This window comes from Mucilaginibacter sp. (assembly GCF_025359345.1).
In the GTDB taxonomy this organism is placed as follows: domain Bacteria; phylum Bacteroidota; class Bacteroidia; order Sphingobacteriales; family Sphingobacteriaceae; genus Mucilaginibacter.
The window spans coordinates 57,672-115,342 of sequence record NZ_JANYGQ010000001.1 but is presented as its reverse complement, the minus strand read 5'-3'; the positions used below and the strand labels follow the sequence as shown (position 1 = coordinate 115,342).

At 43.7% G+C, this 57,671-nt stretch carries 52 protein-coding genes and 1 pseudogene (1 of these 53 only partly in view); 14 read left to right on the top strand and 39 right to left on the bottom strand.

The genetic code is table 11. The features are described 5' to 3' along the window. The 10 genes and pseudogenes from Q0R52_RS00555 to Q0R52_RS00510 form a co-directional block, all read right to left on the bottom strand. Positions 1 to 568: the 5' portion of a sigma-70 family RNA polymerase sigma factor gene (locus tag Q0R52_RS00555; protein WP_295790852.1), read on the bottom strand. 5 nt of this gene lie to the left of the window's left edge; only the first 568 of its 573 coding nucleotides appear in the window; its start codon is at positions 566 to 568; the stop codon falls past the left edge of the window. Positions 569 to 1,318: 750 nt separating this feature from the next. Further along, positions 1,319 to 2,104 carry an SDR family oxidoreductase gene (locus Q0R52_RS00550; protein WP_295790850.1) on the bottom strand — a complete coding sequence of 262 codons (786 nt, stop codon included), beginning with the start codon at positions 2,102 to 2,104 and terminating at the stop codon, positions 1,319 to 1,321. 86 nt (positions 2,105 to 2,190) lie between these two features. Continuing rightward, positions 2,191 to 3,036 carry a fumarylacetoacetate hydrolase family protein gene (locus Q0R52_RS00545; RefSeq protein WP_295790848.1) on the bottom strand — a complete coding sequence of 282 codons (846 nt, stop codon included), beginning with the start codon at positions 3,034 to 3,036 and terminating at the stop codon, positions 2,191 to 2,193. Between the two features lie 8 nt (positions 3,037 to 3,044). Further along, the gene (locus tag Q0R52_RS00540; RefSeq protein ID WP_295790845.1) at positions 3,045 to 4,340 is read right to left on the bottom strand and encodes an alpha-L-fucosidase; all 1,296 of its coding nucleotides are present in this window, start codon (positions 4,338 to 4,340) and stop codon (positions 3,045 to 3,047) included. 5 nt (positions 4,341 to 4,345) lie between these two features. Continuing rightward, positions 4,346 to 5,110, bottom strand: a pseudogene (locus Q0R52_RS00535) (glucose 1-dehydrogenase). 10 nt (positions 5,111 to 5,120) lie between these two features. Next, positions 5,121 to 6,782, bottom strand: coding sequence for an altronate dehydratase family protein (locus Q0R52_RS00530; protein ID WP_295790842.1), 1,662 nt, complete (start codon positions 6,780 to 6,782; stop codon positions 5,121 to 5,123). Between the two features lie 60 nt (positions 6,783 to 6,842). Then, positions 6,843 to 8,114, bottom strand: a complete 1,272-nt coding sequence (gene fucP / locus Q0R52_RS00525; protein WP_295790839.1) for an L-fucose:H+ symporter permease — start codon at positions 8,112 to 8,114, stop codon at positions 6,843 to 6,845. A 375-nt stretch (positions 8,115 to 8,489) separates the two neighbouring features. Beyond that, the gene (locus tag Q0R52_RS00520; RefSeq protein WP_295790837.1) at positions 8,490 to 9,077 is read right to left on the bottom strand and encodes an LUD domain-containing protein; all 588 of its coding nucleotides are present in this window, start codon (positions 9,075 to 9,077) and stop codon (positions 8,490 to 8,492) included. Beyond that, positions 9,074 to 10,465: a lactate utilization protein B gene (locus Q0R52_RS00515; protein ID WP_295790834.1), complete on the bottom strand. Its 1,392-nt coding sequence runs from the start codon at positions 10,463 to 10,465 to the stop codon at positions 9,074 to 9,076. The genes Q0R52_RS00520 and Q0R52_RS00515 overlap by 4 nt, the downstream gene beginning before the upstream one ends. 20 nt (positions 10,466 to 10,485) lie before the next feature. Beyond that, the gene (locus Q0R52_RS00510; RefSeq protein WP_252789044.1) at positions 10,486 to 11,229 is read right to left on the bottom strand and encodes a (Fe-S)-binding protein; all 744 of its coding nucleotides are present in this window, start codon (positions 11,227 to 11,229) and stop codon (positions 10,486 to 10,488) included. A gap of 345 nt (positions 11,230 to 11,574) precedes the next feature. Here Q0R52_RS00510 and Q0R52_RS00505 point away from each other — a divergent pair, with 345 nt between their 5' ends. Next, positions 11,575 to 12,456, top strand: a complete 882-nt coding sequence (locus Q0R52_RS00505) for an AraC family transcriptional regulator (protein ID WP_295790825.1) — start codon at positions 11,575 to 11,577, stop codon at positions 12,454 to 12,456. Here Q0R52_RS00505 and Q0R52_RS00500 read toward each other — a convergent pair. The 8 genes from Q0R52_RS00500 to Q0R52_RS00465 all read right to left on the bottom strand — a co-directional run bounded on the left by Q0R52_RS00500 (position 12,430) and on the right by Q0R52_RS00465 (position 24,032). After that, on the bottom strand, positions 12,430 to 13,113 hold the full coding sequence (locus tag Q0R52_RS00500) for an LUD domain-containing protein (protein ID WP_295790822.1): 684 nt from the start codon (positions 13,111 to 13,113) through the stop codon (positions 12,430 to 12,432). The genes Q0R52_RS00505 and Q0R52_RS00500 overlap by 27 nt on opposite strands. Further along, complete coding sequence (locus Q0R52_RS00495; protein WP_295790819.1) at positions 13,110 to 14,486, bottom strand: lactate utilization protein B; 1,377 nt, start codon at positions 14,484 to 14,486, stop codon at positions 13,110 to 13,112. Before Q0R52_RS00495 ends, Q0R52_RS00500 begins: the two co-directional genes overlap by 4 nt. 1 nt (position 14,487) lies before the next feature. Continuing rightward, positions 14,488 to 15,216 (bottom strand): (Fe-S)-binding protein, encoded by a 729-nt coding sequence (locus Q0R52_RS00490; RefSeq protein ID WP_295790815.1) that lies wholly within the window; start codon positions 15,214 to 15,216, stop codon positions 14,488 to 14,490. Continuing rightward, positions 15,213 to 16,598, bottom strand: coding sequence for an FGGY family carbohydrate kinase (locus Q0R52_RS00485; RefSeq protein ID WP_295790813.1), 1,386 nt, complete (start codon positions 16,596 to 16,598; stop codon positions 15,213 to 15,215). Before Q0R52_RS00485 ends, Q0R52_RS00490 begins: the two co-directional genes overlap by 4 nt. 18 nt (positions 16,599 to 16,616) lie before the next feature. Then, positions 16,617 to 17,891, bottom strand: a complete 1,275-nt coding sequence (locus Q0R52_RS00480; protein ID WP_295790810.1) for a sugar isomerase — start codon at positions 17,889 to 17,891, stop codon at positions 16,617 to 16,619. A 36-nt stretch (positions 17,892 to 17,927) separates the two neighbouring features. Continuing rightward, entirely contained in the window at positions 17,928 to 20,048 is a 2,121-nt protein-coding gene (locus Q0R52_RS00475) for a bifunctional aldolase/short-chain dehydrogenase (RefSeq protein ID WP_295790807.1), read from the bottom strand. 376 nt (positions 20,049 to 20,424) lie between these two features. Next, entirely contained in the window at positions 20,425 to 23,721 is a 3,297-nt protein-coding gene (locus Q0R52_RS00470; protein ID WP_295790804.1) for a glycosyl hydrolase, read from the bottom strand. 14 nt (positions 23,722 to 23,735) lie between these two features. Next, positions 23,736 to 24,032, bottom strand: coding sequence for a hypothetical protein (locus tag Q0R52_RS00465; protein WP_295790802.1), 297 nt, complete (start codon positions 24,030 to 24,032; stop codon positions 23,736 to 23,738). A 265-nt stretch (positions 24,033 to 24,297) separates the two neighbouring features. On the opposite strand from Q0R52_RS00465, the gene Q0R52_RS00460 reads away from it, so the two are divergent. Next, on the top strand, positions 24,298 to 25,881 hold the full coding sequence (locus tag Q0R52_RS00460; protein WP_295790798.1) for a Na+/H+ antiporter: 1,584 nt from the start codon (positions 24,298 to 24,300) through the stop codon (positions 25,879 to 25,881). A gap of 121 nt (positions 25,882 to 26,002) precedes the next feature. Here the strand turns inward: Q0R52_RS00460 and Q0R52_RS00455 are convergent, their stop codons facing one another. Together Q0R52_RS00455 and Q0R52_RS00450 are read right to left on the bottom strand one after the other, a co-directional pair. Next, positions 26,003 to 26,440: a GyrI-like domain-containing protein gene (locus Q0R52_RS00455; RefSeq protein WP_295790794.1), complete on the bottom strand. Its 438-nt coding sequence runs from the start codon at positions 26,438 to 26,440 to the stop codon at positions 26,003 to 26,005. Positions 26,441 to 26,470: 30 nt separating this feature from the next. Then, entirely contained in the window at positions 26,471 to 27,013 is a 543-nt protein-coding gene (locus Q0R52_RS00450; protein ID WP_295790791.1) for a contractile injection system tape measure protein, read from the bottom strand. Between the two features lie 221 nt (positions 27,014 to 27,234). Between Q0R52_RS00450 and Q0R52_RS00445 the strand changes: the two genes are divergently transcribed. From Q0R52_RS00445 to Q0R52_RS00435, 3 genes are all read left to right on the top strand, one after another. After that, on the top strand, positions 27,235 to 28,098 hold the full coding sequence (locus tag Q0R52_RS00445) for a DMT family transporter (RefSeq protein WP_295790787.1): 864 nt from the start codon (positions 27,235 to 27,237) through the stop codon (positions 28,096 to 28,098). A 206-nt stretch (positions 28,099 to 28,304) separates the two neighbouring features. Continuing rightward, complete coding sequence (locus tag Q0R52_RS00440; RefSeq protein WP_295790783.1) at positions 28,305 to 28,469, top strand: hypothetical protein; 165 nt, start codon at positions 28,305 to 28,307, stop codon at positions 28,467 to 28,469. Between the two features lie 6 nt (positions 28,470 to 28,475). Next, entirely contained in the window at positions 28,476 to 28,976 is a 501-nt protein-coding gene (locus tag Q0R52_RS00435) for a hypothetical protein (protein ID WP_295790781.1), read from the top strand. Between the two features lie 149 nt (positions 28,977 to 29,125). Here the strand turns inward: Q0R52_RS00435 and Q0R52_RS00430 are convergent, their stop codons facing one another. Beyond that, positions 29,126 to 30,478 carry a DUF3863 domain-containing protein gene (locus tag Q0R52_RS00430; protein WP_295790778.1) on the bottom strand — a complete coding sequence of 451 codons (1,353 nt, stop codon included), beginning with the start codon at positions 30,476 to 30,478 and terminating at the stop codon, positions 29,126 to 29,128. Between the two features lie 277 nt (positions 30,479 to 30,755). Further along, positions 30,756 to 33,128 (bottom strand): ATP-binding protein, encoded by a 2,373-nt coding sequence (locus Q0R52_RS00425; RefSeq protein ID WP_295790774.1) that lies wholly within the window; start codon positions 33,126 to 33,128, stop codon positions 30,756 to 30,758. Between the two features lie 302 nt (positions 33,129 to 33,430). Here Q0R52_RS00425 and Q0R52_RS00420 point away from each other — a divergent pair, with 302 nt between their 5' ends. Beyond that, positions 33,431 to 34,630 carry a PQQ-dependent sugar dehydrogenase gene (locus tag Q0R52_RS00420; RefSeq protein ID WP_295790771.1) on the top strand — a complete coding sequence of 400 codons (1,200 nt, stop codon included), beginning with the start codon at positions 33,431 to 33,433 and terminating at the stop codon, positions 34,628 to 34,630. Positions 34,631 to 34,755: 125 nt separating this feature from the next. Here the strand turns inward: Q0R52_RS00420 and Q0R52_RS00415 are convergent, their stop codons facing one another. Further along, a complete protein-coding gene (locus tag Q0R52_RS00415) occupies positions 34,756 to 35,130 on the bottom strand; it encodes a response regulator (RefSeq protein WP_295790767.1) in 375 nt (124 codons plus the stop codon). A gap of 190 nt (positions 35,131 to 35,320) precedes the next feature. Between Q0R52_RS00415 and Q0R52_RS00410 the strand changes: the two genes are divergently transcribed. Further along, positions 35,321 to 35,614, top strand: coding sequence for a hypothetical protein (locus tag Q0R52_RS00410; RefSeq protein WP_295790764.1), 294 nt, complete (start codon positions 35,321 to 35,323; stop codon positions 35,612 to 35,614). A gap of 7 nt (positions 35,615 to 35,621) precedes the next feature. On the opposite strand, the gene Q0R52_RS00405 is transcribed toward Q0R52_RS00410, so the two are convergent. From Q0R52_RS00405 to Q0R52_RS00390, 4 genes are all read right to left on the bottom strand, one after another. Continuing rightward, positions 35,622 to 35,906, bottom strand: coding sequence for a circadian clock KaiB family protein (locus tag Q0R52_RS00405; protein WP_295790762.1), 285 nt, complete (start codon positions 35,904 to 35,906; stop codon positions 35,622 to 35,624). A 147-nt stretch (positions 35,907 to 36,053) separates the two neighbouring features. After that, positions 36,054 to 37,070, bottom strand: coding sequence for a 2-hydroxyacid dehydrogenase (locus tag Q0R52_RS00400; RefSeq protein ID WP_295790759.1), 1,017 nt, complete (start codon positions 37,068 to 37,070; stop codon positions 36,054 to 36,056). Positions 37,071 to 37,248: 178 nt separating this feature from the next. Next, positions 37,249 to 38,346, bottom strand: coding sequence for an MBL fold metallo-hydrolase (locus tag Q0R52_RS00395; RefSeq protein ID WP_295790756.1), 1,098 nt, complete (start codon positions 38,344 to 38,346; stop codon positions 37,249 to 37,251). Between the two features lie 201 nt (positions 38,347 to 38,547). After that, positions 38,548 to 39,057, bottom strand: coding sequence for a hypothetical protein (locus Q0R52_RS00390; RefSeq protein ID WP_295790754.1), 510 nt, complete (start codon positions 39,055 to 39,057; stop codon positions 38,548 to 38,550). A 157-nt stretch (positions 39,058 to 39,214) separates the two neighbouring features. On the opposite strand from Q0R52_RS00390, the gene Q0R52_RS00385 reads away from it, so the two are divergent. After that, positions 39,215 to 40,873 carry a glycoside hydrolase gene (locus tag Q0R52_RS00385; protein ID WP_295790752.1) on the top strand — a complete coding sequence of 553 codons (1,659 nt, stop codon included), beginning with the start codon at positions 39,215 to 39,217 and terminating at the stop codon, positions 40,871 to 40,873. A 51-nt stretch (positions 40,874 to 40,924) separates the two neighbouring features. Here the strand turns inward: Q0R52_RS00385 and Q0R52_RS00380 are convergent, their stop codons facing one another. From Q0R52_RS00380 to Q0R52_RS00365, 4 genes are all read right to left on the bottom strand, one after another. Then, on the bottom strand, positions 40,925 to 41,521 hold the full coding sequence (locus Q0R52_RS00380) for a short chain dehydrogenase (protein ID WP_295790748.1): 597 nt from the start codon (positions 41,519 to 41,521) through the stop codon (positions 40,925 to 40,927). 60 nt (positions 41,522 to 41,581) lie between these two features. Next, entirely contained in the window at positions 41,582 to 43,135 is a 1,554-nt protein-coding gene (locus Q0R52_RS00375) for a bifunctional NAD(P)/FAD-dependent oxidoreductase/class I SAM-dependent methyltransferase (RefSeq protein ID WP_295790746.1), read from the bottom strand. A gap of 42 nt (positions 43,136 to 43,177) precedes the next feature. Then, positions 43,178 to 43,402: a hypothetical protein gene (locus Q0R52_RS00370; RefSeq protein ID WP_252789066.1), complete on the bottom strand. Its 225-nt coding sequence runs from the start codon at positions 43,400 to 43,402 to the stop codon at positions 43,178 to 43,180. 98 nt (positions 43,403 to 43,500) lie between these two features. Beyond that, positions 43,501 to 44,355: a helix-turn-helix domain-containing protein gene (locus tag Q0R52_RS00365; protein ID WP_295790743.1), complete on the bottom strand. Its 855-nt coding sequence runs from the start codon at positions 44,353 to 44,355 to the stop codon at positions 43,501 to 43,503. A gap of 194 nt (positions 44,356 to 44,549) precedes the next feature. Here Q0R52_RS00365 and Q0R52_RS00360 point away from each other — a divergent pair, with 194 nt between their 5' ends. The 4 genes from Q0R52_RS00360 (at position 44,550) to Q0R52_RS00345 (ending at position 48,990) form a co-directional block, all read left to right on the top strand. Continuing rightward, positions 44,550 to 45,224: an START domain-containing protein gene (locus Q0R52_RS00360; RefSeq protein ID WP_295790740.1), complete on the top strand. Its 675-nt coding sequence runs from the start codon at positions 44,550 to 44,552 to the stop codon at positions 45,222 to 45,224. A gap of 215 nt (positions 45,225 to 45,439) precedes the next feature. After that, positions 45,440 to 45,790: a hypothetical protein gene (locus Q0R52_RS00355; RefSeq protein ID WP_295790738.1), complete on the top strand. Its 351-nt coding sequence runs from the start codon at positions 45,440 to 45,442 to the stop codon at positions 45,788 to 45,790. A gap of 23 nt (positions 45,791 to 45,813) precedes the next feature. Further along, on the top strand, positions 45,814 to 48,378 hold the full coding sequence (locus tag Q0R52_RS00350) for a DUF5686 and carboxypeptidase-like regulatory domain-containing protein (protein WP_295790736.1): 2,565 nt from the start codon (positions 45,814 to 45,816) through the stop codon (positions 48,376 to 48,378). A 153-nt stretch (positions 48,379 to 48,531) separates the two neighbouring features. Beyond that, positions 48,532 to 48,990 (top strand): MarR family transcriptional regulator, encoded by a 459-nt coding sequence (locus Q0R52_RS00345; protein ID WP_295790735.1) that lies wholly within the window; start codon positions 48,532 to 48,534, stop codon positions 48,988 to 48,990. 96 nt (positions 48,991 to 49,086) lie between these two features. On the opposite strand, the gene Q0R52_RS00340 is transcribed toward Q0R52_RS00345, so the two are convergent. Then, on the bottom strand, positions 49,087 to 49,479 hold the full coding sequence (locus Q0R52_RS00340; protein ID WP_295790731.1) for a VOC family protein: 393 nt from the start codon (positions 49,477 to 49,479) through the stop codon (positions 49,087 to 49,089). A 101-nt stretch (positions 49,480 to 49,580) separates the two neighbouring features. Further along, positions 49,581 to 50,171 carry a Crp/Fnr family transcriptional regulator gene (locus Q0R52_RS00335; RefSeq protein ID WP_295790729.1) on the bottom strand — a complete coding sequence of 197 codons (591 nt, stop codon included), beginning with the start codon at positions 50,169 to 50,171 and terminating at the stop codon, positions 49,581 to 49,583. Positions 50,172 to 50,392: 221 nt separating this feature from the next. Between Q0R52_RS00335 and Q0R52_RS00330 the strand changes: the two genes are divergently transcribed. Continuing rightward, positions 50,393 to 52,546, top strand: a complete 2,154-nt coding sequence (locus tag Q0R52_RS00330) for a S9 family peptidase (RefSeq protein WP_295790726.1) — start codon at positions 50,393 to 50,395, stop codon at positions 52,544 to 52,546. 204 nt (positions 52,547 to 52,750) lie between these two features. On the opposite strand, the gene Q0R52_RS00325 is transcribed toward Q0R52_RS00330, so the two are convergent. The 4 genes from Q0R52_RS00325 to Q0R52_RS00310 form a co-directional block, all read right to left on the bottom strand. Continuing rightward, a complete protein-coding gene (locus tag Q0R52_RS00325) occupies positions 52,751 to 53,140 on the bottom strand; it encodes a hypothetical protein (RefSeq protein ID WP_295790724.1) in 390 nt (129 codons plus the stop codon). Between the two features lie 131 nt (positions 53,141 to 53,271). Next, the gene (locus Q0R52_RS00320) at positions 53,272 to 54,591 is read right to left on the bottom strand and encodes a DUF3570 domain-containing protein (RefSeq protein ID WP_295790721.1); all 1,320 of its coding nucleotides are present in this window, start codon (positions 54,589 to 54,591) and stop codon (positions 53,272 to 53,274) included. A 29-nt stretch (positions 54,592 to 54,620) separates the two neighbouring features. Then, a complete protein-coding gene (locus Q0R52_RS00315; RefSeq protein WP_252789076.1) occupies positions 54,621 to 54,842 on the bottom strand; it encodes a DUF4266 domain-containing protein in 222 nt (73 codons plus the stop codon). Between the two features lie 11 nt (positions 54,843 to 54,853). Continuing rightward, on the bottom strand, positions 54,854 to 55,786 hold the full coding sequence (locus Q0R52_RS00310; protein WP_295790715.1) for an FAD:protein FMN transferase: 933 nt from the start codon (positions 55,784 to 55,786) through the stop codon (positions 54,854 to 54,856). 306 nt (positions 55,787 to 56,092) lie between these two features. Here Q0R52_RS00310 and Q0R52_RS00305 point away from each other — a divergent pair, with 306 nt between their 5' ends. Next, on the top strand, positions 56,093 to 56,473 hold the full coding sequence (locus Q0R52_RS00305) for a hypothetical protein (protein ID WP_295790712.1): 381 nt from the start codon (positions 56,093 to 56,095) through the stop codon (positions 56,471 to 56,473). A gap of 68 nt (positions 56,474 to 56,541) precedes the next feature. Here the strand turns inward: Q0R52_RS00305 and Q0R52_RS00300 are convergent, their stop codons facing one another. Beyond that, a complete protein-coding gene (locus Q0R52_RS00300; protein ID WP_295790710.1) occupies positions 56,542 to 57,168 on the bottom strand; it encodes a hypothetical protein in 627 nt (208 codons plus the stop codon). Continuing rightward, a complete protein-coding gene (locus Q0R52_RS00295; RefSeq protein WP_295790704.1) occupies positions 57,165 to 57,641 on the bottom strand; it encodes a pyridoxamine 5'-phosphate oxidase family protein in 477 nt (158 codons plus the stop codon). Before Q0R52_RS00295 ends, Q0R52_RS00300 begins: the two co-directional genes overlap by 4 nt. Between the last annotated feature and the right edge of the window lie 30 nt (positions 57,642 to 57,671).

Here is a 57,671-nt window from a genome sequence, read left to right as displayed (position 1 = left end):
TAATAAATAACCGCATCACCAGCATAAAAAGTAAAAGGTCGCTCATGGGGCCATCAAAATTTGCCCTGATTACACGCAGGGCCTTGGTCAGGTGTCCTTCGGCTGTTTTTTGGGAAATATTCAAGTTTTCAGCAACTTCAGCTAATGGCATGTCCTGTAATTTGTTATACTGAAAAACCAGGCGACATTTTCCAGGTAGTTTATTGGACATGTCCGTAATGATTTCCAATAAAATTTTTTGATTGATATCTATTTCTGAAATTGCTTCGACATTTAGAATGCCCAATAAATTTTCCTGTCGTTTAGAATTTCTTATTTGAGCAGCGTGGCGGTAAACTGCATAACGGGTCATAGCGGCAAGGTAAGGAGCTATCGATTTGATCGATAATGACTCCTTTTTTTTCCATAAAGTCAGAAACACTTCCTGCACAATTTCTTCTGCAGCGCAGGTCTCCTTAAGCAATTTATAAGCGATAAAGTATAATTTGTCCCAATAGCGATCGTAAATTTCAGTAAAAGACAATTCATCCCCTTTTTTTAAAAGGGATATCAATTCATCATCATTCATTAACTGAAACTTTTTCAATAGCTCTAAAAATTGTGCCTAAATTTATATAAACTTAACATATCTATCGATACTTCTTATATTTTTTTAAAAAGTTTCTACCAAATCAGCTATCCGCAAAGTGTATAAGGTGTAAGACAATTAAAATGATCGCAGTAGTTATTTGTCCCCAAGACACTTTTTAATTACCTGTTTGACCATTTTGCAATATCGCTTAAAAACAATATTAAATTGGGGATAAGTTTCAAAAGCTGAAATTATTGAAAAAAAACATATTCGTAATATTTTTTTTACACAAACGTTTGCGCTGTGATTGATAAACGACAGTCCCTCCGGCTAAAACCAGCGTTTAACAATGTCGATTTAGCGTTTAAAGTATTGGTCCTGAAATAACTACAATGGATTTTTATGGGAAGTTTGACACAAACGTTTGTTTGGCTGGTTAGTACCCATCCAATAATTGGCTAAGCTTTTCATAGGAATTGAATATAACCTGTGGTACTAAAAAGGAGATAGTTTTATCTATGCCGTAGAAAGTTCACGTTAATAGTCCCCGCGATAAACTTTGCCCGGTATGACGGTGTAGTCTATGATTTATCTTAATGATCTATACCCTAATTCCGCCCAGCCGCTAACGGGCAGAATTGAACCCGTAATAAACCGTGCTTTGTCTGAAATAAGGAAAACACAAACATCGGCAATCACATCACCTTCGGGGCAATAACCCAGGGGGTGTATATTGTCAAGGTATATTTATTTGCCCAAGGCCCTGTCAAGGTGCACGTAGCCACCATCAACATGGATCAATTGCCCGGTAGTGTGGCTTGACCGTTCCGAAAGCAGGAATACAGCCGTGTTGGCGATCTCCTCCGTGGTTGTCATCCGGTTCTCTAGTGGTATTTTAGCTTTTATCTCAAATAGTTTTTGTTCCGGGTCTGGCACCGTGTTTATCCAGCTTTCGTACAGCGGGGTCCAACATTCAGCAACTATTATTGAATTGACACGAATTTTATAAGGTAAAAGCTCCACGGCCCATTCCCTGGTCAGCGCATTGCGGGCACCATTTGAGGCCGCATAGGCTGATGTTCCACCCTGCCCTGTTTCGGCAGTTTTTGAACCTATGTTCAAGATCACTCCCTGCGATAATTTTAAATATGGTAAAGAAAAATGTGCCATTAAGTAATAGTGAACAACGTTTTTATGAAGGCTCAGCATAAAGCCTTCATAGTCACCGGTTTCGAGGCCCACACCATCATTTACGCCGGCATTGTTTACTAATCCGTCAATTCGCCCGTATTTATTAACCACCTTTTCAACAACAATTGCGCAGCTTTCAGGCTTTATTAACTCCGCCGTAACCTGAAAACAGTTGCCGCCAATATTTTGGATTTCGTTTACCAATTTCATATTGTCGCTCTCATCGCGCCCCACTATAACGGGAACAGCCCCCTCCTGGGCGAGCAATTTAACAATGGCAGCACCTATCCCTTTAGCGCCGCCGGTTACTATTATAATTTTATCTTTAAACTGGAGATCCATTTAATCGTTCTTGTTTTAATTTATAAGCTGAGCCGCGCTATCGTTTCAAAAAGCACCATTTTGTACAATTCACAGGTGTGCCTGTTTTAAACATAAGATTTTACAGCCTGTCTTGAAGTTCCTAATCCGTCAATCCCTAACTCAACTATATCACCCGGTTTAAGATAAAAAGGTGGTTTCATTCCGAGGCCTACGCCCGCGGGCGTTCCGGTTGATATAATATCGCCCGGTAACAACGTCATAAATTGGCTTGTGTAAGCAATTAGAAAAGGAATATTAAAGATGAAGTTATTCGTATTGCCATCCTGCATTATTTCACCATTAACCTTGAGCCATAACCGAAGGTTTTGCGGATCAGGTATCTCATCTTTGGTGGCGAAGAAAGGACCAATAGGTGCAAATGTGTCACATCCTTTTCCCTTGTCCCAGGTTCCACCGCGTTCTATCTGGAACTCACGTTCTGATACATCGTTATGCAATACATAGCCTGCTACATAATCCATTGCATCAGCTTCGGCTACGTAACTCGCTTGTTTGCCGATAACAACTGCCAGTTCAACTTCCCAATCGGTCTTTTTCGAATTTTTGGGAATGATGATGTCATCAAACGGGCCAACAATTGCGGTTGTGGCTTTCATGAAAATTACCGGTTCCGTTGGTGGGCTGGCATTGGTTTCCCTGGCATGATCAACATAATTTAACCCGATACAAACAATTTTGGATGGCCTTGCCAGGGGACAGCCCAAACGCTCATCATCAGCAACCTGGGTTAGCGCGTTATTATCAATAAAATCAGCCAGGCGCGCTATGCCGTTGGTTTCAAAAAAATATTCGTTATAGTCTTCACCAAATGTTGAGGTATCGTATTTTTTTCCGTCGATGATCACACCTGTTTTTTCTTTGCCAGGTTCTCCAAATCTAATCAGCTTCATTTGTTATATTAATCTGTTGTTATCTGTATAATAGTATCATTGGGGTCGGTCTTCAGGTTATTGGTGTACACAAAAACACCTTCAGGCACCTGTTTGTATTTTATGCTGCTACCGTCAGCTAATGCGCGTACTTTTTCAATCTTTCCTTTAAACAAAGGCAGAAAAATATAGGGTTGCTCCGGCATATCCAATATATGCACATACAGCGTTTTACTTTTGCCGGTAACAACTCCCCACTGCTGCGCAGGTATGATATTACCCCTTGTTCCATAAATGCTTTGGCCATTCTTTTGCATCCACGCGCCAACTGCAGTGAGCGTATCCGTAAATTCCGGTTGAATTTTCCCGTTTGGCATCGGGCCGATATTTAATAAAAAATTAGCGTTTCTGCTTGCGGCATTTACGAGGTAATGGATGATCTGTTTTACAGATTTATAATTCCGGTCGTTTATATTAAAGCCCCAGCTACCATTAATGGTTTCGCAGGTTTCTAATGGCAGCGCTCCAATTGATTGTTCATTATTAAAGCCGGTTGTATTATTACCGGGTAAATCTTTTTCAAACATCTGGAAATCTTCGCCGTCAATTGGTGCAAGGTGGTGATTGTTGCCAATCATTATTGCGGGATTGAGCTTATGAATCAAGCCGTAAATCTCGTCAAAGTGCCAGTTTACTGAATGCCGTTCCCATTCCCCGTCGAACCAAATTCCTTTTACCGCGGGATATTTAGTGATCAGTTCGGTAAGCTGGTCTTTCATAAACTTGATATAGCTATCCCAATCGCCGTTTACGGGCTTTCCGTTTACAATTGGGCTTCCGAAATTATAATCGGGCCGTCCCCAATCGAGCAGTGAATAGTAAAAGTGCAGTTCGATGCCTTCTTTCTGGCATTCCTGTGCAAGTTCCATCAATGGATCTTTATGGTAAGGCGTCGCGTCAACAATGTTATAAGGAGAAAACTTTGTTGCAAACATGCTAAAACCATCGTGGTGGCGCGAAGTAATAGTAATGTATTTCATACCTGCCCGTTTTGCAAATGCAACCCACTTTTTGGCATTAAAGGCTTGCGGGTTAAAAAAGTCGGCCAGGCGTTTGTAGTTGTTGTAAGGAATATTTTTGTCGTGCATTACCCATTCTCCGGCGCCTAACTGGCTGTATATACCCCAATGGATGAACATACCGAATTTCATATCCTGAAAATTTTCGCGGGCCGCCAGGTTGTCGGCGGTGGGGCTGTACTTTGTCTGGGCGTTTGCGCTAAAGCAGTATAGCAGCAATGCCAAAAGGGTGAGTCTTTTTATCATAATTTTTAGTTGTTTAAAGTTATAAAACCACCGTCGATGGGATAGTCCGTACCTGTTATAAATCCCGCCTCGTCCGAACTTAGATACAAGGCAAGGGTAGCGACTTCTCCAGGTTTACCCATACGCCCAATAGGCTGCGATTTAGATAGCTTATCGAACATCTCTTCTTCGCGGCCCTGGTAATTTTTTGCAATAAACCCGTCCACAAATGGGGTATGGACCCTTGCTGGTGATATACTGTTGCACCTGATGTTATCATGCAAATAGTCCCTCGCTACCGACAAGGTCATAGCATAAATAGCCCCCTTGCTGGTTGAATAGGCAAAACGATCAACAATACCTACGTGTGCAGCAATTGACGCGGTATTCAGGATGACACCGCCGCCGTTTGATTTCATTATCGGAATTGCGGCATATAAGCAATTGTAAACGCCTTTTACGTTTACGTTGTAAACTCTGTCAAAATCCTCTTCGTTAGTTGTATCCGCCCGGCCAATATGCGCAATACCCGCGTTATTAATGAGGATATCCACTGCGCCGATTTTTTTGAAAACAGCTATAACTTGTTCCTGTTTACTAACATCACAAGTATGATATTGTGCGTCCCCCTTGTTAGCTTTAATTTCTTTAACAGTTTCAATGGCGCCATTCACATCTAATTAAATAATATGTACCAGTGCGCCTTGTTGTGCAAAAAGCAATGACATGGCCTTCCCTATTCCACTACCCCCGCCGGTAATTACCGCTATTTTCCCTTTTAAACTGAACATCGTTTGTAAATTATAATGAAACCCCTCTTTTCCAGGGAATAAAATCGTCCTGCCCAAGCAAAACTGCCTTTGGTTGAATGTTTCCGCTGGCCACTTCTATCACAAAATCCAAAATACGTTCGCCGGCCTGTGGTATTGTTTCCATCCCTTCTACTACGGTACCACAATTAATGTCAATAATATCCGGCATTCGTTTGTAAACGTTCGTGTTAGTGGAAATTTTAATAACCGGAGCAACAGGGTTACCCGTAGGTGTACCCAAACCAGTAGTAAACAGCACCACGTTTGCCCCCGAACCAACTTCTGCGGTTGTGCTTTCCACATCGCTCCCGGGAGTACATAAAAGGTTAAGCCCGCTTTTTGTAACCTTTTGCGGATAATCGAGAACGTCAGTTACCGGCGAAGTACCGCCCTTCTTTGCAGCCCCTGCTGATTTTATTGCATCTGTTATTAAACCGTCTTTAATATTTCCAGGTGAGGGATTGGCATGAAATCCAGAACCATCTTCTACCGCACGGGCATTATACGTCCGCATCAGCCCAATAAATTTTAATGCAGTATCATCATCAACACACCTGTCGCTCAACTCCTGTTCAACACCGCATAATTCAGGAAATTCAGCCAGTATTACACTTCCACCCAACGAAACCAATATATCTGAAACATACCCCAAAGCAGGATTTGCAGAAATACCTGAAAAACCGTCTGAACCGCCGCATTCCATGCCGATACAAAGCTTTGATAAAGGCGCGGGTTGGCGCTCCAGTTTGTTGGCTTCCATCAGGCCAGCAAATGTTTCTTTTAATGCAGCCTGCAACAATTTACTTTCTGTACCTATTTTTTGTTGTTCCAGAACGATCAGCGGTTTATTAAAATCCGGATCTCTTTTCCTGATTTCGCTAACAAGAATATCGGCCTGGGCGTGCTGGCAACCTAAACTTAATATGGTGGCACCGGCTACGTTTGGATGGGTAACATAGCCTGCAATTAGCCCGCATAATGCATCCGAGTCCGTACGGGTACCGCCGCAACCCATATCATGACTTAAGAATTTAATTCCGTCAATGTTTTTAAATACCTTTTTTGACGCCGATTCTTCGATTCCTGATTGCAGATCCACCTGGAGTATTTCCTCAACCGATTTTCCGGCTTGGTATAAATTAATAAGGCTCTCAACTTCGGTCTCATAACTTTTGGCCTTTTTAAATCCGAGCTTTCCTGTTAAGGCCTCTTTCAATACCTCTATATTACGGTTCTCACAAAAAACCAGGGGCACTACAATCCAGTAATTGGCAGTGCCAACAGCACCATCGTTGCGGTGATACCCCATAAATATTTTATCAGAAAAGTTTGATATATCGGGTTTGCGCCATTCGGTTTTGCGTTCTCCCAATTTGAAGTCTTCCGTTGCATGGTGTACGTTAGTAACGGTTATTGCACTCCCCTGCTCTATGTGTTCTGTTGCTTTGCCTACTAAAACTCCGTACATAAATATCTCATGCCCGGCATTAACAGTCTCCAGAGTAAACTTGTGTTTTGAAGTCACATCTGTTTTTAAGCTGAACGATTGCCCGCGAAATTGAATAGGGGTTCCCCGGGGCATATCCTGTAACGCTACCAATACGTTGTCGCGGTGATGAATTTGTAGAAATTTATTTATAGGATCAGCCATTGGGAATATTTTAGTATTTATAGTCTTTGGTATTAATGTCGCTGGAATAAGCCCCCGGGCCTAACCTGTAGTATTATGATGTGTTACTTTGTGCCCCTTTAACCCAAAATACAACACCATAACAAAACAAACACAGGGTATTATATAAGCATTTTGAATACTGCCCGTCCAATCAGAAATTAGTCCCATCAACAGCGGAGCAACACCACCGCCAATAATTGACATAACCAAAAATGAAGATGCAATTTTTGTTTCTTTTCCAAGACCTTTTATTCCCAATGCAAAAATTGTGGGATACATTATGGACATAAAAAAAGGAACTGCCAGAATTGAATACAATGCAACATCCCCTTTGGTATTTAGTGCCACAAGAATCAGTAAAATATTCATCGCCGCATAAAAACTTAGTAAACGGGCAGGGTTAATGTATTTCATCAAAAAAGTGCCGACAAATCGCCCAACCATAAATCCAACCATTGCTATGGAACCCCACATAAACGCCGCATTTTTCTCACTTGTGCCGGCAACGTATTTGGCGTAGCGAATGAAAAAGCTACCTACACCCACCTGCGCGCCAACGTAGAAAAATTGGGCTAAAACGGCCATAGATAAATGCTGGTGTTTTAATACCTTAATAGAAAAGTCTGTTCCTGGCGTATGTGCATCTACTGCACTGTCATCCTCTTTTACTTCGGGAATATGGGTAAACAGAAATAATATTATTAAAACAATTACGCCACCTGCAATTATTAAGTAAGGAATTTTAACAGTATTTGCTTCTGACTGGAGGTAGGAAGCCAACCCGGTGGCCGACATTTTTTTTAGTTCTCCGGGCGTATGCTCAATACCCGAAAGGATAACCTGTCCACCAATGATCGGTGCAATGAATGACCCAACCCCGTTGAACGACTGCGCAAAATTTAACCTCCGTGCTGATGTATCTTTATCGCCCAAACCGGCAATATATGGGTTGGCGATGGCTTCTAAAAATGTGGCCCCGCTTGCTATTACAAAAAGTGCTACCAGAAAAAAGGTGTAGTTGCGTTCGCTTGCCGCCGGGACAAATAAAATGGCGCCAATTGCATAAAGTATCAACCCAAGTATGATTCCGCGCTTATAACCATATTTATGCATGAACAACCCGGCAGGAATTGCGATTACAAAGTACGCAAGGTAAACCGACGCGTCAATAAAGGAGGATTGGGTATCGCTTAACTGGCATGCCTTTTTCAAATGGGGAATAAGAATTGGATTAATATTATGTAAAAACGCCCACAGGAAAAAAAGGGAAATAACGAGGATTAAAGGGAATAAATATTTGTTTTTGGGCATATATCTGGGTTTATGTTGGTCGCCCCGACATTTAAATTTTCATCTAATGCCTGGTAAATTAAAAAAGTGTTATTTGGTAAATAATGAGCTGTTCAAATATTGGGTAGGACAAAAAAAGTTTATTTTTAGCGCTCTTAGTTTTGTTTTATTATCTAACTATTCAGTAAAATTGGCATAACCCCACAATTAAATCACCACGGAATTGCTAAAACTGCGTGTTAATTTATTGTTTGAACCGATATCACGCGAATCGCAGCCAAAAAAGCACCCGGTTAAGGGTGCTTCAGTCAATCAACTAATCAACTTAATCATGATCTCACTATGATTAATTTTGTCTTAATAATTTAATGATATAAATCCTCATTATTCGCCTCATTACATCATTAAAAAAACTGTCATGCTTTTTGGGCCATGAGCCCCTAAAACAAGTGACTGTTCAATATCAGCCGTTTTAGAAGGGCCCGCAATAAATGTCCCGTAGCCATAATCATCAGCGTTTATCACCTCATAGGCGGCATGCATATTAGAAACTATATCACCGGCGTTGAGCACAACAGCCAAATGCTGGCAGATAAATGGCAAGGCCCGATCGCTTAATCCCTTCTCAGTAACCCAAACAGCACCGTTTTCGGCTACCGCTAACCGGGTATCAATTACTGCGTAATCGACATCGCTAAGGGCATGTGGCGAAGTTGAAGATTGGTGCATCAATTCGGCCACATTGTTAAGGGCAGGAATGTTAGTTACGGTGCGTGGCCCCTGATTAAAGTTTTGAAGGATATAATTTTGTATTTCTATCATGGTTTCAACCGGGATAACAGTACCGCCGATACCAGTTAAAACATTAATAAATGTTTCCGATAAATAAATGCATTCTGCATCTAAAAATTCAAACTCCGGAAATGGAGCGGTTCGTGGTTGATTTTCAGCAACTGCGGTTAATATTTTATTCCTGCTGCTCATATATCTTTAGGTTTATTATTTCTGTTCTTTTTATACCATTCTCCGAATGAGTTTTCCGGGACTACGGGCAGCTCACGCTGTTTGTACCACGGGTTAAATTGATTGTTAACAGCAAAGGGAGCCCGCTTCATCATTAGCCTGCCGAGCTTGCCGGCAACTTTATATGATACAGGCGAAGAAAGCACTCTTGTCATCGCACCCATTGCTGCTTTTTTGGCTACGGGGGCATGCCCGCTTTTCACAATTACCTGGCGCCATTTGTATAATTGGTCGTGTATATCAATTTTAACCGGGCATACATTTGTACAGGAGCCACATAACGTTGAAGCAAATGGAAGATCTGCGTGTTTCTTCATATCAAGGTTGGGCGCAAGTATTGACCCGATAGGTCCGGCTATGGCATTATTATAACTATGCCCGCCGCTGCGCCTGTAAACCGGGCATGTATTCATACATGCACCACAACGTATGCATTTTAATGAATTGCGAAAATCCTCCCGGCCAAGTTGTTTACTGCGTCCATTATCAACAATAACAATATGTGTACTGGCGCCAGGGCGCGGTGTTTTAAAATGACTAGAATAAGTTGTAACCGGCTGGCCGGTAGCACTCCGGGCGAGTACCCTTAAAAATACCCCCAGGTGCTTTCTTTTGGGTATAATTTTTTCAATACCCATACTTGCAATATGTATATCGGCCAGATGTGCACCCATATCAGCATTCCCTTCATTTGTGCAAACCACAAATTCGCCGGTCTCCGCTACTGCAAAATTGACACCTGTAAGAGCAGCTTTTCTTGTTAAAAAGGTTTCCCGCAAGTGTCGCCTCGCGGTTTCGGTTAAAAAAACAGGATCAGCATTACCTGCCGGTGTACCCAGGTGCTGATGAAACAATTCACCAATTTCTTCCTTTTTTTTGTGGATACAGGGCAATACAATATGGCTGGGATGTTCATTGGCCAGTTGAACGATAAACTCGCCCAGGTCTGTGTCAATCACGTCAACCCCGTTAAGATTAAGATACTCGTTTAAATTACACTCTTCCGTGAGCATCGATTTACTTTTCACGATCTTTTTTACGCCATTTGACTGCAATAATTCAAGGACTATTTCATTGTGCTCCTTGGCATCAATTGCCCAGTGAACGTGAACCCCATTTGCCTGGGCATTAGCCTCAAATTGCTTCAAATAACCGGAAAGATTGGCCAGCACATTATTTTTTATTTGCGACCCAGCCTCTCTTAATTCCTCCCATCCGGGTATTTTTTTAACAGCATTATCTCTTTTTTGCCTTACCCACCACAATGTTTCATCATGCCAGTCGACCCTAGGAGCATCTTTGTTAAATTCATTAGCTAAAGCCGCGTGATCCTTATCAGTAGTTTTCATTAATTTTTTCTAACAATTGCTTAAACGGTGCATTCTCCATTCAAAATCTCGGCAATATGAATCACTTTAAGCGGACTGCCTTGTCTGCGCAAAATCCCCTCCATATGCATTAAACAGGAAAGATCGGCTGCGGTGATGTACTCAACCCCATTCCTAATATGGTCTGCAACCCTATCCTTACCCATTTTTACTGAAACAGCTTCCTCGGCTACACAAAAAGTCCCGCCGAAGCCACAGCATTCATCAGCCCTGTCAAGCGGCATTATTTCAAGGCCGGCAATCATATCGAGCAAATAGCGGGGCTTCGAAAATGAAGGGGCAACTAATTCTGTCATTTGTGAAAGTTGCAGCCCCCGCTGTCCATGGCAACTTTGGTGTATACCAACTTTATGCGGAAAGCTCCCTTTCAGGTTTGTTATTTTTAGCACATCTGTCAAAAACTCCACTAATTCATAAACCTTGTTTCTAATTGCGGCAGCTTTTGCTTCATTTTTATCGGATTGCAAATGATGTTTTATATGCAGAACACAACTCCCGGAAGGACAAACTATGTAATCAAAAGCAGAAAAATTCTCTATAAACAACTCATTGCAACCGCCGGTGAGGTGTTCAAAGCCGGAATTGGCCATGGGCTGACCGCAGCAGGTTTGCCTTGATGGATATTGTACGTCCACACCTAATTTCTCCAGCAACTCTAAGGTTGCAATAGCTGCACCCGGATAAAACTGATCAACATAACAAGGCACAAACAAACCAACTTTCATATCATTTTCCTTTAATAATCATTCAGCGCTATCGTTTTTTAATTGGATCACTAAAAAAGCCATTATTCTTAAAAGGTAATTGTGTTTAATAAGCACAGTATTAACTAATTTTATCTGTTTTGGGTAGGTCAATTGGCCGTTTAAACCGCGCCTTTACGCTTATCATAACGCGCCATCGTAGAGCGCCCCATTAAACTCTTGAAGGTTTTTCTGCTAGTGATCATCTACAGTAATTTCTTTAATTATCAAATCATTAAGCGTAATTGGCATTATTGGCTTTTCAGAGTCGATTCTGTTGTAAATTATGCTGAATGCAATTATATTCGTTTTACCGATTAATTTGCCATGAAGCCCCAACTGCTTAGAGTCACTAATGATATTGTCCATTCGTTTAGCGTGAGGCGCGATACAGTTCCTTGCATTAATAATCACTGGCACTACCACCCGGAGGTCGAGTTAATTTATTTTAAAAAGGGTAATGGGACTCAATTCATTGGGGATAGTATAAAGCGTTTTCAATCGGGCGACGTGGTGCTGGTTGGCTCGTATTTACCACATTACTGGAGATTTGATGATGCCTATTTTAATAATGGCGTTAAAACCTGCGCAGATGTAAAAGTCGTGCACTTCAACGAACTTTTTTGGGGGGATAGTTTTCTAAATTTACCCGAAAACAGGGTAATAAAAACAACCCTCGAATGTGCAAAAAGAGGAATTCAGATTAAAGGGAAGGCGAAACAACAAATAGCTGATTTGTTCAACACCCATTTGAATACTGAAGGGCCCGGCAAAATCATCTTCTTAATGGAAGCTTTGATGGCAGCAAGCCGATGCAAAGATGACCAGTTATCATCTATCGCATTTCATCATAATGTTGACGATTTGGATAAAGACCGGATCAGCGCCATTTACGACTATTCATTAGCTCACTTTAAAAATGTAATAACACTTGAAGAGATTGCGGAAGTGGCAAATATCAGCCCAAGTTCATTTTGCCGGTTCTTTAAAGCAAAAACACGAAAAACCTATACTCAGTTTATAAATGAGATCAGGATAGGCAACGCCTGTAAACTGCTTATTGAAAATAAAATTAACGTTAAACAAATTTGTTATGAAAGCGGCTTTAACAATTTCGCGAGCTTTCATAAATTTTTCAAGCTAATTAACGGAAAAAGCCCTTTAAATTATCAAAAGGAGGTTTTAGCAGAAAACGGACATATAAACTAAGGTAAGTATAATGGCGACTTTTGTTTTAGCCAAATAATTCTGAAATAATTTAACAAGTTCGGCCTGCTTAAATATCCTCAGAAAAACCGTCATGGATCGTGATCCATGCGCCCCCAGCACCAGCGACTGCTCAATGTCTGCAGTTTTAGACGGGCCGGCAATAAATGTTGCAAATCCGTATTTTTCATCTCCTATTTTTTCATAGGCATGGTGCATGGTTGGTACGATGTTACTTTTGTCCATGATTACAACCAGGTGCTGGCAAATAAATGGGGTTACCCTTTGACCTAGTCGATTTTCGTTAAGCCAAATTGCCCCATTTTCGGCAATGCCCATATCAGCCTGCAAAACTGCCAGTTCAATATTGTCCAGTGTGTGCGGTAAATCTTTAATATCTGCCTGTGGTGCTCGCATGCCAAGTGAATCGGACAGCAAGTTTACTACCCTTTGGCCGGCAGCGGTGTTCATTTCAATATATGCAGTTACTTCGTCGAGCCTGGCTATGTTTATCACCTTTCCACCTATTGCCGTAAGTACCTCTGTAAATTTTTCGACCACATTTATTTCGCCGCCTTTTAAAATATCAAGATCGGGCAAGAGCGATAAGCGCGGTTGACTAGCTGCAACCGCCGAAAGTATTTTGTCCCTGCTGCTCATTTCTTACGATTTTCATTATACCATTCGCCAAATGACTGTTCCGGTGGCTCCGGCATGTCGCGTTGCTTAAACCAGGGGTTAAACTTGTTGTTAACCGCAAAGGGGGCGTGTTTTAAAACCCAGCGTCCAACCTTGCCTCCCGTATGGTAGGCTGCTGGCGACGACAGCGTGAAAGCCATCAATTTCATCGATGCCTTTTTGGCCGTTGTGGTATAGCCTTTTTGCACGATAACCTGCCTCCATTTATACAATTGCTGATGAATGTCGATTTTAACCGGGCAAACATTAGAGCAGGATCCACAAAGGGTTGAAGCAAATGGCAGGTCGGCGTATTTCTCCATATCCAGGTTAGGCGCTAAAATAGCCCCGATAGGGCCGGCTATGGCTGTATGATAACTATGTCCGCCGCTTCGGCGGTAAACCGGGCAGGTGTTCATACAGGCCCCGCAGCGGATACATTTCAGCGAGTTCCTGAAGTCCTCCCGACCAAGCTGGATGCTCCGGCCATTGTCTACAATAATGATGTGCATTTGCTGTCCATCACGTGGCTTAACAAAATGGCTTGAATAAGTAGTAATAGGCTGCCCTGTTGCGCTGCGGGCCAGCAGGCGTAAAAAAACGCCAAGGTGTTTTCTTTGAGGTATAATCTTTTCGATGCCCATGCTGGCAATATGTATATCTGCCAGGTGAGCGCCCATGTCGGCATTACCTTCGTTGGTGCATACTACAAATTCGCCGGTTTCCGCAACAGCAAAGTTCACACCTGTCAGGGCCGCTTTTCGCGTTAAAAACACCTCGCGCAGGTGCTGCCGGGCTGCTTCGGTTAAAAGCTGCGGATCAGCATTACCGGCTGGTGTGCCCAAATGGATATGAAAAAGGTCGCCTATTTCTTCTTTCTTTTTATGGATGCAGGGCAACACAATATGACTTGGCGGTTCTTTGGCCAATTGCACAATGCGTTCGCCGAGGTCGGAGTCTATTACATCAATACCCTGTTGCTCCAGGTATTCGTTCAAATGGCACTCTTCAGTAAGCATCGATTTGCTTTTCACCATTTTCCTGATTCCGTTTTTCAGCAGGAGCTCTAAGACTATTTCGTTATGTTCTTTTGCATCGGCGGCCCAGTGAACTATAATTCCGTTGGCTTGTGCATTTACCTCAAACTGCTGCAGGTATTCGTTAAGGTTTGATAGTACGTTGTCTTTTATCTGCGATGCTGCCTCGCGCAAAGCCTCCCATCCGGGCAGGCCGTGAGCCATTTTATCGCGCTTTTGCCGTACCCACCAAAGCGTTTCATCGTGCCAGTCGACCCGGTTTTCATCTTTGTTAAAAATGGCTGCTAATTCAGCATGATCTTTTAATCCGCTCTCCATCTTATCCCGCGTTTAATATTTCGGCTATGTGCAGCACTTTTACTTTACTACCCTGCCTGTTTAAAATTCCTTCCATGTGCATCAGGCACGACATGTCGACCCCGGTAATATATTCTGCACCATGCTCCAAATGATCGGCCACCCTGTCCTTACCCATTTTAACCGACACCGCTTCTTCGGCGACACAAAACGTACCGCCAAAACCGCAGCATTCATCTTTCCTGTTTAATGGGATTAATTCAATACCTTCCACCATATTGAGCAGGCTACCGGGCTTTGAATATTCGGGGGCTGCCAACTCGGTCATTTGCGAAAGGTGCAGACCGCGCTGTCCGTGACAACTTTGGTGCATACCTACCTTATGCGGAAACTTTGCCGGAAGACTTTTTACTTTCAACACATCGGTTAAAAATTCAGTCAGCTCGTACACTTTATGATTAATTGTTTCCTGCGGATCAGCATCGCCATGTAAGTGCTCCTTTATATGCAAAACACAGCTGCCGGATGGCGCTACCACATAATCAAATCCGGCAAAGTTCTTAATAAAAAGGTCGTTGCAACCGCCTGTTAAATGCTCAAAGCCGGAGTTGGCCATTGGCTGGCCGCAACAGGTTTGATTGGGTGGATAGGTTACATCTACACCCAGCTTTTCTAATAATTGGAGGGTTGCAATTGCAGCGCCCGGGTAAAATTGATCAACGTAGCAGGGGATAAACAAGCCAACTTTCATAAAGCTAACGTTTGATTGGCAGAGTAATAAGTTAAATTAATAATGTCGTTCGGGATCGCCTTGCGGTTCCATTCTTTATGAATAACCAGGGCAGCGCCCACAGCCGAAGCCTGCGCCATTGATGCAGCATAAACTTCGATATGCGGAAAAGCAAGCGAAAGCAGGTGCATATAAACGCTATTTTTACTGAACCCGCCGTCGACAAATATCCGGGTAACCTTTGTGCCCTTAAGCACAAGCTGCACCGATTCAATCTGTAATTGCATTATATCTATCATTAATTGATGATAGGCTTCAATTTCATCTTTAAATTCGGAAATTTCCCGATCCGCAAAATGGGATTTTTTATTGAGGTTAACGCCATCCTCTTTATTGTCCGTTTTATTTTTAAGCCTGGCAATTAATTCCGGCTCGAAAGACACGGTCCTGAAACTGATAATATTTTTATTAAAGTGGTCTGCAATCCGTTTTACTTGTTGCTCGTGTTCCATCCCGGCAAACAACCTCGAGGCCTTTACGGGCTTGCCCTGGTATTGTAAATAGCTTAAACAGTCTTCCTTAAGCTCTTCCACCGTTAATGGCTGGTGGTTAAACGGATTTAAACTAATGCACCAGGTACCTGTGGATATAAGCACAAAAGGCTCGTGAAAATTCATCAGGTACGGAATAAGGGCCGCCGAACTGTCATGCAGGCCCACCCCTACCTTGTATTTATTACCCGGGAACAATGCAGCCAGCACTTTATTTGCGGGAACAACAGGCGGCAATTTCATTGTGATACCTTCGCGCTGAATCCATTCATGATAACGGTTATTTTCAAAATCCCACATCCCGGTATGGCAGCCAATGCTTGTAAGATCTGAATATGGTTCGCCGGTGAGCAAAAAGCTCATATATTGTGGCAGGTGCAAGGCATATTTAATCTTGTTGAAAATTTCAGGATTTTCCCTTTTTACACGATACACCTGTAATCCTGAGTTTAATGAGCCTAAAACCGGCGAAGCGGTAGCTAAACTAAACCGCTCCTCGCCCCCATATTTGCTGTAAAACTCCTTGCTTAATTCTTCGGGATAGGGTTTCAGATAATTGTACAACGGGCAAACGGTTTTACCTGTTTCGTCGACATAAACAAAGCTTGCCCCGTACGTCGAGAAATTGACAGCTTTTACCTGGAACTCCTTTAACCTGAACACTTCGCTCAAAGAATCAAACACCGAAAGCCGCAGGCTCTCCACGTTTTCGCAGGGAAATCCATCTTCATCAACCGTCTCAATAAACCGCGCCGATTTTTCAAAAACTATCTTATAATTCTCGTCGAATAAAAACAGCTTTTTGTTGGTTTTGCCAACGTCGAAAACGGCAATTACAGGTATTGCGCTCATCTGTTAGTTTGATATTTATTAAAGCCCTGTCGCAACGGTTTTTAAACCACGTTCCTTTATCAAATTCTCTCTCACTTGTAAATTTCTGTAAGCGTTTACAGGGCTCAAAGCACCGCCCGATAACAGGCTTGCCTGGGCAACTAGTGGCCTAACATCCGTGCGGTAAGCTTGCTGCAATATTTCCTGCGCAAGGGTTACGTCGTTATTTTGCTGGGCCGCTTTTAGGGCTGCTTTATCAACAATTAACGCTTGTGCATAGGCTATTTTAATTGCCTGTACAGATTGTAAAAGGTCTTCAATCGGGTCCTTTACATTATGTGATGCATCTATCATCCAGCCGATATCGGTAGCATGGGTCATGCCGCGGGCATCCATCCCCTCAACCAATTCATTAAATATCAGGAACAGTTGGTATGGGTTTATACTACCTACTGTTAAATCATCATCACCGTATTTCGAATCGTTAAAGTGGAAACCGGCTAGTTTGCCTTCCATCAACAGCAATGAAACTATTTGCTCAATGTTTGTATTGGGTAAGTGATGACCTAAGTCAACCAGGGTTGATGCTTTGGCGCCGAGTTTATTAGCCAGCAGTAATGATTGCCCCCAATCGCCGATGGTTGTTGAATAAAAATTGGGTTCAAAAGGCTTGTACTCAATCCACATTTTCCAGTCATCAGGTAGCGTGGTATAAATTTCCTGCAAACTTTCCAGCGTGTTCTGAAAGCCCTGCCGAAAATTCAACTGACCGGGAAAGTTTGAACCATCCGAAAGCCAAACCGACAACGCCTTTGAATCGAGCTGGACGCCGTATTTTATTACTTCGATATTATGTTCAATGGCTTGTTTGCGCACCGCCTTATCAACGTGGTGCAGTGAGCCAAATTTGTAGCTGTGTTTTTGATTAGGCTGATCCTGGAAAGTGTTTGAGTTTACCGCATCAAAATGTAGTCCGAGTTGCGCAGCAAGTGCTTTTATGGCTGGCGCATTATCAGGAATATCCCAGGGTATATGCAAGGATATTGAATTGCTCGATTTATTCAGCGCATTGATTACGCCCACATCTTCTATCTTTTCCTCCAGGCTGCGCGGCTCTCCGCCGCCCGAAAACCTGCCAAAACGCGTGCCACCAGTGCCCAATGCCCAGCTCGGGATGGCCACATTAAATGCCTGCAGTTTGCTCATCACATCATCCAGCCAAGGTAAGTTATGGCTCACAAAATCAAGCTTACGCTTATGTTCGGCTAGTTCCTGGTGATTAAGCTCTTCTATTTTATATTTTTCAACTTGCATAATCCGTTTTATAATTGGTTTTCTTCTCAATAATATTTATCGCACAAAACCGGCTGCCACCCCGCCATCAACATTTATAACATTCCCGGTAGATTTGCTGAGCAAGCCGCCTGTTAAAGCAAAGCAGGCGTTGGCAATATCTTCCGGAAGGATAATTTCATTCAGCAGTGTTCTTCCGGCGTAATAAGCGGGCAATTCTTCAACCGTTATACCATAAGCTTTAGCCCGGCCTTCGGCCCATCCGCCGGCCCATATATTGCTGTCGCTTATCACGGCATCGGGGTTAATTACATTTACGCGTATTTTATCCACACCTAATTCGGCAGCATTAAGCCTGCTCAAATGAAGCTGGGCTGCTTTGGCGCTGCCATACCCTGCATTGTTAGGCCCGCTTACCAGTGCATTTTTGCTGACGATATTAATAATATCGCCACCTATATTTTGCTTTTTCATTACCGCAACTGCCGCCTGGGTAACCATAAACTGACCTTTTACTAAAACGTCGTATAACAGGTCCCAGTCTTTTTCAGTATGGTCGGCTATAGTTTTCGAAATGGACAGGCCTGCGTTATTCACCACCAGGTCGACTCCGCCAAAGGCTAAAATAGCGGCAGCCATAGCGTTTGCAATTTCAGCGGCTTTGGTAACGTCGAGCGTTACAGTTGTAAAGCTGTCTTTACCAAAAAGCTTTCCGAATTCCTCGCCAGCGCCCTGCAAGCGTTCCGCATTCATATCGTTCAGTACCACAACGGCGCCCTCCTGCACCAGTTTCTTGGCGATGGCTTTACCAATACCGCCGGCACTGCCTGTTATTAAGGCAATACGCCCTGAAAGCGCCTTTGGTTTTGGCATACGCTGAAGCTTAGCCTCTTCGAGCAGCCAGTACTCAATATCAAAAGCTTCCTGCCGGGGCAGCGAGGTGTAGGTAGATATGGCCTCAGCCCCCTTCATTACGTTAATGGCATTGATATAAAATTCCGCAGCAACACGCGCGGTTTGTTTATCTTTCGCAAAAGTAAACATGCCCACGCCGGGGAACAGAATAACTACCGGGTTTGCATCGCGAATGGCAGGGCTGTTCGGGTGCTTGCAGGTGTTATAATAATCAGCATACATTTTGCGGTATGCTTCAAACGCAGGCGTAAGTTTTTCCTTTATCGCTTTTACATCTGACAAATCATCTGCTGCACCCAAATCCAATACCAGCGGGCTGATCTTAGTCCTTAAAAAATGGTCGGGACAACTGGTGCCCATCGGGGCCAGGCGATCAAGGTCGTTTGAGTTGATGTATTCCAAAACTCTTGCATCATCAGTAAAATGGCCTATCATTTTAGTTTGCGATGAGCAGAAACCACGCAGCACAGGCGCAAGTGCAACCGCTTGTTTTCTGCGGTTATCAGCATCAAGACTTTGCAGTTTTTGCCCGCCAAAAACAGGGCCTTTTTTACCGTAGTTTGCTTCCAGGTATTCGGCGCACTTTTCTATTACCTCAAGCGTGTTGATGTAGCTTTCGTAGGCAGTATCGCCCCAGGTAAACAAACCATGCGAACCAAGCATTATTCCGCGGATGCCGGGGTTGCTGTCAAGGCATTCCTTTAATTGCAGGCCCAAATCAAAACCTGGGCGCTGCCAGTTAACCCAGCCTATGGTACCATTAAAAAGCTCACGGGTTATTTTTTCGCCATCTGCTGCTGCTGCTATGGCTATAGCTGCATCGGGGTGCAAATGGTCGATATGTTTAAATGGTAAAAAGCCGTGCAGCGGCGTATCAATGGAAGGCGCTTTTGAGTTAAGGTCGAAAATGCTGTGGTTAAAAAGTTCAACCATTTCATCTTCGTGCTCAATGCCACGGTAAACATTCTTCAGGCTGCGCAACCTGTCGACATACAACGCAGCCAGGCCGCTCTTTTTCAAGGTGCCGATATCACCGCCCGAGCCTTTAATCCACATAACTTCAACTTCTTTGCCGGTCAAGGGGTCTTTATCCATCACTTTGCATGATGTGTTGCCACCGCCGTAGTTGGTTAACCTCAGGTCGGCGCCAAGTAAATTGGAGCGGTATATCAGCAGGGCCACTTCATCGCCGGCAAGTTTTGCAGCGGCGGCATCGTCCCATAAATAGCTTACGTGTTTAAATTGTGTGGAAACTATAGACATTGTATTAATCGATTTATGTTTTTTAAAAGTTAAAATTGGCTGCACCAGTTTAAGCGACGGCAAGTTAAATACGTTTTTTCTTTCAACCGTCATCTACTGTCATGGTAGTGATAATTTTATTTCAAAATTGCGCTATTAAGTAAATTTTTATATGAATTCGGCATAAGCAAACCGCCGCCGCACCACAAATTCTCTTCAGCCGCGTGCAACCATAGCTTGGCCGCAGCGAACCGAAAGTTTGTGGAAAGGCATCGGCAAAGCGTTCCATTTTTATACACGGAACACCCGGAACGCTGTGAAACATGCTGATTATCAGGCGTTCCATTTTTTACCAAATGCAAGCTTCCTAAAAAACACCATATCTCCGATTGTAAAATCAATCTTGTTTTTCAGTCAAAATAGTTACCGGCCCAAGCAATCCGCTCGTCCTCAGCTTAGCATCCTTCGGCGGCCCGCTTATCGTCCATGTTTTTCGTTTGTCTTCTGGTTGTGCCGCATCATAGGCCAACCTGTTAAACCAGGTACTGGTAACTTCAACCTTTATGGTGTTTTTGCCCGGTGTAATTCCTTTGGTAATATCCACCTGGTAAGGGGTCGACCAAACCGTGCCCATATCCTTACCATTTACAATAACTTTTGCTATCATGGCAACTTTGCCCAAATTAAGTATAAAGCTGTTGGCGGCAGCCGGGTTTCCGGCTTCAAATGTAGTTGAATAAGTTGCAGTGCCTGAAAATGCTTTGCCTTCATTCGTGATGTCAAGGTCCTTCCATGCTTTTAGTTCATCTACCTTAACAGACTGCGGTGCGCCCCAACCACCAGGAAACGCAAGCGTCCAGTTATTATTTAGCGGCGTGGTTGCGATCACCTTAGTAATTACAGGATCCGGCGTTTTTTCATTATGATGAAAAACCACGAAACATGACCCAGCCTGGGGCAAATCAAATTCCACCGGCGAACGGCCGTCTTTTTCTATACTGATCAGCGGTTTAACAGCGCCTGTAACGGCATCCCATAATTCGACCTTACCGTTTGTTCTGAAGTTCAGGGTGCCTTTAAATGGTTTGCCTTTCGGCGCGGTTACGAAGTACCAATCGGCACCCTGCACTTTCCTGTGTAACCAAAGGGCGGTGTCGCCGCTCACGTCGGGTGCTATTTTTAATTCGTTTAATGCTGTCAGTAATGATAAACCGGCAATGATCTTGCCTTTTCCAATCATGCGAATGCCTGCCGGTCTTCTATTTCCCCAGATATTTTTTACTGCCGTACTAAAACGGATCTGTGCACTATTGCCTCCGCTTAAGGTTCCTAGTTCTTTCGGTGCATCACCAATAACAACGGCTCCTTCATTTATCAATTTGCTGATCTTTTCGAGTGTTTTGGGCAACATGTGCGTGGTTTTTGGCAGCCACAGCACTTTATAAGTAACCCCTTCCGGAGTGGTAAGCAAGCCATTTTTAACGCTGAGCCTGTTAAGCAAAACATCAGGATTACAATAATCATATTTAAAACCAGCGGGAAAAGGCGCATTTTGATCTGGTTTATGATCTATCTCATCACCCAGGTACCATAACACATCAGATACCGGTTTGCCGCGTTCCAACAGATAGCTGCAGCGTGCAAAATAAGCGTTGAGCGACGGCATGTGCTTCCACCATGTTTCGCCCCTGAGGAATGGCGTGCCGATACCAGCACCAAATGACGTACCCGGCGGCAGATAATTAATTTGCGGGTTATGCGTATAGGTATGATATACCAGGTGCGTTACCCCTTCAATCATATTGATATTTGCAACCTCTTTAAGCATTTCCCATTGTTCGTCCCAGGTCAGTTCAAAAGAGGTAAATGATTCTGCCGCAACACGCGGTTTACCATAAAGCCGGGCAGCAGAGGCACATGGCTTTATCGGCTTAAAATTTAAGGAACCTACGAACCCGTTGGTGATTGGCTGCCAGAATTCGCACATTGGTACATCAGCGAACTTATAGTACTCCATTATATCGCCGGGAAACACGTCTCCGGCAGCGGTTTCATATGTAACGGACAGTTTATTTTGCCTGGCTAAAGTTGACATCCGTCCATAAAAATTATCGGTATAAAGGTTATTAATCACCGATTTCCAATCGTGCAGGAAACGGAAAGTGGTTTCCTGATCTTTCAAAACATACCCAAAAAGGGCCGGGATCCATTGCCTGAGCTGATAGCCTGATCGTTGTTTAAACTCAGCCTCCATATCGCTTGTCCAGGTTTGCGCACCGCACTCCCAGCTATCCATGGTCATACTGGTAAGCAAGCCGTTTTTTAAAGGTCCGTCACTGCCTGAAAGGCGACCGATATATCCAGCGAAATGAGCGTTTGCCCCATTTTGTGAGAGTTTATCACACTCCCATCCAGTCCCTTCGGGCGGCGCGGGGCCATTTTTTTTGCCCGCATTAACATGGCCCACACGCAGGATTATCCAATCACCGGCAGGTACATTCCATTGAAGAATACCTTTAGCGTCAACCATGTTAGTGATGTCCCGAATCTGTGCCGGATCAATATAAGCCTTCTTGTCCTGGTTATATTTTCCATCACTTGGGCCAACACTTCGTAATACCCAGGCGGCTTCCGCTTCCCAATTGTTTTCCCTTGCAGCAGAAAAGAAATTGCAGAAGCTAACATTGATGGGATGTTTATTGACGATCGAAATTCTGAATTTTTTAGACCGAATATCTTTCGAACATGCTAAAGAAAGCGGCAAATCGTCCTGGAAGTTGCTTGCCGGTAGGTCTTTGTTGAGTATTTCCTCCAATTTACCGTCCGGCAGAATTGCTTCGATCTTTATTTTTACACCAGGCTCATAAGCCCATGTGGGATTTAACCTGTTTACACTCGGCAATTGAACAGTTCTGATAACTGTCGCTTTTGAAAATGTAATTTCGAACCAACCGGGATTGGCAATCGTTGAAGGGTTAAGCGCTGCAGGCGTACCGGATTTTTTCATCAGCAGCGCCTCCCATGGGTTATTGCCGCTGCCTTTAACGGCAGCCGCTTTCAGCGTGTCGCCATTATCATCCAGTGGCCGTGGAAATGCCAATACAGCAATGTTGTTATAATCGCGCCATGACTCTCTGCTTGGCTGCGGTATGGCCAGCGTCATCTTTATTTTGCCCTTTCCGCCGCGTATGTCGGTACGCGACCAAACCAACTGGCGCATCGCTTGTGAAGGATTAATCCACGGGCCGCCAGCCATCGCCCAGCCGGGACAATTCTCCATAGAAAACTTTAATCCTAACCGCCGGGATTCAAGCGCTGTATGTTTAACAGCATCATCCCATAGCGGGCTCAGGCACGCAATAGGCGTATCCACACCTGGCCACCTTCCCCCAAATTGCCCGTGAAAAAGCGTTATGCCCGAGGTGCCAGCACCCGCAATAGCTTCCAGATCGGCAGTGATACCTTTTTTTGAAACATTGCCGCCAATAAAATGAAACCAGGTTTCCGGGTAATAAACCTTTTCGGGAGCCATAAAGGCCGTTTTATCCCGGCTTCCAAAAACGGTATCCAATGCCTTAGCAGATGGCTTGAAAGGAGCTCTTAGAGTTTGAGCAGTCGCCGTATTTAAGCAAACCAGGGTAAAAAAGGCTGCTGCCGATAAAAACGATACTTTATATTTTTTTATTCTTTCCATTATCATTATCTGCTTTAATTGTTAATAGCCTGGAGCTTATGCCGGTCGCCACTATTCGGTATCCTGTTTCCAGGTAAAATATCTTTTTGATTTTTAATTCTTCTGTGGCTGGTAATTTTGATGGTTTGCCCACAATTTGGCAAACACTTCGGGTACAATATCTTTACTTCTTCACGGTCACGTGTTTTGTTATATGCGTGATTTAACAATAGTACGCTATGGCGTCCATATATTTCCTTGCAGGCTGCACTGTCGCCCGATTGCAGCAAGGCAACTAATTCGAAATCGGACAGGCCACTACATGTTACCATGCGAAATAATTTTATAAACTAAAAGACCGAATAGGCTTTACTGACCTGTTTTAAGACAAACTCGAATTTCAAAAAGATAATTGGCTTATAACAAAGCACTAAGCTAAATACAAATTGGAGGTCATCTATCCTGCACTATCTTATGCGGAGGGGCGGCCATAATCCGCTCAAAACAAATACCCAAGTGCACTCATTAAAACTCCGCTTTAAATTTTTCCTTATTTTAGAAGCGTATTTACCCATGAATTAACTACAAATAAAACCGATGCATACTATTTTGCCTTTTTTGCTCGCGACGGTTGCCGCAGTTGTGCTGCTTGAAATGTGGGCCACCAAACTAAAAATTGCTTATCCAATTTTATTGGTAGTTGCGGGGCTGCTCGTCAGTTTTATTCCGGGGCTGCCGGCAGTTAGGATAAACCCTGATCTTATCTTTTTCATTTTTCTGCCGCCATTGTTATTTGAAGCCTGCTGGACCATCTCCTATAAAGAAATGAAAAAGTGGTGGCGCATCATCACCAGCTTTGCTTTCCTGGTGGTGTTTTTCACTGCATTATCGGTAGCTATTGTAGCTAACCACTATATCCCCGGATTTTCAATAGCCCTTGGTTTTTTACTTGGAGGGATCGTCGCCCCGCCAGATGCGGTAAGTACCGGGGCAATTACCAAATTTGTAAAGATTCCGAGGTCCACGTCTGCTGTGTTGGAAGGCGAAAGCTTGTTGAATGATGCTTCATCGCTTATTATTTTCCGCTTTGCGTTGCTGGCGGTAGGTACGGGGCAATTCATATGGCAACAGGCGGCTATGAGTTTTTTATGGATGGTAATTGGTGGGGCAGGCGTTGGCTTGCTGCTGGCCTGGGTATTCGTACAAGCACATAAGCGCCTGCCTACCGATGCCTCGTCTGACATAGCGCTTACGCTTATTGAGCCTTATTTTATGTATTGGGTGGCCGAGCAGTTACATTGCTCGGGCGTACTGGCTGTGGTAGCGGGTGGTTTGTTTATGTCGATAAGGCGGCTCAAATTTTTAAACAGCGCCAGCCGCGTAAAGGGCTTTAGCGTTTGGGAAAGTTTTGTTTTTATATTGAATGGTATCGTTTTTCTTATTATCGGCCTGGAGCTTCCTGAAATTGTTGAAGGTTTGCATGTAAAGGGCATTCCATTAAGCACCGCGATTGGCTATGGTCTACTGGTTACTGCCGTGCTGATCGTAGCGAGGATCATTAGTGCCTATGTTGCTATGGCTGCCACACTTATCTTTAGGCCGAGCGTAGTTCAGCGGTCTGGCTCTACCGGCAGGACATTATTGTTGCCGCTCATGCTGGGTTGGTGCGGTATGCGGGGAGTGGTATCGCTGGCCGCTGCTTTGGCCATCCCCATTACACTGGATAGCGGCCTGGAGTTTCCGCAGCGAAACCTTATCCTGTTTATCACTTTTGTTGTGATCCTGGTGACACTTGTTTTACAGGGCCTAACGCTACCCATTTTTATAAGAAAATCGCACATATACGACAAGTTAACAAACGAAGAAATAGAAAAATCGACCAGGCAAAAAATGAAGCATGGATTGAAGCAACATGTTCACCAGTTTTTGAAGGTTAAATATGAAAATGATTTGAACGGCAATGCCGGCATGGAAAGTTTACTGAAACTTTGGGAGGAACGGGCGAAAATTGCAGCCGACAGCGTGTTGAGTGAAAAGAAAATGGTGATTTTTTTAGAACTGCTCGAAAGCCAGCGGCGGTACCTTAATGAACTTAATAAAGACCCGGATATTGACGAAGAAATTATCCGTGAGCAATTGTACCAGATAGATTTGGAAGAGGAGCGGATGAAGATAATTTGAAGGGAAGAGAGTGATAGCTTTTCACCCCTTTTGTTGTAAGGATAACGCCTTTTTTCGTATCATATTCCGCTCAAAAAGTTATAATTAAAAAAGGCTATTTTGCTATAAAGTGAAAGCAAGCCTATTCAACCGCCATTAACATCTCCGTTTCCAGCTTGCTTTCATCGTTTGTCCAATGCCCGTAAATTTCAATGTATGGAAGGCGGGCCTTTAGTCCCATTTTTTGTATTTCGTTTCGCATGTTATCGCCGGCTTGTTTTAGCTGGCTATAGGAGCCAATATGCTTGTAGTAAGCATACCTGGGAAGCAAAATCGTTTTTTGTTCCAGTCCTGTGTCTGTTATAGAAGTATCCTCCAGTTCAACTCCGGCAAAAACTTTTTCATTGGCTTCATATATCCAAATATTTAGCCCTTTATGTTTTAGTCCTTTTGCTTTAATCACCGGCCACATTTTATCCATGAGTGCAAAAGCGGTTCCCGCATAATTTTTATTTGCAGCAACACCCAAAAAGCCGGAAACATCCAGTTTTAGTTCCTTATTGATTATTTCGATTTTCATTATTGATAAATACGCATATGAAATTATCCCTTAATTAGGCCAGCTTACATGTACCGGCTTATCCATCCATGGATGCTTGATAACAGAAAAAGTAAAAGGCGACTTATGTATGAGCACATCATAGGCTCGCTTTTCAACTGCAAGTTCCCACCTGTCATCAAATTCAGTTAGCAGCCCATCGCGTACCAGCCAATTTCCCCTGAAGCCCTCAATGGAACTTGTTCCAATAGCGGGCCAATAGCCTATTATGGCTTTTATCATTCCATTAATCAGCTCCGCATGTTCTTCCAGCACAAGTATACCATCTATAATGTGTTGCTCCACCGGCACTTCGCACAATACTTTATTCAGCGGTAAAATGTGCTCTTCGGTATGGCTTAAACCCGTAATAACATATTGCAGGTAATGCACTGCCTTTTGCCGGGCGTCTTCGTTTACAAAGCTTTGGTTGACCATAAGGCCAAGACGCTCAAACAGCATAGGAAAATAGCTATGGATAAGTACACAACCGGCATTATGAACCGGCATACTATTTTTATTCACAGGCTGATAAGGTTTATCCCGGGTAATCATATGTTTGATGTTCCTTTTATCTATAACAAGTAATATTCTGCAAGCAGCACCAAGCAGGAACCTAAAGATATAAATAATGTTAGAAACACAGGGCGAACATCCGTACATCACCTTCCCCCGCCAACTAATAACCTTAAGTAATCATTAATTACTATTCTTCATTAGCGAGCAGTCCAAACTATTGCCGATCATTTATTACTTTACCGCAAATTAGCGGGTAAATGAGTCTTTATGTTCTTTCGCTGGTACTAACTGCAGCCGTACTTCATGCTTTTTGGAATTTGCTTTCAAAAAAAGCAAGAGGCAAGGCGCCTTTTATTTGGCTGATGTATATTGCCAGTACCATTTTGTATTTACCGGTATTGCTCGATAAAATAAACCAGGGCGATATCTCCTTTTCGCAGCCGGTACTATGGCTTTCCCTTGGGAGTGCAGTACTGCATATCAGCTATTTTCTAATCCTGCAAAAAGGTTACCGGAGCGGCGACCTGTCCGTGGTATATCCTCTCGCCCGCGGCACCGGTCCGCTGTTTTCATCGGTTGCTGCAATTTTATTTTTACACGAACAATTAAAGCTGAAAGCAACCATCGGGTTATTCCTGATCCTTGCCGGCGTGCTGGTGATAACCGGGCTGAGTTTTAAGAAAGAGAACAACGCTAAAATAATGGCCGGCGTTTTCTGGGGCGTACTTACCGGGTTATTTATAACCTTGTACACCTTCAACGATACTGTTGCGATAAAGACCTATGCAGTATCGCCTTTGATAATCACTTTTGTTTCGGGCGCCTTTAGTATTGGACTACTTTTCCCCTTCGTTTTCTGGCAAAAAGATGAAATTAAACGCGAGGTTAAGCAGCACAAATGGACCATTATTGCCATAGCACTGTTAAGCCCCGCAGCTTACATTTTGGTGTTGGAGGCACTGAAATATGCCCCATTGACCGTTGTTGCCCCGGCACGCGAAATCAGTATTTTGCTGGGGGTATTTATGGGTTCGCGGGTTTTGAATGAAGCGGATGTCCGAAGAAGACTGATTGCCGGCATATTGATATTAGGTGGCATAATTGCGTTGAGTTTAAATTGAAGGTAGCAGTTGTACGCCTTGACGAGTGGGATCCGCCGTGAAGCGAATTTAGGACTACAACATTAAAAGTGTTATATCCAACCAGCTGATCTTTGATTGCTTTAAGTAGAACTATATGTATCTTTATATTTTATTAGTTAGTCAGTTTATACCAAGGTTCACGTTATATAAATGACAACAATAAAGCAAACACAGCGTCATCAACAATGAAAACGGTTAAGAAGTTTACATCATTTGAAGATTTAAAATCGAGCGAAAGCAAAATTTCGGATGATAAATCGAGGTTAAAAAAACACAACGACTTCGAAATAGCTATAAAAGAAATTTATTCTGTTAAAGTTCGTCCAAATGAAAATAAGCACTGCAAATAATTTCATATGGAAGATAAACTTAAGAATAGTTTGCTAACTGTGTGCCGGTTGCTTGAAAAGTATGATGTTCAATACATGCTTGTTGGAGGAACGGCGGTTGCACTTAACGGCTATTATAGACATTCGATTAATACAGCCGGGCAGCTAACCGACAAACCTGACATCGACCTTTGGTACAACCCAACTTATGAAAACTACTTTAACTTTCTGAAAGTTATAGAAGAGTTAGGACATGACATTACTGCATTCAAAAACGAACATAATCCAAACCCGCGTAAGTCATTTTTTAGATTAGACTTTGATGAATTCACCTTAGATGCGCTTCCCGAAATTAAGGCCGATATTAAGTTCGCCAAATCAAACCAAAGAAAAGAGACAGTGGAATTGGAAGCCATTAAAATCCACTTCATGCATTATTATGACTTAATTGAGGATAAAAATGCCACCGCCCGAAAGAAAGATTTAGAAGACATAGAACAATTGAGAAAGATTAGAGACGCTGAGTAAAAGCCCGGTTATCTAACGGAGATTAACAGCGCCTTCAAGTCCCGTGTAGCTTTTGCACTAATAGCATCTGTCATACTCACAACAGTGGGAAAATAACGGGAGTACCAATTATCTCACATTTGTACGCCCCCGGGACACATTCCCAGCGGTTACTTGCTTTTAATTAAATACTTGTAATGCCTTCCTATCAGCGAACGTCCTTTTGCCGAAAGCGAGTCAAGCGGCACCGGTTTATCCTGCGGGCGCGATTGTTTTTGATTGATCTCCCCCAACAGGCTCCATTTACGTGTCATCTCTGCCGGCTCGGCAGCCGGGACATCGTAGCGGGTAAAATCTATAACTTTTTCGGTTGTGTTTTTTTTCCAATCCTTCAACAAGGCAAGGCGGAAATCCTTGTTCATAAACCAACTAATCTCGTTATTGGCATCCGATCCGCCTATGCCTGAGCCACGTTCAACAAAGCGGTAGTTGAAACTGTTGCTTTTATAGTGCGCCCGCCAAAGCAAGCCAAATTCGCCCTGGGTAATCAGCTTAACATCGGGCCAGCGTTTCCTGATAGCGGCTAACCAATCCTTCAGCAAAGCCGGATCATAAGGCAGGGAAAGTTCCCAGCAATTGGTTACCCAGCCGAAACCGTTAAGTTCGTAACCTTTATCAAAATGGATCGCGGTAGTATGCATCATTTCCTTTAAACCCACCTCGTTGCCGTACCTGCCAAGCGTTTCTATCGGGCCAACGCCCATCCGGCTGTTAAATCCTTCTGCAAAACCCTGTCTTCTCCCTGCAAGGAAATCAACCGTCCAACCATCAAGGTTAACGCAGTCGATAAAATCGTTTTGGTTTTGGGCCGGCTTGCAAAAGTGTTCTTTTGATGGATAAAAAGGGTAAACCACGGCACCGTCGCCATCCTGGTTATCAATACTGAACTGGCTCCAGATGTTTCCCTGGCAAACGTGTATCCCTTCCTTTTCGGCCAGGTACTGCTGGTTTTTTGCCGACATAAAGCCCGCCACTATACTTAGCGGACGGTACCCGCCGCCTACCATATCCTCTATTAGTTTAAGTGCGTCGTGCAAGTCCTTGTTTACCTGGTCGGTGGTGTTGTAGGCATTGGCGAAATAGGCGCCAGGTATAAACGTAACATCATCGCCATATTTAAAATGATAGCCCACTACCAGCTTCCTGATCTCGCGGTACGCGGCGCTGGTATCATGCAGCGCAAGCCAGCTGAACGACCAGGTTATTTTTCCACCCGGGAACCCTTCTGCCAGCGCATTCCTGAAAGCAATTACCTTTGCCGGGGTATGCAGCGCCCGTTCATCTTCACCTACATTGCGGTCCCTCGCCACCTCGATCTGGTTCACCCTGATAACGGTATTAAAGGTCAGGAAGCGGTTGCCCATTAGTGTTGATGCACTTTGGGATACCTTTTCCTGACCGCACACTGCGGAACATATGAACAAAAAAAGTGCGGAAAAATAGGGCGTTAATCGAAGTTTCATACCAGGTGGTTGTGTTTTTATTGTTTGCATAATTATCCGCAGGGATAATTATGCTGCGAATTTACCATTGCTGGTAATTTTGGCATCATGTACAGTCTGTTGGGGGTAGATTATAGGTATTCCGGGGTTGCGCTTTAAGCGCGGCTCCGTAAACCGTGGCATCGTTACCTATAGAACGAAGCGCTATGTACAATGGCCTTTGTTAAATTTAGCGGGAAGCTTAAACAGTTGTGTGTCCAAGCAGCGTGCCTGGAAGGGCGGGACCTGGGTGGGCAGATTACAAGTGCAGTGTAAAGTAAAAGGTGCTTCCAACCTCTTGTTCGCTTTCCACCCAAATCCTGCCGTTGTGCTGCTTGATTATTTCGAAGCTCAGGTACAATCCTATCCCAAAACCTGAAATTTTATGCTTGTGGGCAGCTTCCGCGCGATAAAATCTATCGAACACCAGGTTTAAGTCCTGCTGTTTTATGCCAATGCCTTCATCGCGAACGCTGACTATAACTTCATTTTCTATTATTTCACAACTTATTGCTATTGGTTTGCCGTTTGGCGAGTATTTAGCGGCATTATTAATAAAGTTTGATATCACTGAACTTATTTTATCCCGGTCGGCATTAACCTGAACAGGGTTACAGTTAATCAATTTAATTTCATGGCCCTTTTCAATCAGTTTTATTTCGTCAACCACTTCGTGCACAAGTTTATCCATATCAAACTTTTGCTTTTCTATCAGCATTTTGCCCGACTCAAGCCTCGATATATCCAGGAAACCTTTGATCATGGCGGTCATTCGCTTCGCCTGCACATTACCGCGCTCTATTGCAGTAACCAAAGGTTTATTATCACTTTCTTTTAATTTCACGCTTGCTATCTGCAATACAGCAGTTAGTGTAGTAAGCGGGGTTTTAAGCTCATGGCTCACCATTCCAATAAAATCATTCTTCCTAATTTCGTCCGTTTTTTGTTCCGTGATATCCAGCACCGCGCCGATAAAACGAACCGGCTGCTCGGTTTCATCAAAATATGCTTTGCCTTTTGCCCGTATCCAACGCACTTTTTTGTCTTCAGCCCCTACAGTTCGGTATTCAACGTCGTAATTGCCACTATCTACTTTTATATCAAAAACATTTTTAATCACCTCCAAAACCCGCTCGCGGTCTTCAGGGTGCAAACCCTCCACAAAATCCACTTCATAGGTAACCGGATTGTTATGGCTGATTCCGAACAGCGTACGGCAACGTTCGTCCCAATAAAGGGTGCCTTTGGTTAAATCCATATCAAACATACCCAGTTCGGCTGCTGATATAGCTAAATTTAACGTATCCTTAGCTTGTTCAAGATCCATTCTCGCATTAACCTGCCCGGTAACATCCACGGCCGACTGCAGCAACCCAGTTATTTTTCCGGCCTCTATCAGCGGGCGATAGATCAGGTTAAAATACCGCTGTTCCGGCTCACCATTGTTTGATAATATAATCGGAACTTCATTTCCGCGCCACTCTTCTCCCGTTCGATAGGTGTTGTATAACTCATCCACAACAGGTTGCCCAACCAATTCGGGTAAGGCATCATACCACGTTTTCCCCCTAATGCCGTCCCCTTTGCCAATCATGTCTATCATGGGCTGGTTTACAACATCAAATATTAAGTCGTCGCCCCTGTTAACCAGTAGCGCAACCGGGGCCTGTTCAATCATCGTACGAAAACGTTTCTCACTTTCCTCAACCCTCCGGTGAATTTGCACCATTTCGGTTACTTCGTATACAAACACCAGTATACCGTCTACCTGGTTGTCCTGGTTCAGGCGCGCCTGGTAAATAAAGTCGAAATACCGGTCTTCTACCGGTCCGTTATCGGTGCGTGCAAGGGGTATTAAAAGGTTATGACCTTCGTGGGTCTTTCCGCTGTTATATACTTTTTGCAAAAGATCCCATACGGGCTGACCCGTAATCTCGGGCACAGCCTCAAGCAATGGCCTGCCCAAAAGGTTCCGGCCGGGGAACAATTGCTGGTACAGCGGATTTACCAATTCAAAAACCAGGTCTTGCCCCCCTAAAATGCAAATACCGGCGGGTGCTTGCATAAAAAAACGTTTCAGCCGGTCGCCCTCTTTTTTTGTTTCAGCCTGCGATATTTCAAGTTCCCGCTTGGCCGCATCAAGCGACTGAAAAGCCTTGTACTTTTCTGTGGTCTCAATAACGGTTACCAGTACCCCGCCGACTGTGCCGTCGTCATGCCTGATCGGGCTATAACAAAAATCAAAGTAACACTCCTCCACATAGCCGTTTCGCTCCAACGGCAACATAAAATTCGGGAACCCTACAGCTTCCCCCTTCATTACTCCGGCAAACATCGGCCCTATGATATGCCAAATTTCCGCAAAGGTTTCGCTGGTGCCGATACCCATTGCCTGCGGATGTTTGGTTGCACCAAGTATAGGCCGGTACCCGTCGTTATACAGCTGAGTATATTCACTGCCCCAGCCAATGTACATAGGGAACAGGCTATTCAACATCAAACTAACCGTTGTACGTAGTGCTTGCGGCCAGGTACCAGGAGAGTCAATAGGTGTTTTAGACCAATCTGTTGATCTTATCAGCTCACCCATTTCACCACCACCATTTAAAAATTTGATATCCCTGGTACTCATGCGGTTAATAATTAAGACTTTAAAAGGAATATTTGTGATGATTGTTTAGCAATTTTATTGAAATATTATATAATATTATTAAAATAAAGCAACAATATACGAATTGGCGTAAAGAGAATGATTACACAACTGTTTTTCTTAATAAACTTTCAAGCTGCTATATCAAATAGCTTAGAGATAAATGTATCGGCGCAACTTACGCCAACGACAAATTTCCAACCCTCCCCCGTAAAAAACATACTACAATTAAACATAAAATCATTAAAGTTGTATCTTAACCAAATAAAACCAAAACAGATAGTATGTTTTCAAAAATTTATAAGCCCCTAATGTTGGGTGCCGCGCTTTTATCGGTTACTTCAACCATTATGGCGCAAACCGGCGAGCCCGTTGAAAAAAATAAAGCCAACAGCAATTATAAACCTGCCTTTGCAGGGCAAACGCGTATCGGCAGTGTTAAAACCAAAACCCCGTACACGGTTACGGTTATCAGCAGCGAGCTTAAAGGCGCATGGGGGATGCATACGCTGCCCGACGGCCGTTTGCTCATCAGCAGTAAGCCGGGGACCATGCAAATACTGACAACCGATGGTAAGATCGTAAAAACCATTACCGGTTTTCCGGCCGTGCAATATGGCGGCCAGGGTGGTTTGCTCGACATCAACATCGACCCGAATTTTACCACCAACCGGATGATCTACTGGACCTTTGCCCAACCGGGTGAGGGCGCCACGCTTGCGGTGGCTAAAGGCAAGCTGTCGGCCGACGAAACAAAGCTGGAAAATGTTAAGGTGATATGGGAAGCTTTCCCGCGTTATAAAGGCGACGGCCAGTTTGGTTCGCGTTTATTGTTCGACAAGCAGGGCAACCTGTTCGTTACCTCGGGCGACCGCCAGGCAAATGATATACGCGTAAAGGCACAAGACCTGAACGCAACCACCGGCAAGATCATACACATCACCAAAGAGGGAAAGCCGGTTGCCGGCAACCCGTTTATTGGCAAAGCCAACGCCAAACCCGAAATTTATGCCTACGGTTTCCGCAACCCGGACGGCTTTTCTGTTAACCCGGTTACCGGCGGTTTGTGGGAAGCAGAGTTTGGTCCCCGCGGCGGTGACGAGATCAACCTGATTAAACCTGGAGGCAACTATGGCTGGCCTTATGTTACTTATGGTATTGAATACAGCGGCGAAAAAGTTTATGATGGGATACAACAAAAAGCAGGTACGATACAACCGGTTTACTATTGGGACCCGGTTATTTCGCCCGGCTGCATGATGTTTTATACCGGCAATATTGCTGAATGGAAAAACAACCTGTTTGTTGGCGGCCTGAGCGGACAACACATAGCCCGCCTGGTGATCAAAAACAACAAAGTTGTTGGCGAAGAACGTTTACTTGCTGATAAAAACGAACGCTGGCGCTGCATGGCAACCGGGAAAGACGGCGCTATTTACGCTGCAACTGATGGAGGGAAATTGTATAAGATAGCTAAGCAGTAATAGTATCAAATTAAATATGATTTTGAAGCGCCCGGTTAAGTTTAACCGGGCGCTTTTACTATAATATAACGCCTGGCAAAAGAGAGAAAATCCCTATTACTATGCGCTGCCCGTTACAAAACAGACTAATAAGCAATAGGTGAGTGGTTGATCATCCTGACAACTTTACCCACAATGTCATTTATATCAAAAGGTTTGCTGATATGGTCGTTGGCTTCGCATTCGGCGGCAATGATCTCAATATCATTGGCGGTGGAAAGAATGATAACGGGCACATTTTTCAAGCCGGCAACATGTTTTATCTGCTTGCATAAGCGATGGCCCGGGCGGCTATTGATAAATTCGTCTAACAGGATCACATCAGGCGCGAAGGGGATAATTTCCGAAAGGTTTTCCGGTTCGGGGATGCTCAGCGTATCAAGGCCGTGTTCCTGTAACAGGAATTCTATAATATGGCGGATATCCTGGTCATTTTCAATAATCAACACTTTCTTCTTCACTGTCCGTTTTTTTGTAAAGATAGGTCTTTTATCGTATTCGGGCCTTTAATCTTTTTCGGGCCGCGGATTAATAACGGTTATCTACAATTGTTTTAGGCCCTTCATTAAAATAATAGCCGGGTAGCAACAGCAGAAAGATATAATTGCCACAATATGAAACTTAATTGGTTATAAACGCTTATGTATGCCTATGGCTACAATAAAAAATGTTAAACCACTCAGCGCCGAAAAGCTGTTTGACCTGTTAAAGACCGGGTTTGCGGAATATGTTAATGAAAAATTAGGGTCGAACCTGGCGATTGAATATGCACATGTTTATGATGTGATCAATGTTTTGTTCCCCGAAGTGATAGAAGGCCCGGCCCTGACGATAACTGTAACTGATGATGAACTGGTTGTTACCAACCATGCTTCCGGCGCTGATTACAACACCGATCTTCTTGAAGAACAATTAAACGGTTTCCTGGAATTACAAGCCAGCTAGTTAACGGTTATTTATCATTTACGAGGTTAAGGCCGACCAATACCTTAGTTTTATCAGACAGATCGCCCACCAATACACGCATAGGGGCCGGCAGTTTTTTGATGAGCGAGGGTACAGCGATAATTTGTTCGCCTTCAGCCAGGTGTGGATGCTCCAGCAGATCGATGATCTCTATTGTATACTGATCTTTCAGTTCGTTTTCGCAATATTTTTTTAAATTTTCAATCGCGTTGTTGGATTTTTGGGTTTTCCCGGCGACATACAGGCACAGTTTATACTTTTCAGCTTCCATAACGTATCTTGAAGGTTATTTACGCCTTGTTATAATAAGCCTTTAAATGGATTTATGTTTTCACCGATGCTACAAATATCTCCAACTGCCCGGAGTTTCCGTCGCCGGACGCCATAAAACACAATCATTCGTTCTGCAAAAACCCTTTTATATTTGCACAACCAGTGCGTCGTCGGGTGTTCCGCCCCTGCTTAACTCATGGATGCTGGTCAGCGTTGTTTCGGCAATCTGCGACAGCGCATCTTCGGTGAAGAAGGCCTGGTGGCCGGTGACCAGCACATTGGGGAAACTCAGCAGCCGCTGTATGGTATCGTCTTCAATAATAGTGCCCGAAAGATCTTTGAAAAACAAGCGTTCCTCTTGCTCATAAACGTCGATGCCAAGGTTGGCCAATCGCCCCGTTTTTAGCGCCCCTATAACAGCGTGCGTGTCGATCAGCGCGCCACGACTGGTGTTAATGAGCGTGGCGCCCTGTTTCATTTTGCTGAGGCTATCCTGGTTAATCAAATATCGGTTATCGGGTGTAAGCGGGCAATGCAGCGATATAATGTCCGCCTGCTGTAGCACATCGTCAAATGTGCTATATTGCACGCCGGCGGCAACCATATCCTCATCTTTAAACAGGTCGAAAGCCAGTACCCTGCACCCAAAGCCCAGCATTATTTTACAGAAGGCTTTTCCAATTCGTCCGGTACCAATCACGCCAACCGTTTTTCCGTGCAGGTTAAAACCTAACAGTCCGTTTAACGAGAAATTCTGTTCCCTTACCCGGTTATAAGCTTTGTGGGTTTTGCGGACGAGGGTTAACAGCATAGCTACCGCATGTTCTGCCACCGCTTCGGGCGAATACGCCGGCACGCGGCATACCGTTATCCCGTATTCTTTCGCCGCTTCCATCTGTACATTATTAAACCCGGCGCAGCGCAATGCAATTACCTTCACACCTTTGGCAGCCAATATGGCTATTACTTCGGCTGTCAGCTTATCGTTTACAAATACACAAACTGCAAATGTACCCTGGTCAACTGCGTTAACAATGTGCGGTCCGAGGTGTGTTTCGAGGTACTCCAACTCAAAACCGTAATTAGCATTATGCTGGTTAAACGAGGCGATATCATAAGGCTTTGCCGAAAAGAAAAGTACTTTAACAGGTGATGCTGACATGGTGGTAAAGTTAAGGGAATATGCCGGAATACAGGCAGGTATATGATAATGGGTGGCGTTTTGCAAAGCTCTTTTTCCCGCAACAAGAGAAATGCTGTTCCACATTTTCACCAAACTGTACACACTGTTCCGGTGTGAACAGCACAGATCGGTAACCCTAAAACTGGGAACAGGGTAATTATTCAAAATTCCACCATACTGCTTTCTTAGGCGGATAACCCAAAGTATAAGGCTCCCCGATACGCGGAGCATTTACCTCGATACCCAGCTTTTCGGCAGCGGGAAGGAGCTTTTCTATAGGTTCGTTCCAGGGATGATCGGCTTCCGCAAACTTACCCCAATGGATAGGCTGCAGCAAACGGGCGTGTAAGTCGACGGCAGCCTGTGCGGTTTGCCCAAAGAGCAGGTGTGTCCATGGCCAATTCGGACTGTACTGTCCGCATTCCAGCAGTGCCAGGTCAAATGGGCCATATTGTTGACCTATTTGTTTAAAGTGTGATCCATAACCGCCGTCACCGCTGTAGAACAACCGGTATTGGCCGGCCTGTATTACGTAAGATGCCCAAAGTGTTTTATTTACTTTACTATAAGTGCGGCCGCTGCGGTGCTGTGCCGGTGTAGCGATGACGCGGAGACCACCCGGCAGTGCGACCGATTGGTTCCAATTCAGTTCGGTGATCTTTTTAGGATCAAACCCCCAGTAAATCAAATGTGAACCTACACCCATGGGCACTATCGCCATTTTAATATGGTCTTTCAGTTTCTTCAGGGTGCGATAGTCCAGGTGATCATAATGATCGTGCGAAATGATCAGCACGTCAATTGGCGGCATATCCCTGGCGTGGTAATGCCTGGAGCCTTTAAATGCCTTAACCAATCCGGGTACAGGACCGGCATGGTTACTAAAAATAGGATCGATGAGTATATTACCCTGCCCGGTTTTAATCAGCAAAGACGAATGCCCGAACCAAACGATGGTGGGTGCTGGAGCAGCGAGTGTCTTCAAATCGGTTTTAACCCATGGCAATGCGTGCGAAGGCCTGATGGTTTCAGGGCGGCGGCGGAGCATAAAAAGCACCCGGTTGCGGTGCTTAACTGTCGAATCAGGGCGTTTAGTCAAATTTTGGAAAGCGCCATTTTTGTAATTAGGTAAAGCCTCCAACTTTACAAGCTCTTCGCCCTCCGGGTTTTTCCCCAGTGACTTTACCGTACCACAGCCAGCCGCTACTGTCAGTAACAGCGCAGCAATCCCCATTCGCAAACACCAGTATTTCATACCCTAAAAGTGCAAATAACGTTTAAGGTTACTGAATATTTTAATATTGATGAAAACAAAGAATACTCAAAAGCATCAGTACCATCAATAGCGCCCCTCGTACACCCTAATTAACATTCAAAGTATGCCAAAGACGATGTTTCTTTAGGGGAGATAACAATCCAAAAGATATCGACGGGACGAACGGGTGCAATATCGCCCCTATTTTTTAATTCCTGCCAACTGCGCCACCCTTACCAAATCGCTTAGGGTCATTACATAAAATATGCTGCCACTGGCAGCGGTTTTCTTTTGTGTCAGGAAACTCATGTTACCTTTTGAATATATGGTTTTTCCGGCGGATTCGCCAGGCACATAGCCCATGTCCGTTATGAGTTTCACCGCCTGCTGGTATTCGTCTTCATTGTAGGTAATACAGCCCGAACTTGCAACCTGGCCGCCAATTACAGTTAGTAAATAGCTGCCGGTTTGGTCTTTTATCTTATACTTATACAAATCCATAGAATAGGTAGGCTGTTGAATAGTTTGCTTGCTGAACAGGGAATAGTCGTGGTCGGTAAAGTACTTTTCGGCATCGGCAGCTGCCAGGGTATTCAGGCCGGAGAGGCGGGTGATCAAATTGGTTTCGTCGATTTTAACCTGTGCCGTTACACCAGTTTTAATAACGAGCATAAGCAACACAACAAGAGCTACGCGTAAAATTTTCTTCATGATCAAATATAAAGAAAACGGCAGCATTTCAAAAGCAACATAAAAGCCTAATAAACAACAATTTAATCACTCCGCTCAAATTAACAAATGCTATTATCATCAACTTGCCCTTCAAGTCCAAATATGCGTATATTGCCTAACCAAGCGTATACAAACCATGACATCAACACTCGCCCGTATTTACACATCCCTTTTATTATTTAGCATCATAACCTTTACAAGCACTCAAATAACTGCCCAGGACCTCTACGCCCCCTTCCGCCAAGCCTGGCTAAAAAAAGCGGAAGAATACAAACCCACACTAACAGAAACTATCAAACACCCGGTCGGTGTTGTTAAGCTTGAAAAAGATGCCGCAGCGTTCCAGGGCTGGAAGGCAGTAAACGCCGGGGGAATTGAGCAACTTTACAACAAATCCTTTAACCAAAAAAGCAGCGGCCTTGTAGTTGATTTCGGCGAACATATGACGGGCTATTGCACGTTCACATTGAAGACTCTTCGGGGTGATATGGATGCGCCTTTGCGCCTTAAGCTGACTTTTGGTGAAGTGCCCGCTGAACTGGCCACCCCCTTTGATCCCTATCCCGGTGGCTTAAGCCGCGCCTGGCTACAGGACGAAACCGTTACCGTTTCGGTATTGCCGGCAACTGTTACCATTCTACGCAGGGTGGCGTTCAGGTATGTGAAGATTGAATGGCTGGGTTCGTCTTCGGGTTTTGAGTTTGGTTTTTCGGATATACAGTTTAAGGCATCCACCTCGGTTACGGTAACACCGCCAGAGCTTGCGGCAACAACATCGCCCATCATAAAAGAAATCGACCGAATCGGCCTCGCTACCCTTAAAGAGTGCATGCAAACCGTTTACGAAGATGGGCCAAAACGCGACCGCCGCCTGTGGATCGGCGACACTTACCTCGAGTCGCTGGCAAACCTCTATTCCTTCAAAAACGACGCGCTGACGAAGCGTTGCTTGTATTTGCTGGCAGGCCTGTCGAACGAAGATGGCATCCTGAACGCCAATGTATTTGAACTGCCCGAGCCTCATCCTCAAAAAAGCCGGCTGCTGGATTATTGTTTCCTGTACAATGTGGCCCTCAAAGAATATGTTGCGGCAACCGGTGACAAACAAACCGGACTTGACCTTTGGCCCGTCGCCAAAAAACAGCTCGACATCGCCAAAATGTATAGCGGCGCAGATGGCATGATGGACTACGTAAAAGCCGGCAAAGAGTGGTGGGTGTTTTTCGACTGGAAAGACGGACTGGATAAACAGGCCCCATTACAAGGCATCGCCATTTACACCCTTAACCAAACCTATGCTTTAGCCAAACTGCTTGGCAAGGAAAACGAAGTGGCTGAACTCCCCGCCATGGCAAAAAAATTAAAAGAAGCGGCCCACAAGAACCTGTACGACAAAACAACCGGGTTATTTATAAGCGGGCCAAACAAACAGGTATCGTACGGCGGCCAGGCCTGGATGATATTAAGCGGCGTAGCATCAAAAGCCGAAGCCCAAAAGGCACTAAAAGCGTTGCCAGCTGTTACCGACGCTGTGCATCCAGGCGCGCCTTACATGTACCATTATTACATTGCGGCTTTGATTGAAAGCGGCCTGAAAGCCGAAGCCAAAGAGGCGCTGACATCCTATTGGGGCGGCATGGTAAAAAAAGGCGCCGATACCTTTTGGGAAGTATATGACCCTAACGATGAACTAAAATCACCATACAACTTTTTCCCGGTGAACAGTTACTGCCACGCCTGGAGCTGCACGCCGGTGTATTTTATCAGGAAATACCCTGAGATTTTTCAGCAGTAACCGGATGTTTTTGTTCATGGATGAAGGCCCGATCGCACTTCCGGATATTAATCAGTATGGTTTTATTACCTGCCCGGTGTTAGCGCCAAACACACTTTTTCGAAAACCAAATTCCAGTTGTTTCATAGTTACCGGGATATCCCCGTGAAAAAAACGAAAATATTGCGGCGAATCTTCCAGAACAGTAGGACTCACTGCATTAATGCGTACACCATTTTCCAATTCAATTGCTGCTGCGCGCACAAATGCCTCAACTGCTCCGTTGGCTGCTGATGCATTGGCGAAATTCAAAACCGGTTCATTTGTCAAAGCGCCGGCGATTAATGTAAATGAACCTTTTGGGTTGATGTAGTGTTGCCCAATGAGCACTAAATTAACCTGGCCCATCAATTTACCATCCAGCCCTTTCCTGAATTCCTTATCTGTCATGCTTTTCCATGGACCAACATACGATGGCCCTGCCGTGCATATCAGCGCATCAAACGACCCTGTCTGCCTGAACATATTTTCTATTGATTCGGGCGAGGTAATATCTGCCTGTATGTCTCCGCTTTGGGAGCCAACTCTTATAACTTCATGGTCTTTTTCTAATACGCTTGCTAAGTGTTTTCCCATGGTGCCCGTTGCACCTACTATGATGATTTTCATTTCTTTGAATTTTAGTTTTTATAAATAATTTGATGTGATAAGAGAGGCTCGCTTACATTGCTAATACGCATTTACCAGGTTTTTTTTTCCTACAAACCTCACAACAGAACCATTCCCAACGTGATACATGCCTTCATCAAAAAGAATTTCTTTCTCCTCCAGTATTAACAGGTCATAATTTGCAAAGTCGGCTCTTATTTCCTCTACGGAAAACAACATATCGATGTCTGTTGGTCCGCCGTTGTTTAGGTGTATGTGTTCTTTGCTGAAAGCCTCCAAAATAACTACCCCTCCGGGTTTTAGATAGGTGTTCAATTTTTGATGAAATGAAGATTTCTTGGCGGCTGCAAAGTGTGCATAGATAAGTGCAATTGCATCAAACGACTCTTTTTCAAACTCGAGTTGCTCCAAGTCTCCTACAATATAATCTATAGTAACATCGGCTTCTTTTGCAAGTTCCAGCGCCTTTAACTTTCCTTCAACGCTTAGATCAAATGAAGTTACCTCCCACCCTAATTGTGCGGCAAATACCCCATTACGCCCCTCACCATCAGCCGGCATTAATATTGATCCGGGTTCAAATTTTTGAATCCATTCCTTAAAAAACACGTTGGGGCTTGTTCCATAGGCATACCCATCCTCTTTATAGCGATCATCCCACATGTTTCTGTACTGTTCATCCCATGACTGATTCATATCTGCCTGTTCAAATTTTTCAGAAATAATTTCTTTGCTGGCCATTATACCGGCTGTCGTTCCCATCGCCACAGCGTTGGCCACAGTACGTATTTTTGTTGTATTATCTCCACAAGCAAAAACGCCGGCGATAGTTGTCGATTGAAAGGGGTCTGTCCTGATGTATCCTTCGTCAGTAAATTCGCATCCTAAAGCAGACGGAATTTGGCAATGCTGTTCAAACGGACTATGTGCATATACCGCTTTAATGGAAGATGTTGTACCGTCTTTGAAAATAATATTTTGAAGATGTCCATCGGTATGCTCTAGTCTTTCAATTTCTTTTTCAGTTATTTTGATATGGTGCTTTTCAAGTATTGCTGTTTGTTCAGATGTTAAAGTTGATTTTCCGTTGGTAAACAACGTTAAGTCCGTTGTCCAGTTCGAAATAAGCTTTGAGAATTCAAAGCCATATTCGCCATTTCCTAAAATGCCGGTTTTTTCATTTCGCACTTCATAGCCGTGGCAATACGGGCAGTGAAGAACCGAAATTCCCCAACAAGCCGCAAACCCGTCAATTTCAGCCATAGTGTCCCTGATCCCTGTCGCAAAAATCAACTTCTTTGCACTAAATATTTCACCTGATGCAACCCGGATTTCAAAGCCGCTTTCGGTTTTCACTCCGTTTGTCGCCAAACCGCTAAAGAACTTTACGGTATTATATTTTTCCACTTGCTGTCTTGCAAGGGCTGCAATCTCTTTTGGAGTTTTCCCGTCCTGGGTGAGGAAATTATGCGAATGTGGCGTTTGCTTATTACAGGGTTCGCCACTATCAATAATTAAAACTTGTCTTAGCGCCCTGCCTAAGGCCATAGCAGCGGCAAGGCCCGAGTAACTCCCGCCAATAATTATAACGTCAAATTTTTTTCGGTCTGTCATTTTAGTATGTTTTTAAAATTGTGTTAATAGCAATGAGAAATCCTACTTATTATCATTTTTAGATGAAATCATATTGATAAAAAAATTCACCAAAGGCACACCGGCAAATACTATCCAGGGGACTAATGGGATGGTCAATAACAGCGTCCGTTGATATAAAGGTAGTACAGATAATTGCTTACCAAACAGGTAAAGAAATAATGTGATAGACGGGTAGATTACTACCCATATTTTTAAAGATGCTATTAACTTGCCCTTTGTCTTCATGCCCGGAAAATTATCTTTTCAGCAAATCATTTTGCCTGGTACAAAGGTAATTTCGGAGGTAAACTGATGGATAGGACAAAAATATGGTTGTACAGGACTTATTTAAAATTATGTCGGAAAGCCTCCGGCGAGTGGCCCATATGCTTTTTAAAGAACCTGATAAAATAGGAAACATCTTCGTACCCCAGGTAATATGCTATTTGGTTTATTTGGTTTGATGTTGCCAGGAGATACCTTTTAGCCTCCAGTATAATATGTTCATTAATTAATTCAGAACAGGTTTTGCCGAGCGCGGCCTTCGTAATAGCATTAAGCTGATAAGTGGACAGGTTCAACATGGCAGCATATTCAGCAACTTGCTTTTTGTTAACATGTGTCTCCAAAAGTGATAAAAATGCTTCGAGCCGTTCCTGTGTATAAAGGGTTACGTTATCCGGAGTGGCACGGCTATGCTGCCGTACAAGTTCGATAAACAAAATACCCATATTTGCTCTGATAACGTCTTCGTATCTTTCCTGTTTGCCTGTATATTCATTGAAGATGGAAGTAAGCGTGTTAAGCAGCTTTTGAAACGCGTCAGCATTAAGCTCGTAATGATTGATATTACCGGCCTGGCGCAATAACTGGTTCGATACTTTCTCGCGCGGGAAATAAAACTCCTCTCTAAACTGCAGCAAATAACCGGTACTTCCCGCTTTTAACACAAGCTGATGTACCTGGCCCGGGCGCATGAAGAAAACAGAATTGTCGCCAACTGTGTAGGAGATAAAATCTATATCATGACTGCCGGCCCCTTTTTTTAAAGCAAGAACATAAAAGAAATCATGCCGGTGAAGTTCCTGTACCATGTCTTTGCCGGCAAGCAGATCATGAAGATCGCGAATGCTAAAGCGTTCCGAAATATCCGGCTCTTTTTGGAATGTACTGATATGCCTTACCGGTATTTTATCCATTTAACTTAATTGTAAAAAAGCCGTTCACCTAACCATCAAGGTAACACTTAACCAAATGTAATTACATTTTGCAAAACGCATTCCTGCTTTGCCGGGCGGAAGCATCACGCCACCGTCATAAATTATTTTTTTAGTAAATTTAGTTGACTAATTTAGTCAACTTGGTTTACCTTTACGGCGTTAAATCTGTAAAAATGAAAACAACAAATCAAACAATCAATTTAGTACATAAAGTATTTTTCATGTTACTGCTAGTTGTGTTGGGACTAAAATCTGCATCAGCACAAAATGATTGGAAACTGAGTACCGAAAAGGAAGGTATAAAAATATACACCAGCATATTGCCCGATTCGAAGGTCAAAGCTATTAAAGTGGAAGGTAATTTCGATGCAACACCATCCCAGCTGGTAGCACTTGTTATGGACGTTAACACTGCCCCGGATTGGGTATACCACGTTAAGTCAGCCAAACTGGTTAAGCAGGTGTCGCCTACAGAGCTTTATTATTATTCGGAAGTGAGCTTACCCTGGCCTGTAGCAAACCGCGATTTTGTGGCCCATTTAACAGTGAGCCAAGATCCGACTACAAAAACAGTGACGATTGATGGCCCGGCAGTACCCGGCGTTGTTCCGGTAAAAAAAGGCATCGTAAGGATCGACAATTCTATCGGCAAATGGGTCATTACCCCCCTGGGACAAAACCAGGTACATGTTGAATATTCGATTCACGTAGACCCGGGAGGTGCTCTGCCTGCATGGCTGGTTAATATTTTTGCCACAGATGCGCCAATGAAAATTTTTAAGAGCCTGAAAGTACAGTTGACAAAATCCGATTACAAAAACACCGTCTTTGCGTTTGTAAAAAACTAACCGGAAACGTTTCAGCTTATAACATTCCATACCTTAACGATCCTGCTGACCAACGGCAGGATCGTTCGCATATAAAGGATTCCACCGTCCTAATCTCATCTTAAAGTCACCGCCTCACCGTAGCGTCACAAAACAGTAAAAAGTAATTTTTTTGGTAAACCAAGTTGACTAATTTAGTCAACTTAATTTACCTTTGTGTCATCAAATCAGTAGTCATGAAAACGCAGTTCATCCACTTCGACCAAATATCAGGCATCACCAGTGCGGTAATCACCAGTGCAAGGAGCTTTAAATTGAATAAGCTTTTTTTAGCGTCTAATTTTTCAACCGGCAAGTTGGGGTACTACCTGCTTCCGCTGGTTAAACAAATTATCAAAGACAATTTCATGGGTGCAGATATGGAGATAGGGATACTGCTGATTTTCCTTAAAGACTATTTTTTATCTGCCAATAATACCATCAGGAATAATGCTGTCACTAACCTGTTCAAAAAATCTAAAGGCAGCGAAAAAAACATTGCGGTATCAACTTCTGAAATAATTTACAATCATCCACAGGCTGCCTGAGACCTCAATTATATTTTAATATCATGAAAACGGACCATTTTTTCAACATAATTAAAAGCACAGTGATGCTTTTATTCTTAACGTTATCAACCAGCTTGATGGCGCAACAAACAATCATTAAGGGAGTAGTTACAGATATCCGCACCCAGGAAACTATGCCGGCTGTAAGCGTTTCATTTGATGGTACCACCATAGGCGGCAGTACAGACGTTAAGGGTAATTACAAAATTAGTACCGACGGAAATTATAACCGCATCAAGGTTTCCTTTATAGGTTATAAAACCTTTTATAAGGATATTACCCCCGGCACTACGCAAACTATAAACATCGCTCTAACCGAAGACCGGAGAACATTGACCGAGGTAGTTATAAAAAGCGGCAAAAAAACCAGGTATACCAATAAGAACAATCCCGCTGTGGAACTGATCCGCAAGGTGATTGCCCACAAGGATGAAAACAGGCTCGAAAATTTCGATTATGCCGAATATCAGCAATACGAAAGAATGATATTTTCGTTGAGTGACCTTTCTGAAAAGTTTAAACAGAAGCGGATATTTAAGAATTATCAATTCTTGTTTATGGAGCAGGACTCCAATGCAATCGGCGGAAAAAATCTGCTGCCGATGTATATGGAAGAAAAACTTTCTGATAACTACTTCCGCAAATCGCCCTATGTTAAAAAGCAAGTGATTGAGGCCAATAAGCAGGTTAAGTACGATGAGAACTTTATAGATAACGAAGGGCTTAAAGCATACTTTAACCGCATGTATATGGATATTGAGATCTACGATAATAATATCCCGCTATTGGGTAACCAGTTGCTGAGCCCGATCGCTAATGGTGCTCCATCGTTCTACAAATTCTTTATTACCGATACCATTAAAGATGTGAGCCCGCAGTTGATCGAGTTGAGCTTTACCCCGCGTAATACTACCGACATGCTTTTTACGGGTAAGATATACATTACCATGGATGGCAACTATGCTGTACAAAAAGCGGTATTGTCGGTAAATAAACACATCAACCTCAATTTTGTGCGCCAAATGCAAACCACCCTTTCTTTTGAAAAAACAGAAGGCGGGCGCTACCGGTTGAGCCAGAGCGATTTGAAGATGGACTTTGGGCTGAACAAAAACAAAGGCGGCGGCGTATATGGCGAACGTGTGGTGATCATCAACAACTTTGCAGTCAACAAACCACGTCCTAACGAGATTTATGCCGGTCCAGCGCAAATGATCGCCTTCAATGCGGCTGAAAAAGGGGATGAATTCTGGAAAGCTAATCGCCCTGATACCCTTAAAAAAGGCCAGGCAGATATTTACAAGAATATCGATAGCCTGCAAACCCTCCCTTCGTTTAAACGGACAATGAAATTGATCACCCTTTTTGTTGCAGGGTACGATAATTTAGGACCTTTTGAAATAGGGCCGGTAAATACCTTTTACAATTTTAACCCCGTAGAAGGTTTCAGGCTGAGATTAGGCGGACGTACAACCACCGAGCTGAGCAAACGGTATTATTTCGAGACCTATGGCGCATATGGTTTTAAGGACGAAAAATTTAAATATTTTTTCAGCGGCACTTATTCGCTGAATAATAAATCGATCTATTCTTTTCCGCAGGACTATATAAGGGCGAGCGTACAGCGCGATACCAAGATACCTAGCCAGGAACTTCAGTTTGTACAGGAGGATAACTTCCTGCTCTCATTTAAGCGTGGCGACCATGGTATTTATACTTACAACGATATCTTCAGGCTGGATTATGTGCATGAGTACCTGAACCATTTCTCGTACAAATTTGAGCTAAAGGCATGGAACCAGGCGCCAACAGGATCATTATATTTTCAGAATATTATCGCGGGGCAGCCAAATACTATAAATAGCCTGCAAACCACGGAACTATCAATGGAACTGCGGTACGCACCTCACGAAAAATTTTACCAGGGTAAATTATACCGTACCCCGATACCCGACAAGTACCCTATTTTTACCCTGCGTTACCAGGAAGGTATTAAAGGACTTTTTAAGGGAGATTACAATTATCAGAATGTTACCGGTAACATCACCAAACGCTTTTATCTTTCTCAGTTGGGTTTTGCAGATGTTTCGGCAGAGGGAGGATATATCTTTAATAAGCTGCCTTATCCGTTACTGGATATCCAGCATGCCAACCAGAGCTATGCGTTGCAGCTGCAATCTTTCAACCTGATGAATTACCAGGAATTTGTTAGTGACCACTATGCCAGCATCAATATTGATCAGCATTTTAACGGGTTCTTTTTTAACAAGGTGCCATTATTACAGTCGTTGAAGTTGAGGGAAGTAGTATCGTTCAAATCGGTATGGGGCGGCGTAAGACAGGAAAATAATCCTGCCAATGATCCCTATTTATTGCAATACCCTATAGGTGGCAGTGGCAAGCCAATAACTTATACCCTAAACAACGGCCCTTATATGGAAGCCAGCGCAGGTATCGAGAATATTTTTAAGCTATTGCGTTTGGACCTGGTTAGAAGGCTTACTTACCTGGATCACCCTGATGCACCAAAATGGGGTGTAAGGGCTTTTGTTAGGTTCCAATTCTAATCAGCCTAAAGTATATGCAATTTAATTGTATAAAAAACGTTAAACTTGTAAACCTGGTTGACTTTATTGGTCAGCCCGGTTTAATAAATTGATAAACTAAAATATTGTAAAGGCCTATTGTTAATACCTACTTAAATATTAATATTAAAGATCATGTTAAACGAGGAAGCAACCAGGATGACGAGCAGGTTATTATACCTTTTGAAACGACTTTCGGATGAATGGTATTGCACAAAGCTGTGCCATGCTAACCTTGAAGGCTTTAACAACTCGCATATCCCGTTGTTTATGAGTATAGGCACCACAGGTATTTCCAACAGTAAGCTTGCAGCAAATTTAAGTATAACCAAACAGGCAGCCAGCAAGGTGATTAAAGAGCTGGAAGAACTGAACCTGGTAAAGAGTGAAAAATGCAGTACCGACGGGCGTTCAATGATGTTATATTTAACAGATAACGGGTGCCGCTTTTATGAGCATATTAAAAAGCAAATGACAGAACTTGAACATGAGTACAAAAAAGTAGTTGGCGCCAAAAACTATGAGAACGCCATCAATGTGATGCTGAAACTTGTGGAGTACCACGAACATTTGAACAAAGCGGTGCTGAATTGAGTTGAAAGCTGCCGAAAAAAGAGCAGGGCTGAACCCTTGTGAGCGCTATTGGTTAAAAAAGTCTGTCTTCCTGTTTGCGGCTCGCATTAAGGACGACTACTTTTTCCTAAACCATTGAATATACTCCAGCACATTATTATCCTCGTCTGCAAAGTAAACCCATGTTTCTTCATCTTTAATTGCTAACGGTCCCTTAAGCACAGGGATATTTTTCTCTTTTAACCCATTTAGCGCTATCTCCAGATCTGCAACTTCCAGGCACAAATGAGGGCAAAATGGTTTTTGGGGCACCGGGGGACAAAAATCATTTTCCAGGTCCCGGATTAATTCGATGCGCAGATCGCCGGATGAAATGAAAGCATATTCTTCTTTTTCATGTTCGTTGACCGCTCTAAAATCCAGGCAAAAAGATAATTTTTCGGTGTAGAAGGCTATTGCTGCGTCCATGTTTCGCACTTGTAAAGCGGCGTGGTCAAATTTTAAATCCATTTTTTAAGCTTTGATTTCTTTATATTCTAAATATCAAAGGTGTGGATGATCCCGTAAAACGACGTATAACTAATTTAATATTCAGGCTTATAATAGTTTAATTATTTATGCCTTTTTTTACGGATCTGGCTCAGAAAAACAGGGGAAATCCCTAAATAAGAGGCAATGTGCTTTTGAGCTAAACGGTTTTCAATGGTGGGGTAGCGTTCAATCAAAGCCTGGTATCGTTCTGCGCCGCTCAGGGCAATTGCATTCAGGATGCGCTTATCCTGGGCAACAATAAAATTTTGGGTAAGGATACGCCAAAACCGCTCAAACACCGGAAATTTCAGGTAAAGCTCATCCAGGCTCTGTTTATTAATCTGCAGAAGTACAGAAGGTTCGTGGGCTATAATGTTTATCATGGATGGCTCCTGTCCTAAAAAACTGGCGGAATCAGCTATCCACCAATCTTCCATCGCAAAATGTAAAGTATGGTCAACGCCCATATCATCAACATAAAACGACCTCAGAAAACCTTTATAAACAAAACTTTCATACCTGCACACGTCTCCCTGCTGCAGTATGTACTGCCTGGCAAGCACCTTACGCACCTGCAACAGTGAGCAAAAATAATCACCTTCCTCCCGGGTAAGGCTAATCCGTTTCTGCAGGTGGTCTAAAATAAACTGTTCGGGTTCTTTTCTATTCATCCCAGCATAGATTAATGTTAACCATTGAAATTTTACCGGCTTTAAAGTAGGGATATTTTAAGGAAGCATAAAGCCGAAGTTTAATCATTATTCGATGTTGATACTTTCGCCCCCAATTCAAACGCTTTTCCTAGCCTGGTAGATAGTATGGTAAAATAATACATCTACCCCTACCAACCCTAACCATATTCCTCTTATATTTAAAAATCCAAAACTACATCATGAAAAAAACACTACTCTTATTGTTTATTATTTGTGGTTTATATACGGCGAGGGCCCAAAATGGCACCCAACCTGTTACCGTTACTGATATGACCCGCATTAAGCAGGCCGGCACCGCCAGCCTGTCGCATAATGGCAAACAGGTTGTTTTTACGGTATTGTCTGTCGAATCCGACGAAGCGACTAAAGGGGAATATGTTTACCGTACGCAAATATGGATCGTACCTGCGGATGGCAGTGCGCCGGCACGGGCTTTAACATCTTCAAGTACCAGCAGTTCGCAGCCTGCATGGTCGGCAAATGATGAGCAGATTGCATTTGTACGGTCGGTAAAAACCAAATCGCAGATATTTTTACTATCGCTTAACGGCGGTGAGCCTGCGCAGCTTACCAATGAGTCGCGGGGAGCAAGCAATCCGCAATGGTCGCCTGATGGCAAAAGGATATTGTATTCGGTGGGCCTTTCCTATCCCGAAATGCTGAAGGATTCGGTATTAAATCCACACGCGGCTGTTCCGAACTGGACAATGGAGCGGCCCGGTTTTAAAACCAACCTGCCTCAATCAAAAACCAAAGCAAACCCCGATGGCAATATGGATGCTATCCGTGCATATTTAGCCCAGGACGAAGCCGACAACAAGGTAAAGGTATTTAACAAGCTTAATTTTGAGGGTGAGGCCACTACCGAACCCAACTTTAGCTTCAACCATTATTTTATTATCGATGCCAAACCGGGCGCTGTGGCAAAACCGCTGACGTTCGGCTTTCATAATTATAACGGCGCAGTTTTTACGCCCGATGGCAAACAACTCATCCTGACTACGAATGCTGATACGTCGCTCAACCCCGACAGAGCGTTAATATCAGCCATATACACCATGCAATCAACCGGCGGCCCTTTAAAGCGGCTGATTGCCGAAGACGGGGTGTCGTTAAACAACGGCCAGGTTTCGCCGGACGGAAGGTACCTGGTGGGCTTTTCATCCGTGCCAATGACGATGGATTTCGGACACCTTTTGATTTATGATTTGCAGGCAGCCGGCAAAAAAATGGTGGTGCCCATCGACCGCAACGTTGGGCGTACGGTATGGTCGACCGATAGTAAATCTTTGTACTTTACCGCACAATCAAACGGTGGCGCACCTGTTTATAAGGTTGATATGGCCACGCTTAAACCCGAACAGCTGAGCGGCTACGACGAAGGTTTGGGCAGCCTTGATGTTGGCAAAAAACAAATGGTTTATGTAAAAACCGCAGTTACCGACCCTTACGAACTGTATGTGGCCGATTTAAACAATAAAACCGCCAGGCCGCTTACCACGTTTAACTCCGAATGGCTGAAGGACAAAAAGCTAAGTATCCCCGAAAAAAAATATTATACCAACAGCAAGGGCCTGAAAGTTGAATACTGGGTGATGAAACCCACCAATTTCGACCCCAATAAAAAATACCCGGTGATGCTGCAAATACACGGCGGCCCAACCGCCATGTGGGGCCCTGGCGAAAACACCATGTGGCACGAGTTCCAATATTTTTGTGCGCAGGGTTATGGAGTGGTTTACTCCAACCCGCGCGGCTCGGGTGGCTATGGCATCGACTTTATAAAAGCCAATTACCAGGATTGGGGCACCGGGCCAACCGAAGACGTACTGGCAGCCCTCGACGGCGCGTTAGCCGAAGGCTGGGGCGACAAGGATAAAACCGTAGCAACAGGCGGTTCGTACGCCGGCTATTTAACCGGTTGGCTGGCCGGCCATACCAAACGTTTTGCAGCAATTTCGTCGCAACGCGGGGTGTATGACTTAACCACGTTTTTTGGCGAGGCCAATGCCTGGCAGCTAACACCCATATATTTTGGCGGCTATCCATGGGAGGCAAAAACAAAGCCTATACTAGTAGAGGAATCGCCATTTACTTATGTGGATCAAATAACAACACCCTACCTGATATTGCATGGCGAAACCGATTTACGTACCGGCATTGTACAGGGGGAAATGATGTATAAAGCACTAAAGGTTTTAAACCGCCCGGTTGAATATGTACAGCACCCCGGCGCCACGCACGAATTGGTGCGCTCAGGAAATATGCGCCAGCGGATAGACCAGATGCTGCGGATTTATGAGTTTTTTGAGAGGTATATTAAACACGAATAAAACTACCTGTTAGCGCAGGCCTGCGACCAGCGCTGACGGAGGTCGCCCCTTTGGGGCTAAGTGTTTCAGATTCCATCAAAAAGATTTGAGGTTCATTTGAATTTTTGGGGGTCGGTATTTTTGAAACGGAGAGAAATCTCCGAAGCCCCAACGGGGCTCAATTCCCCAGCGCAGGTCGCAGGCCTGCGCTAAAAGTGAGGATGATTACACCACCGGCTTCATTACAAACATCCCGCTATAATACTTTCTGTACCCCCAGCCTAAAAGCAGGTTGGGGCCAATCAGCAACACGCCCATCCACCATCCGGATGGAACCAGGATGGTATGAAAAAGTAGTACATTTAAGCTGATCGGGAAAAGCACTACCGCAGAAAACGGCGCGTACTTGTTAACAAGCAACGAAATTCCGCCCAATATCTGGATAGTTTTAATCATAGGATAAAAGTACCCTACTCCCTTAAGGCCGGCAACAAATGCCCCGGTTACCCCGGTATGCAAAGGCTGGTACGGGATGAAACGCAGGAAATAATCGAGTCCGAAAACGAGGTAAAGGAATCCGAGGATGATGCGGGATATGAGGACGGTGGCTTTCACAGAATATTTAATTTATATCGTGTTATTTAGCTTTTAAATAACACGATATAAAAGTGGGCAGCATTTCCCAAATTATCAAACATTCCAGGCAATTTGCACCGTTTTATCTTTCGCCTGTTATATTAGCATGGCTATTTAAAGCCCAGATTGAGCGAAATAACGTTTGATGTTAACTGGGTGGATTGTTGATAGTGCCCATACCTTAGTTCCAGGTCGTGCAGCTTGTCCCAGCCGAAAACACCTTTTGGTGGTGCCAGCCTTATACCTGCGCCATAAAACTGGCTGTTAAACTTCGCATATTCATAGTTGCTGGTATAAAACTCTTCACTTGCGCTATGACCTTCAAAAGGCGCAAAATATTTGGCCGCTGTTTGTGTGTAATACCGGTAAAACGGCGAGAGTGAAAAGAAAGGCGTTATTTTAAATGCCACCTCGAGATTAGCGGTATTGGAACGGCTGCCCCAATTATCGAGGTAGTAGCGATAATAAGATCGTAATATTATATTATCGCCTAAAAAGTAATTGGCCCTGAAACCAATCGGCAGTTTAAAGCGCGATGAAGGCAATTTTTCGATGGTATCTTTTTGATTGGTAAAATATACCCGGTGAAACGGCAGGCTCAAATAGCCGCTTTGCGCAACCAAATCGGCAAGGAACATTACCTGCAGCCGTGAATTGATAATTTGTGAGTAGCCAAACGATGCAGTGTAAGTTCCCCTTGGCTTTGTTGGCAGGCTTGGTTTTGAATAGGATGAGCCGCCATTGCTTAAAACCAAGTTACCGCTTGCAGTAGTAATGTAAGTAGCCCCGGTTGAAACCGGTGTAATTACAGGTATAAACTCCGAAGGATAAATCATCGTTACCTTGTCCTGGTAAACCTGGAACTTGGCGCTGAACTCGCCGTTTTTATCGTTTGTCTTTTTCGAAAAATGCACATCGGCCCCGCGCGACTTATAATTGTACTCGCCCGAATAATAAGCGCCTATGCCGAAAGTATTACCGGTGGTTGGGTTTTCAACAGTCCAGTCAACCGAAGGATAAATTCTTGTGCCGCCTTGCTTACCCTGGCCTGTGGTGGTTACAAAGGCCGATGATGCCGAAGTGTGATGGTCATAACCGAGGCCAAGCGAAATGGTATTTTTATTTTCGTTGTCGCCCGTCCATACCAGCTTCAAATCCAACCCGTTTGAAATATCCGAAACTTTTTCGGTACCAATGCCTCCTGTAATTGCCGAATGGAAACCATTCTGCTTATAATAGCTGGAAACTATGTTAATTTCATCAACATGCAGCGCCCTTGGATTGTAGTCATCTGGCTGGGCGTTAGCCGGCAAGGGCTGGTATAAGCTAAATGGTTTGTTAGTGTGGATGGTGTCGGTTTTGGTTTGTGCAAAGGTGCTAAACCGGCAAATCATAGAAAAGCCGAATGCAGTCAGAAATACTTTTTTCATGATTAATTAGGGGATAAAAATGATTGAAATTAATTACAGCCGCAGCCGCCACCTGTTTTGCCGGCGTTGGCGCCTGATGCGCTTTCGCGGTACGACTGGAAGTTCATTTCATTTTTCTCCACCTTACGGTTACTTAAGGCCATTTCAGAATCGTTGATCCTGCTTTTTTGGTACTCTTTTAAGTGCACACATGATGTGGTAGCGGCCATCAGCACAACAGCCGCCATTAGTTTAATAGTTTGATTTATCATTTTTAGGGGTATCAAGTAATGTTAATATTTTTTGAAGTATAAAGCTTATCATCGTCATCAATAATTATTGCTTCTATATCTTTCATCTGGTTAATCATATCAAGCCCCGCATAAACGCCCATAATAGTTACCGGGGTGGCCATGGCATCGGCAATTTCGGCATTGGTGCTAATAATAGTTACGCTTTTTATACCTGTCACCGGCAAGCCTGTACGTGGGTTTATGGTATGCGAATATTTTTTACCGTCTATCATCACAAACTTTTCGTAATTGCCCGATGTAGCAACAGCGGCATCTGTAAGGCTTAACTCCGAAAATACCTGGCGCGAGGAATCCGGGTTGGCAATACCAATTGTCCATTTTTTTCCGTCCGGCTGCGTTCCCCACACGTTCAGGTCGCCTGCTGCGTTTACAACCCCGCTTTCAACACCTGTTTGCTGCATAATCAGTTTTGCGCGCTCGGCAGCATAACCTTTACCTATTCCCCCAAAACCTATGCGCATACCCCTTTCACGTAAAAAAATAGTGCAGTTTTTATCGTCGAGGGTAATATTACGGTAGTTGATAAGCCTTACCATTTTTTTAGCGGTGTCTTTATCAGGCAGGGCCGTCATGTTTTGATCAAAGTTCCAAAGCTTTTTATCAATGGAGCCATAGGTAATATCAAATGCCCCCTGGGTTACTTTTGATATCACAATCGACCGTTTTACCAGTTCAAACGTTTCCCTGCTAACTGCAACCGGTTGTATGCCGGCATTATCGTTTACCTGGTTAGTTTCGCTGTCGTTGTTATAAGTAGTAAGCAATTTTTCAATGCGCTTTACTTCCTCAATAGCCATTTCAATCCGTTCGTTTGCCCAATTTTCATCATCAGCCACAGCGCTGAACTCAAATTGGTTCCCCATCAGCTTGCAACCTTTTTTAAAAACCTGCTTAACGGCCATATAATAAACAGAACGGGTTGATTAATGAATACCCAATTATTTTCTTCTATCAATGTTACAACATGAATCTGAAGTTAGCATGAAATTCCAGGCTGGCAGCCACAAACTGTGTAATTTTAACACTTATTAACATTTTTAAGGGCATCAATCATCCCTGTATTTAACCTATTGGGCTATGCTACATGTTTTGGCATGGCATTTAACCGGAAAAGCACCGCGTTAAGTATTTTCAATAGATGATACAAATCACTATTCTGCTTGTCGCCGGTCATTCACGGGGTTTAGTAAACGGTGCAAATTTGTGTCATGAGTCAGATAAACATAAAACATTTTGCCAACCTCAATAACGAGTGTTTGAGAGGTCTTGAGTTTTACCAGCACGAGCTTGGGTTCATGAACAAACGCCTGGAAGAAATTGCCAAAGACAACACAGGCAAAGAGGCATGTGAGGGGATTGAACATTTCCAGAACAATTTTCTTATTCATCGCGACCAAATCGCCGAGTTAAAACATCTTGTTCATGTAAACGATAAAACCATGGAAGGGCAACTTATAGATACCGGTGTGTTTGTTACCGAAGATACGGCGAACGAGCACGAGGAGATATATGAAGATTATTTAACAGAAGAGAAGCTTTTTAATGACCTGCGCCATGAGTTTAACCGCTTTGCGGCTAAATGGATGTAGCAGTGGTTAGTTTTGTTGGAGGTTTAATAACACAGCGGCGTATGCATAAAGCATGTCCCGCTGTGTTATTACCTGGGGTTTGGTATTAAACTACTAACGACTATGGCAGCATAACCGGCGGCCAGCTTTTCGGTGTTCAAATCAGTAGCCGATTGTATTTGGATAGAGCATAACAGTTTTTTGTATTTTAAATCAAACAGATCCGTTTTCCAGGCAAAATCCGTATCGATAATATAATAGCCGGGTTTGTATACCTGGTTAAATAAATCGTTACGGTAGATGTCAAAACGGTTGTAATAATCGCCATAGGGCGGATAGTAAATATTATCGGGGAGATACTTGCGTTCGCTGGATTTACCGGTTAATGTAACTGTTAGTACAGCATCAAACCCGCTGCCTTGTAATTTCTCAATCGCAGTTTGCTCATCCACATCCGCTGCATCACTGGCGTACAAATTATTCGACGCTGTTGCGTTATACCCAATTGCATTTAATTGGGTAACCAATTGTTTTTCAAGCCTGGCTTCCGTTTGGAACTGTGCCAGGGGCAATAACCCTAGTACCAATATTTTTTTACCTCCAAGGGAATTAAAATCGTTTGCCTTCCATTGCGTAATCAACCTGGGTGGGGTACATGCTGCAATTAAAAACAATAGCGGCAATAGTTTTTTTAACGTCCCCTTTAGTTTTTTCATAACAACGAGTTCCTTTTGGGTTCGCGCTTTTCGTACCGTCCGGTTTTTTGGGTTAAAACAATTTTGTAAACAATCAGCTCAACCCGGGTGCCGATATCGCTTTCAAGCTCGGTAATGCCATGCGACGGATGATTGGTTTCAACGTTCATCAGGTGCATTATCCTGTCGATCAGCTTTTTCATGATGCATTGTTTTTCGTCCAAATCTGTTATTTCCTCGAACCTGCCCCAGGCTATTACGCTTTGCCAGTTGCCCATGTTCCTGATATTATCAACCTGGAAACACACCTCCGGATCCTGGCGCATCATATCTATTTTCATGCCTGCGGCCGAGTGGGCGTAAACGGCTGAATTTTCGTACACGAAGTTTACCGGCACTATATAAGTAATTCCTTCAGAATGGCAGCCAATACGCCCTACAGCTGCCGACTTTAATAGTTCCTCTACCTGGTATTCACGCAATTCTCCTAACATGATCTGATAAATTGATTTTTTTAAGCACTG

Bases quoted from the DNA above. Each gene is read 5' to 3' on its own strand.
- Q0R52_RS00550 (WP_295790850.1), bottom strand. From the start codon at position 2,104: ATGGATCTCCAGTTTAAAGATAAAATTATAATAGTAACCGGCGGCGCT.
- Q0R52_RS00545 (WP_295790848.1), bottom strand. From the start codon at position 3,036: ATGAAGCTGATTAGATTTGGAGAACCTGGCAAAGAAAAAACAGGTGTG.
- Q0R52_RS00540 (WP_295790845.1), bottom strand. From the start codon at position 4,340: ATGATAAAAAGACTCACCCTTTTGGCATTGCTGCTATACTGCTTTAGC.
- Q0R52_RS00530 (WP_295790842.1), bottom strand. From the start codon at position 6,782: ATGGCTGATCCTATAAATAAATTTCTACAAATTCATCACCGCGACAAC.
- fucP (WP_295790839.1), bottom strand. From the start codon at position 8,114: ATGCCCAAAAACAAATATTTATTCCCTTTAATCCTCGTTATTTCCCTT.
- Q0R52_RS00520 (WP_295790837.1), bottom strand. From the start codon at position 9,077: ATGAGCAGCAGGAATAAAATATTAACCGCAGTTGCTGAAAATCAACCA.
- Q0R52_RS00515 (WP_295790834.1), bottom strand. From the start codon at position 10,465: ATGAAAACTACTGATAAGGATCACGCGGCTTTAGCTAATGAATTTAAC.
- Q0R52_RS00510 (WP_252789044.1), bottom strand. From the start codon at position 11,229: ATGAAAGTTGGTTTGTTTGTGCCTTGTTATGTTGATCAGTTTTATCCG.
- Q0R52_RS00505 (WP_295790825.1), top strand. From the start codon at position 11,575: ATGAAGCCCCAACTGCTTAGAGTCACTAATGATATTGTCCATTCGTTT.
- Q0R52_RS00500 (WP_295790822.1), bottom strand. From the start codon at position 13,113: ATGAGCAGCAGGGACAAAATACTTTCGGCGGTTGCAGCTAGTCAACCG.
- Q0R52_RS00495 (WP_295790819.1), bottom strand. From the start codon at position 14,486: ATGGAGAGCGGATTAAAAGATCATGCTGAATTAGCAGCCATTTTTAAC.
- Q0R52_RS00490 (WP_295790815.1), bottom strand. From the start codon at position 15,216: ATGAAAGTTGGCTTGTTTATCCCCTGCTACGTTGATCAATTTTACCCG.
- Q0R52_RS00485 (WP_295790813.1), bottom strand. From the start codon at position 16,598: ATGAGCGCAATACCTGTAATTGCCGTTTTCGACGTTGGCAAAACCAAC.
- Q0R52_RS00480 (WP_295790810.1), bottom strand. From the start codon at position 17,891: ATGCAAGTTGAAAAATATAAAATAGAAGAGCTTAATCACCAGGAACTA.
- Q0R52_RS00475 (WP_295790807.1), bottom strand. From the start codon at position 20,048: ATGTCTATAGTTTCCACACAATTTAAACACGTAAGCTATTTATGGGAC.
- Q0R52_RS00470 (WP_295790804.1), bottom strand. From the start codon at position 23,721: ATGGAAAGAATAAAAAAATATAAAGTATCGTTTTTATCGGCAGCAGCC.
- Q0R52_RS00465 (WP_295790802.1), bottom strand. From the start codon at position 24,032: ATGGTAACATGTAGTGGCCTGTCCGATTTCGAATTAGTTGCCTTGCTG.
- Q0R52_RS00460 (WP_295790798.1), top strand. From the start codon at position 24,298: ATGCATACTATTTTGCCTTTTTTGCTCGCGACGGTTGCCGCAGTTGTG.
- Q0R52_RS00455 (WP_295790794.1), bottom strand. From the start codon at position 26,440: ATGAAAATCGAAATAATCAATAAGGAACTAAAACTGGATGTTTCCGGC.
- Q0R52_RS00450 (WP_295790791.1), bottom strand. From the start codon at position 27,013: ATGATTACCCGGGATAAACCTTATCAGCCTGTGAATAAAAATAGTATG.
- Q0R52_RS00445 (WP_295790787.1), top strand. From the start codon at position 27,235: ATGAGTCTTTATGTTCTTTCGCTGGTACTAACTGCAGCCGTACTTCAT.
- Q0R52_RS00440 (WP_295790783.1), top strand. From the start codon at position 28,305: ATGAAAACGGTTAAGAAGTTTACATCATTTGAAGATTTAAAATCGAGC.
- Q0R52_RS00435 (WP_295790781.1), top strand. From the start codon at position 28,476: ATGGAAGATAAACTTAAGAATAGTTTGCTAACTGTGTGCCGGTTGCTT.
- Q0R52_RS00430 (WP_295790778.1), bottom strand. From the start codon at position 30,478: ATGAAACTTCGATTAACGCCCTATTTTTCCGCACTTTTTTTGTTCATA.
- Q0R52_RS00425 (WP_295790774.1), bottom strand. From the start codon at position 33,128: ATGAGTACCAGGGATATCAAATTTTTAAATGGTGGTGGTGAAATGGGT.
- Q0R52_RS00420 (WP_295790771.1), top strand. From the start codon at position 33,431: ATGTTTTCAAAAATTTATAAGCCCCTAATGTTGGGTGCCGCGCTTTTA.
- Q0R52_RS00410 (WP_295790764.1), top strand. From the start codon at position 35,321: ATGGCTACAATAAAAAATGTTAAACCACTCAGCGCCGAAAAGCTGTTT.
- Q0R52_RS00405 (WP_295790762.1), bottom strand. From the start codon at position 35,906: ATGGAAGCTGAAAAGTATAAACTGTGCCTGTATGTCGCCGGGAAAACC.
- Q0R52_RS00400 (WP_295790759.1), bottom strand. From the start codon at position 37,070: ATGTCAGCATCACCTGTTAAAGTACTTTTCTTTTCGGCAAAGCCTTAT.
- Q0R52_RS00395 (WP_295790756.1), bottom strand. From the start codon at position 38,346: ATGAAATACTGGTGTTTGCGAATGGGGATTGCTGCGCTGTTACTGACA.
- Q0R52_RS00390 (WP_295790754.1), bottom strand. From the start codon at position 39,057: ATGAAGAAAATTTTACGCGTAGCTCTTGTTGTGTTGCTTATGCTCGTT.
- Q0R52_RS00385 (WP_295790752.1), top strand. From the start codon at position 39,215: ATGACATCAACACTCGCCCGTATTTACACATCCCTTTTATTATTTAGC.
- Q0R52_RS00380 (WP_295790748.1), bottom strand. From the start codon at position 41,521: ATGAAAATCATCATAGTAGGTGCAACGGGCACCATGGGAAAACACTTA.
- Q0R52_RS00375 (WP_295790746.1), bottom strand. From the start codon at position 43,135: ATGACAGACCGAAAAAAATTTGACGTTATAATTATTGGCGGGAGTTAC.
- Q0R52_RS00370 (WP_252789066.1), bottom strand. From the start codon at position 43,402: ATGAAGACAAAGGGCAAGTTAATAGCATCTTTAAAAATATGGGTAGTA.
- Q0R52_RS00365 (WP_295790743.1), bottom strand. From the start codon at position 44,355: ATGGATAAAATACCGGTAAGGCATATCAGTACATTCCAAAAAGAGCCG.
- Q0R52_RS00360 (WP_295790740.1), top strand. From the start codon at position 44,550: ATGAAAACAACAAATCAAACAATCAATTTAGTACATAAAGTATTTTTC.
- Q0R52_RS00355 (WP_295790738.1), top strand. From the start codon at position 45,440: ATGAAAACGCAGTTCATCCACTTCGACCAAATATCAGGCATCACCAGT.
- Q0R52_RS00350 (WP_295790736.1), top strand. From the start codon at position 45,814: ATGAAAACGGACCATTTTTTCAACATAATTAAAAGCACAGTGATGCTT.
- Q0R52_RS00345 (WP_295790735.1), top strand. From the start codon at position 48,532: ATGTTAAACGAGGAAGCAACCAGGATGACGAGCAGGTTATTATACCTT.
- Q0R52_RS00340 (WP_295790731.1), bottom strand. From the start codon at position 49,479: ATGGATTTAAAATTTGACCACGCCGCTTTACAAGTGCGAAACATGGAC.
- Q0R52_RS00335 (WP_295790729.1), bottom strand. From the start codon at position 50,171: ATGAATAGAAAAGAACCCGAACAGTTTATTTTAGACCACCTGCAGAAA.
- Q0R52_RS00330 (WP_295790726.1), top strand. From the start codon at position 50,393: ATGAAAAAAACACTACTCTTATTGTTTATTATTTGTGGTTTATATACG.
- Q0R52_RS00320 (WP_295790721.1), bottom strand. From the start codon at position 54,591: ATGAAAAAAGTATTTCTGACTGCATTCGGCTTTTCTATGATTTGCCGG.
- Q0R52_RS00315 (WP_252789076.1), bottom strand. From the start codon at position 54,842: ATGATAAATCAAACTATTAAACTAATGGCGGCTGTTGTGCTGATGGCC.
- Q0R52_RS00310 (WP_295790715.1), bottom strand. From the start codon at position 55,786: ATGGCCGTTAAGCAGGTTTTTAAAAAAGGTTGCAAGCTGATGGGGAAC.
- Q0R52_RS00305 (WP_295790712.1), top strand. From the start codon at position 56,093: ATGAGTCAGATAAACATAAAACATTTTGCCAACCTCAATAACGAGTGT.
- Q0R52_RS00300 (WP_295790710.1), bottom strand. From the start codon at position 57,168: ATGAAAAAACTAAAGGGGACGTTAAAAAAACTATTGCCGCTATTGTTT.
- Q0R52_RS00295 (WP_295790704.1), bottom strand. From the start codon at position 57,641: ATGTTAGGAGAATTGCGTGAATACCAGGTAGAGGAACTATTAAAGTCG.